This is a genomic window from Paraburkholderia rhizosphaerae (assembly GCF_004366595.1).
Classification (GTDB): Bacteria; Pseudomonadota; Gammaproteobacteria; order Burkholderiales; family Burkholderiaceae; genus Paraburkholderia; species Paraburkholderia rhizosphaerae.
Window position 1 is genome coordinate 1 of record NZ_SORE01000004.1, and the last position, 57,671, is coordinate 57,671.

Genomic DNA, 57,671 nt, shown 5'->3' on the forward strand with positions numbered 1-57,671 from the left:
CCCCAAAAACCATAAACAGAACCCAAGCAAAAACGGCTTCAAAACCGGACATTTCTATCTAGCCGGAACCCGGACATTTGAATCTGGCCATGACACAGACATATATTTGTAAGAAGATCGAAAGTCAAAGGCTCACTATGTGACCAAAAGAAAAGCCGCTCAAGCCGAGCGGCTTTTTTGTCGCCAACCAGTCTCCAGCAACCGGAGGTCTCATCGTGGGAACCCGAAAACCGAAAATCCTGACACGCCACAACGCAGCCCCGATTAATGAATTCCTGTACTACGCCCGGAGCATGCCTATGCGTCATCTTTGCCGCACGCTTGGACGCCATGAACGCATGGTCAAGGACTGGATGAACGGCAAAGCCGTAATACCCCCTTGGGCAGTCGCGTATTGCGCCTGCAGGCACTCGAACACGAATTGATGCGCGATCAGATGGGATACACCGCAATCGAACAAGAACTACAGCCACCAGTAACCATACCGCGACGCCTAATCGCTCCCGCCGCAAACGATCCATATAGCACCGGTCAGCTAACGCTCGATATATCGATCGCAGCGGTCACGTAAGCGCGCGCGTGACCACTCTAGCCTCAAACATCACCTTGATTGGCTTGTGGCGTCGTACTCATGGCAGCATAGACGCATCGTTCCGCATAGACCCGTGCGAGCTCGGCCTGATCGAGCATCGCAAGCGACTCAATATCGGGCGACTTATCCAAGAATTCGAGCAAGCGTTCCTTCGGCGTACGCTTGTAGCTTTCGAAGAAGAAGTCGTAGAGTTCCAACGGCGTCCTCGCCTTCGTACTTCGTTGCGTCAACTGTCCAAAGAAGGTATCCGGATGCCGCCGCCATGCTGACATTTCATCGTCGGACAGCGGCCAAACATAGATCGCGCTTTTGCCATCGGCAAACGAGAGTGCACAATACGCAGCTTTCTCGACTTCGTTGACTGTTGCCGTCGTTAATCGACCTGGTCGTTCAACGCCGTCCGCATCCGCGACGAGGTATTGGCCACCGATCTTCAATCGAGGAACATCACCGCCGAATGCGAATTCCGGGATCTCACCATCGAAGGTAACAGGTATGTCCCAATGGTCTCGCATCGATTCAATCAATTCTACTATCTCGCGGTGCCGCTCCCGGGCATCAATTGCCTCGCGCAACGGCAATTTAAGGTTCGCTTTAAAATCCGGAATCCGAAAACCGTCAATATCGGCACAGGATCGATAAGAAGTCGAGCGCAAATGATGATGCCACGGGGTATTTGTAACAATCAAATACGCAGGTGGCAATAATACTCCATCCACCTTCACATCTTCAAACCCCCTGAGTTTTCGAACCGCGGAATTCATCAAAGTTGATCCGCCTACCTCACTACCATCGTCGGGCATATTCACGTCGACAAAAATAATCCGTGGATGATTTGCCCGCTTTCGTAATGCACCAATTAATAGTCGCCCCATTCTCGGTCGCGCACCAGATCGATGCTTTGCTTCGACGGAAAACCGTTTGCCAGTCCTTGTAAATGTAGCCGTGAATTCACAGTGACTCGTAGTTCGATCGTCCTCATCCTCAAATTCAATCGTAAAACCAGCCCGAATCAAAGCTGCTGCCACGAAAATTTCATACCGCGCACCCTCAAAATTGCCTCGATTTCTCAGTCGCACCACCAACTTTTCCTGCAACTCTACATTATGATGAAGTTCGTATAAGTCGTACGCAAGATGATAATACGCAGCAACAGCCCCCGTCATTTGGGCGTCGAAGACTTCCCCCGGTATTTTAACGACAGCACGCTGCCGTTCGCATACCAATTGATACCAGTTCAAAATCGGATGGCGCTGCTCTGAAGTCTTTGCCAACTCCCCGTTCCCCCATTCTGGACCGAGAGCGATTTTAATGTAGTCACCAAGAAAGTCGTGAAACGTCTTCCACTTAGTGGAGTGCATTAGGCGATCGTTCACGGCCACGATGCGGCGACCGCCGCTCATTTCCGCCGAGATGATCGGTCGACCCAACCCCTGCTGGCGTTGACGCTGTACTTCAGCAGCCTGCATGTTTGCAAGCAAGCCTCGCATCTCAGCGCCGATACGATCCTGAGCGTTAAAAGCTCCATGGCAACGCTTATATTTTATCCCGCTGCCGCAATAGCACGGGTCCTTACGTCCATATTTTGCCATAGCGGATCAACCTTTCTAGCATGCACCATTTTAGCACAGCACTGTTAGCGCACCTTATAATCTAAAACAGCACGCACTTAGTTAAAACCTTGCCGTACCACGAAAGAATGCCCCAATTCTTTTTCGTACAGAACCAAGTCAGAGTATTCCAATTTCCACTCAAACTTTGCATTCACCGGCGGCTTAAGGTCAACTTTATCGTAAAATCTCTCTATATACTCCCGTTGATCCAGTCGAAGATCAATTTGATTAATCTCCCGCGCATACAGGCCGGCCGTCTGCACTACATGAATAGGATGTCCAGACGAAGTGATTGGCGATGACACAACAAGTGTTCCGGGAGGAAGTGTTCCAGTTCTAAAACTATCAAACAGTTTCCATAATTTCGATCTTTCATCGGTCATTTTATCGACGCTGAAATTGAATACGGAGTGATCGAAAATTCCGAGCGCCGTGAATTTATCGCGAGTGACCGCCGCAAATAACACTTCACTCGTTCTTTGCACATGCCCGCGGATTTCTCGCCCATCACCCAAATGAAAATGATGAAAACCCATCGCATTTAAAATTAAATCCTTATCGCTCCATCGATTTACATCCGGCCCTGTCTTCGAAGACTCCAGATTGTACCCTTTTGAATGTACTCGAAGTGACAGATACGGAGTCAAGTCCTCGCCCGACCTTACTTTCTCGAAAAAACCTTCGATGGCGGAGTTAAGGTGTTTCCAACGAACATCTTTCTTGACCGAAGGTTCTACGACGACTGCCCTAGGTTTATTTGCAACGTAACGGCTAATCCAATTCAAGTAATGAACCAACAGAGTTCCAAGAGGCATACTTTCCATCGCCTCTTTAGTTTCACGATTGTTCGGAAACTTGGGAATATCTCTAATCAGACTGCCACGGAGCGTCTTTATGCGTTTTGATTCAACCATATAGCTCTCAAAGTCTGGAACGGGTTCAAGTCACTTTGCGGCCTTAAGTATATTCGCGCGTCGCGATTTTGAGAGCCTCCGCCGGATCGTCCGACAGGATGTGCTGCCCAGTATCGCTTTTCGCCCCCGTTCCTTGAACGGATTGCGAACGTGGATATTGCCGTTGTCGACGCCGACAACGCTGTGCCAGATCGAGCGCAGCACGCGATAGATTTGACGCCCTTTGACCGCGACATGCAGGTGCCATGCACCGCGTTGCTGACGCTCGGCAACAGCAACGTACTGGAATCCGCCGAGCGCGCCAAGGCGACGACGCAGCGAATCGAAATCGCGCTTCAAACGCGTCTTATCCTGCATGTTTTCACGGTACGTCAGTGTGATCATCCGATCCGCGCCAATGGCCTTGCAACGTAACCGAACCTGCTGTTTCGCACGTTTGGCAGCATCCATCAAATCGCCGATTTCGGGCCGACGCTGGCCTGCGAGAAGCTCTGGGAATGCCACGGCATCCGGCTGGCGAAGGGAAACGGTACGGAAGCTGAATGATGGATGCGGGCCTGTGGGTGCCGCGCCGGCAGCGCGCGCTGAAGATCTACCAGCCGCGGGCGCGGCGTACGTGTTACGGCGAGCTGGTGCAGATCGACGGCAGCGAGCACGCATGGTTCGAGCAGCGCGCGCCGCAATGCACGCTGCTGGTGTATGTCAACGATTCGACGAGCCGGCGTTCTGCGCGAACTCGAGCTCCGCGAAGGGACGCGTCGAGCGCGCGCACCTGACACTGCAGGACCGGTTGGTGAAGGAACTCAGGCTGCGCGGCATCAGCACGGTGGCCGAAGCCAACGCGTATGCGCCCTCCTTCATCGCCCGCCTATAACGCGCGCTTCGCGAAGCCGCCCAGAAGCACGTTCGATGCGTACCGGTTGCTGCGCGATGACGAGGATCTTGATCTGCTGATGACCTGGCGCGAGACGCGGCGCGTGACGAAGTCGCTCACTTTGGCAATCGATTGCAGTGGCTAAGTTCTGATGTCCGCTTCTTGCCAAGTTCCACAACCGTAGCTTCGTTCGCAGGCGATATCGCAACGAACCGGAACAGTAACGCACCGGGCGACCAAGGTCGCCAGCAAGGAGCCGATCGTCGTCACAGCGTGTTCGAGTTCGTGCGTCATCTTTAACCGCGCGTGTCGACCCAATTGCGCGCCCAGCGTGCCGAGTGCCGCAACGCCTGCTCTTCACTCGTGAAGTAATCCAGCGAATAGAACTGGTAACGGCGTTCGGCGCGCGTGATATCAGTGCACTGGAGCAGCAGGTTGGATGAAAAACTACCGTCGGGCAAACGATGCGCCGAGGGTTGGACGGCATAGCCGTTGTATTGCTGAGTCTGTTTGTTCTGCATTTCAGTTTTAGTGATATTGGAGTGAACGTGCGACGCTCAAAATGCGCACCGGGAGAGCTGATTCGAAGCCGTCGCAAATCGAATCCGAAACAGCCGGAATCCGAAAAATGGCGTCAGAAGCGAGAAAGGAGAATGAGGTGCAACGAAGCGTGCGGTTGAGCTAGCTGCTGAACGTACAGCTGCAGCCAGGCGCGTCCTCGCCGCGGTTGGGAGACAAAGCTCCGCGAGGGTGTCGCTGCAAGCCGGCCTCCGTCGCAGGAGGCCAGGCTCTTCAAACTTTACAGCGGCTTGATGTTAGCCGCTTGCAGACCCTTCGGGCCTTGCTTCGTTTCGAAGCTCACCTTCTGGTTCTCAACCAGGGTTTTGAAGCCGTCGCTCCTGATCTCGGAGAAGTGAGCAAACAGGTCGTTGCCGCCCTTATCCGGGGTGATGAAGCCAAAGCCTTTGCTATCGTTGAACCACTTAACGGTACCGGTATCCATGAAGAATCCTTGGGAAATAGTGAAAAATTTGCTCCGCTGAAGAGCGCGTGAAGAATCAAGGAGGGAGAGGACAACGAATACCGCTGGAGAGCGAGCAATTGATGAACAGCAATCGAACTTCTTGAACTTCAGACAGCACCCTAACCGCCGGGTAGTACCAGCGTCAATACTTTTCTTGTAACGGTTTTACCCGGTGGTCCGTTTCGCGGCTGGCGATGTCGCGCTGCCCGGCCAGGCAGTGAGGATCGCCATTCGAGTCGAGCCGGGCGCTGCGCCCGGACGAACGGGTTAAGACCACTGGGCGCAACTGCACATGGCTAGTACATTTTTCCTGGCGGCAACGCTCGCGCGGCCCGTTTCCGTTGCCTCGCCACGGCAGCAGCCATTTTACGTTTTCGCCGTTCGTTGGGTTTTTCGAACTTCATTCGTGCACGAAGCTCTTTCAGGAGTCCAGTGTTTTCAATTGACCGCCTGAATCGGCGTAGCGCAACCTCCACTGGCTCGTTCGGTCGCAAGGTTACGGTAGTCATTGGGGTCCTTATCTTAAACGACGAAATCTGTTACGCGCGTTCCCGGCATCGGCGCCGGTATCGGCCGATGACGATACTGCGTACGCCTCTTCGACGCTTACGCATTGGTTAAGACATTACGTCGGCGCGAAGACTACAGCGCCACGATCCTCGAAATGCGTAACGCTACGTACGAAGCGGTATACCTGCCCGGCGATTTCTACCTCGTTGCGTCCCGACTGCGTGCGCTGAAGGATGTCCTCGGCATCCGCCACGGCAATCGATCCATGGAAGATGAGAAAGCTTTGCGCCTTGGCCGCGTTACCCACGTACATCGCGCACGCGTCGTCGCACGCCTGCATCATGATGACGCTCTCTCCGGTATTAAGCGAAATCTCGAGATATTCCGCCAGACACAGTAGTGACTTAGCCGCCGTCATGGTTGTCCTTTAGAGCGCACTCAACAGTTCAAGCTGACGTGGCGTTTCCGTCCCGACAACCAGTGAGAACATGCACCGCATCGATCGCTCTTCGGCCGAAAACATGTGCAAGCTTGAGAAAGCGTCCCAGATAGCGCCATCGAGCGGCCGTGCGACACCATGTCTGCGCGCAAATACCTTTAGCAGCGGACTGGCCTGCCGGCGCATCAGGCAGCGGTGAACGTCAAGAACGTAGCATTCGTGTCCGGCGCGAAGTACGAGGTAGTACGGGACTGGCTGTCGACTTTCGTCCATGGCGACTGACTGGATAAGGGATCCCGAGCGCGGCGCCTTGCCCGCGCTTGCATCAAGTGTTGGGGCAACAATGGGCGGTTCGCTCCACACTAGCCGTAGCGTCGTTCGAGCCATTCCATTGCCCATTCGGTAGCGAGTCTGGCCGCCGCGACCGCAATCACTGTTCGCCGTCCAGGATCGATTCCCCCTCCGGACAGGCGTCGATCAGACGTTTGGCGTACGCGGTCGATGCGCGCCTCGCGTCGCCACTACTCTCGAACGGTCGCTCGGCGGGCAGTGCAAAAACACGACTACGTGCGCCCTCCTGGGCCCCGGGCTCATTGATACGGACGGCCGCATCGAAACCTTCGTCGTAGCTGTGGCCGAATCCTGCTTTTGTACGCTGACGCGGAAACACGAGTGGCTGGACTTCCAGCCCTTTATATACGTAATGGGCGGCTTGCATGAGAGACCTTCACTGCCGCGGTTGCGCGGCATCTAGTGTGCGAAAACGGCAGACGATGACCGTATCGGTCAGGTACCGTAGAGATAACGGTGCCGTTGAATAACAGGCGGGACTGGCGCTCGCGTGCAGACCGGCAGGGATCGCCGAGGCGAGCGCGGGACATCGGTAGGCAAACCCATGGTACGCGCTTCTGGATGTTTGTACAGCGCTTTCGCGTTTGCTGCCGCTTACCGCTCCGGATATTAGCGTTGTGACAGCAGCCGCATTGATAACCGATGGACAACCATGGCGCGTTGCTCCCTCGATTTCCGTCGCATCCGGTGTCACCAGAACGGTCCTTCAACCCGGCGCCGCAATGGACATCCTGGCACCGCCACGTCAACGGCGGCGAAATGCAGTCCTTTGCGTTGCCCCGCCGCTTCGTTCGTCCTTGTGTCGGAAATTGATTCTTCCCTTCGTCAGATCGTACACCGAGAGTTCCAGCGTTACCCGATCGCCCGCAAGGATGCGGATGTGATTCTTGCGCATGCGACCGGACGCGTACGCGCCCACCACAACGCCATTGTCAAGCGTGACGCGGTAGCGGCTGTCCGGCAGCACTTCGTCAACGATACCGTCGAGTTCCAGTAATTCCTCTTTGGCCATTCAAAAGTCCTGATTAATTGCTCTCACGTCCTGGCCGGCGCCTCGCTGCAGGAAAAGCCGCGAGCTTAACCGGCACGTACTCGTGCGATGGTGGAAACGTGAGGTTTGATGGGCAGCCATCACGCACGGGTCGCTGCCCAGGCAGCGGATCAGGTACGCGACGGGATGGGTACGCCGTGAAAGGCCGCAATACACGGCCGATGAAGTGGGACGTACAGTTCGGCAGGGGCCATGGCCGACCCTCGCCGGGCGATCAGCGGGACATTCGCGACGAACAACGCGTTCTGTCACCGCTATGAGGTGTGCAAGTCGCTGATTGTAACCGAAGACCACCTTCTGCGCTGTTGTCGTCGGGGCATTCGGTCAAGACTTCGTATCCTCTGGCTTCGAGCCCGGTGCGACACCAAGACGAGTTTGTGCCGCGACGAGTTGATCATCCGTAGTCGCCACCAGCCACAGACGTGCGCGCTCCGACATCCGGCAGTTGTGGTCCTTCAATGGGCCCATCGTCATAGCGGCCCTCCAGGTTACCGGACCTACCCGGCTACTTCTGCCCGATGGCGCGCCTACCAGCAGGCAGTAAGGCCCCAGCGGAAGCGACACAAACGGAAGTGCTGGACTGGCGCGCGCGCGCCAGTCAATGAATGGTGTGTCGCTGATAAGCAATGGTGTGGGCATGCCGTAAAGCACACTGAAATCGTACAGCGCCAGCTGCTCGCGCATGCCGACGTAAATACGCCGGACGTCGTCAACAACCGCCGCGCGGATCTCGTCCTCGAACATAGGCTCCTTTGCATAGCGAGCAAGTGCCTCTCGGGCTTCGAGTTGATATGCGCTGAACAGGCCGAGATCCAGGCAGTCGTGCACTGCGCGCTGAACCTCAGCGACAGAACCTGCTTCCTCTGGCCTGCCTAGCTGCGCAGCCCGTAAAAACCGGGCAAGTCCCGCGTCCTGAATCGCTGGACCATCCGCAGATCCATCGTCTTCACCGTCCTTATCAAGCGGCACGTAAACATATTTCTCGGCCGCGAAACGGCATTTCTTGCCTTCGTCAAACCTGATCTCACCATCGACGCAGTCCAGATAGCGAGTTCCGATTCGACCATGCTCCCAAATCCAGTTTTTCAGGAGCGGACGCAGTGGATGCAGCCTGTCTTGATCGGTCATTGAAACCTCCAGGTGCCCCAGTATAGTGGAGGGCTTCGGTATCGAGGTTGGCCACGCTCGAAATGGCTGAACAAACCGAAGTGTAAGTGAACAACGCTTCCTCGATGACCTACTCGCCCCTGCCCTCGCCCGACGGCTCCAAAACTTCGGCCACTTCGCTTTGCATCATCAGCGAAATATCTCGCCCCGCAGACGAATGCCGCGGCCCGGTCGCGCGCGCGATCTGCCAACGCCGAGGTGGCAGACGTGTCGTTGCCGACGACGCACCGCTCAATTGCCTTCGCGGGACGCGACTCAAGCACCCCGCGCGATCATTAAAGTTGAAGCAGACCTATGCAATGCGCTGAAACGCGCGCCTATAATCGTGCCCACTTCATCTTTATGCACCGGTCATGCACGCGAAAATCAACGGCACCACTATCTACTTCGATGTTGAAGGCGCAGGCCTTCGGCAAGGACACGGCAAGCTCGATGAAAAACCGGTGATCGTCGCGTTGCATGGCGGGCTCGGGCTCGACCATGGCTATCTGCGGCATGGCGTTGGCGCACTGCGCGATGACGCCCAGGTCATCTACGTCGATATGCGCGGTCAAGGACGCTCCGCCCGGGCGGACCTCGCAACGTGCTCGCTCGAGCAAATGGCCGATGACGTCGCCGCATTGTGCGAACTGCTCTCCATCGACCGCGCATTTCTGCTCGGCCATTCCGCCGGCGGGTTTGTCGCGATGCACGCAGCGCTGCGTCATCCGGCGCTGGTGGCCGGATTGATGCTGTGCGGCTCGTCGCCCACAGTGCGCCCGTTGCTCGACGACCCGAACGACCCCGCGCCTACCCTCGCCGGACGCGCGGGCGCACAGGAACTTGCGGTCGCGACACGGCTATTCAGCGGTGAAGTTACCCTCGAGTCGGTCAATGCATTCTTCGCGGCCGTCGGCCCCTACTATCTCGCGCCGGCGAACATGCATCTTTTCGAACAGGTCTTTAAACCGACGACCATCACGATCGAAATGATGCAGCATTTCATGGGCAAGATCGCTCCCACTTACGACCTGCTGCGTGATCTCGAACGCATCAAGGCACCCACTATCGCGATGGTTGGCCGCCACGACTGGGTGTGCCCGCCGCGCGCGAGTCGTGCGATCGCACGCGGCATACCCGGTGCGCAGCTTGTCGAATTCAATGAGTCGGGACACTTCGTCTTTTCCGAAGAGCCCGCGAAGTTTCGCGATACCGTGACCGACTTTGTCACGCAGCATTGCGCGCGTCCCTAAACCTCGTGCTGCGCGCGCAGCCGCTGTACGTTACGAGTGAGCCATCGCCGTCACCGTTTGACCAATCGAAATACTTCTTATTTTCTTCGCTCGACGCACTCGCTATAGCCGCCGCCGACACCGATTAACTCTATTTGAGAAATCGCAAAAAAGTTTATACGATGCAAGCGTTGCTAACCTCACGACAATTAATTAACAGCGAGTACGCATAGATTTAACCGGTTGCAATGTAAACAGCATATACGCCCGATAGAATGCAATGGAGGCAATCCAATTGACATCAATTGCGCGCAGGCGGATACGACACGAAGATTATCGGCGTTGCGAGATCGATTTCCAGCTCGAACTCGCGAGAGGCGCATCGTTCATTGCCAGCAGCATGAGCAAAGAAACGCTTCAACGCACGGTGGACGAAACCATCTGCGGATTCGCGCAGATGCATGGCCCGAGTGCCGCGATTGTCTTTTGCAGTGTGCTGTCCGATCGTCTTCTCAGTCGGGGACGTGCCGATGCGGCCGCAATAGTGAAAAGATCCGTCAATGGATCATGACTGAAACTTCATTAGATAATACGACACGTAAAGTGACGTTTGTTCATTTGATAATACGGTTCTTTCATCATTAGATAAGACAACACCATCAAGAATTGAATGCGTGCGTACATTGTCTGCGTCGGACTGAAACAAATACTGCGCGCCCGAAACAAATAAGCCGATCGAAAAAAAGATAAAGACATCTGTAATCGACGGCAGCGCGCATGCGAGCTTCAAAAAACGCGCGCTGTAATGCACGCTGCTAATGTATTTGGCAACCCGGAGCATGGACGACGTCAGAAGCGATGACGCAATCCGACTCTGACAAGCGATTGATACCGGTTCGACGATGCGGAAATGCCATTCAGGTTCGCCACCGCCCCTCTGCCTGTCGAATCGTCGCCATGCGCGGTCTGATAGAGCGCGGCAACATAGATGTCCGTTCGTCCCGATAGCGCGTAATCGGCGCCCGCGGAGACCTGGTTGTAGGTTGCACCACCGACTGTCGCATTCACCTCGCTGCCGTGCAGATAGTTGTACGCAACACCCGCCCGCAGCTGCGGCGTGAACTGATACTGCACGCTGCCTTCGACATCGTTGAAGACCGCGGTGGCCTGCTCGAGTGCGCCGATCCCGCCAAAGCGGATGTTCGAGTAGGTCGAGCCGAATTGCCAGCGGCCCAGTTTGTACGCGCCGCCCGCGGCCACCACCTGATACGAGTTCGCGGTTGCATAACCGCTCAGAATCGGCGTTGCGGTCAATCCATTGGACGCCGCGGTATCGGTCGGATTGCTGCCGAATAGCGATGCAGCCGGATTCTTCGCATTCAGGTACGCGATGCCCAGATCGATCGGCCCACCGGTGTAGCCGGCCGCTAGCGAGAACTCGCTGTTCGTGCCTGATGAACCGGGCACGCCGCCGAACGAATACAGTCCCTCGAACGAAAAGCCGGAGAGGCTCGCGCTATGAAACTTGATCGCGTTGTTGGTGCGACGCGTGTCGTTGATGTTGTCGAGGTCCGCCGGGTGAGCCGCATGCAAGGTACCGACATTCGAGGTGCCGAACTCGAAACGCCCGATGAAATCGACCACGCTGTCGTATTGACGGCCGAGTGTGACGGTGCCGAACCGGTCGCTCGAGATGCCAACGTAGGCCTGCCGTCCGAATTCCGCGCCGCCTTGCTGCAGTTTGCCAGTGTTCAGTTCGAAGCCGCTTTCCAGCACAAACAGCGAATGCAGACCGCCGCCGAGATCCTCGGTGCCGCGCAAGCCCCATCTCGAACTGTTCAACCCGAACGTACTATCGAGCCGGAACAGACGTGCGCCCGATCTCGAGCCCGGTACCGCCGTATTGCTTGCCGCTTCGAAGCCCTCATCGATCAGACCGTACAGCGTCACACTGCTTTGCGCATGGCTACTCAATGACCAGATCGATAGCATCGCAAATAAAGCTTTCTTCTTCATTTCGTTACGTCACCCACCTTATATTTGTGCTCTATCACATGCAGTCGCGTCGCCAGCGAGTGCATGCCCTTCTCTTTGTGATGGTGTTGCCCGTCACACGACGTGGTGCGGTGACGGACCGTGACGATTGATCGATCGGGTCACGGCAACGAGGTTAACCGTGACGACCGACATTTATTCCATTGGCATAAGTGACTGCCGGTCGACCTATGCGCACGCGTGTCGATCAGCCCGCTTTCTTGATGGCCTGTTTGTGCAGTGAATGGCTCAAACCGGCACATTCATACCCGGCGCGCGGTTGTGTTCAGCCCTTCGCGTTACCGTCCGCGACGTCCGGACGCCACCGGTTATTCGGCGTCCGGTCGCCTGCCACCCAGCGCTTCAGGTCGCGTTGCGCGCGTTCCGCCATTTCCGCGGCAATGCCTGTGGCGTCCGGATGATCGACGGTAAATTCCACCAGCAAGCCATTCGGGTCTTTCACGTACAACGACGTGCAGATGCCGTGCTCCATAATAAAAGACTCCATCCCGGCGGCAGCGATGCGTTCTTTTATTTCTGCCTGCGTCGACGCTTCGACGAGCATCGAGATATGCACGAACAGCGACTGCTCGCGGGCCTTCCAGATACGCTGTTTGTTCTCGTCGGCGAAGTTGAAGAACGCGAGAGCGCTGCCGTCGTGCAGACCGTAGAACGCATGGCCGAGTTCGATCCATTCCCCCTGGATCAATTCTTTTTCGATGTACATGGCCGTTAGAGGAATGCCGAGCACGTCCTCATAAAAGCGCCGGTTGGCCTCGTGATCGTCAGTCGTGTATGCGTGGTGATGCATTCGCAGCGGAAGTTGTTGCAACGGCTTCGTCTTGGGGCTGGAGAGTGTCGTCGTTTCCATTCAATACTCCGTAAGTTCTCCGCAGGTCTTCCGCAGGCTGTATGCCCCGCGTTATCAGGTCCTGCTGATTCGCTTAACAGCCCGGCTGCGTTGTGTATTCCATAGTGCATCCGATCGCATCCGAATAAATCGTTCGTCTTCGCCACGCTTCACGGCAACGGACATCAAGGTGACGAAGCGAACGTTGCGGATAAGCACCGGCCGTATTGTTCAACCGCGTCCGCGCAACGCCATGGCATTGGTGTCATGTGTGTCAAAGTTCTTCGTTTCGTTGCATACCGATCAGATCGGTGCGCGTCAACGAAAAAATTCGATACCTATGTATCTAACCTTGCCGCATCTCCTCCACGCGGAAAACATTCCAATGATCGTCAAACGTGTCGTCAAGGGGGTCGTCGCCGGCGCCGCGCTCGTTTCGCTGCTCGTCCATGCGCAGTCTTCAGCGCAGGCGGAGACGGTCAACATCGCTTACCAGTACGGCGCCGATATTGTCGCGGCGCTTGCGTCCGGCGACATGCAGATCGGCGAAGTAGGATCGAGTCCGTTCGCAGCCGCCGTGAGCCGCGGCGTACCGATCGAGGCCGTGGTGCTCAATGCGTTGACGGGCGGCTCCGAAGCCCTGGTCGTGCGTAACGGTGCGCACATCGCCGATCCGGCGTTTCTGCTGATGGACGAACCGCTCGGCGCGCTCGATGCGCTGACGCGCGAGCTATCTAACCATCTTTGCACCGTTGACCATCGCGACCGCGGCCGGCGCGAGCCGTGTCGCGAAGAGCCGCCTGCTTGCGGCCGCCTCGCCTGGCGCGACGCGTTACCAGCTGCTGCGTCACGTGGTGCTGCCCAGCGCGTTGCCGGAGATTCTAACGGGCCTGCGCATCGCGCTCGGCTCCGGATGGTCGACGCGCGTCGCGGCTGAACTGATTGCCGCGACGCGCGGCCTGGGGTTTATGGCCTATTCGGCGTCACGCTTCCTTGTCACCGTTGTCGTGATTGCCGGCATTCTGGTGATCGGCGCCATCGCGGTGCTGCTCGAACTCGGGCTGCGATGGCTGCAACGCAAACTGGCGCCGTGGCACGCGGACCATTGACCTTCCGGTTAGAGCTTCAGCGCCGTTGCCTCCGCGGTGAGATAGCCGACCGAAGCCGCATAGCCATCCTTGTAGTTCGCGCGCACCAATGGATCGAGCGTCGCTTTCACCTTGTCGTGAATAGCAGCCCAGTCGCCCGCGTGCTGGAAATTGCTCATGATGTACGTCCAGCCGTTAATCTCGTCGACCGCATGCAATCCGGTCGATTCCGCGCCGGCCGGTGTCGACAGCACGCGCGACAGCGTCTTCGTATCGACGTTGTACGCCCACAGGAAGTTGTTCACGTGATTGCCGCTGTCTTCGCCGATGAACAGCGTGCGCAGCTTCGCCGAAAACTTCAGGTTGTCCGGGTTCGCGATCTTGTCGATATTCGCCTTGTTGCCGAGCGCGTCGGGCGTCGCCAGATCTTCGCCGACGAGCGCCGCCGGCGCGCTCATATCGACCGGCACCCATTCACTGTCGATCATCGAGCCGTCGCTCGCCTGCTGGCCGCCGCGCAGGTTCAGTGCGTAGACGGCGCCCGCGTTGATCGCCTTGTCGAGCGCGATGTCGGTTGAATGAGCGTTGCCGCGCACCATCGACGAAACGATCTGCGACATCGCCGAATACAGCACCTTGTCCTGCGCATTGACGGTCGTGCCTTCGAGCTTCGTGAAGCACATGCTCGCGCCGGCTAGCGCCGCGTAGCGGTGCGTCTCGAGGAAGGTCGCGGCCTTTTCCATGCCCGGTTTGATTTGCACCCAGTTGAACGCGCCACCGACGTTGATCTTCTCGTAACCCGGGTGCTGCGTCGTATCGCTATCTTTGACCGGAATCACGTCCATGATGTCGGCCGCTGTCAGCTGATTTGCGAGCGCTTCGATTTCGGCACTCGTCGCGTGGCCAAGTTTGATCCACGACAGCGTCGCGGCGCCCGCGCCTGCCGACGATGTCTGGTGCCACTTCGCAACGTACAGCGTGCCGGCCGACAGGTCCTTCGCGGTGTCGGCGATAAACATGAACAGACCGCCGTTGGTTGCGTCATCCCCCATCAGCACCGTGCGTTCGTCCGGCATCACCTGGATCAGCTCGTGCGAAATGCGGCCCAGGCAGTAATGCTTCTTGATGCTGCCCGTACCGTCCGGATGCACGGTGACCTCGGGCAAATGTCCGTAGTGGTACGGGTTGGCCTTCGCCGGATCGCCGTACAGGTTCTGGCTGAATCCGCGCAGTTGCGCGTCGGTCGCCGCGATCGTTGCGTCCGGCTCGTACTCTTCGCTCGACAGGTGCGTGTTCCATGGCGACAGGCTCGCGCCGCAGGTAATCCACAGTCCATGCGCCGCGGACGTGTCGACGTTCGAATAGCTGACGAACGACAGCTTGCCGGTGGCCGGGTCCTGGTCCAGCGTGAGCACCGCGATCGGCGACGGCAGCATGCCGTACATGTCCGCGCCGGTCAGATCGCCGGTCGCATATTCGAACTGCACGACCGCGAACACCGGGTTCCCCTTTACGCCGCGCACGGTCGGATGATCGAGCTTGAGCAGCGACGTGCCGTCCGGACAATCGGAGAAGAACTGCCGCTCGCTGCCAGGCTGCGAGCGGTCGATGATCGGCTGGTTGTTGATATCGAAATAGCCGCCGGCGACGATCGCGCCGCCTTGCGTATTCGCCACCGTATCGCCGGTCGAGAAGAACGACTGATATGCGAGCTTGTAGTTGACCGTACTGCCGTCGACAAAGCGCGCGGTCATCGTCGAGCCGACCGTCGTCTTCGCCATCGCAGCCGGGTCGGCCAGCGTCGGCGCCGGCATGCCGGTGAACGATGCCGACGCGAACGCGGCGCGCGCGACCGGCGTGGCCGCCGCGGAATTGCTGTCGCTGCCGCATGCGGCGAGCAGCGGCGTCGCCGCGAGCACGCCGCCAAGCGGCAGCATCGGCGCGCCGGCGATCAGTTTGAGAGCCTTGCGGCGCGACGAATCGAAGTGTTGTTCCATATTCTTGTAAGGTCCGTACGGGTGAGGTAGCGCGCACACCGACAGGACCACTCACGTCCATGCGCCGCGCTCGGGTGGAAACGTGTGCATGCTATGAAATGAATATGAAATTATGTTGACAGTCATTGGTAAAGGTTGACGGTCATGGTCAGGCGGGCTTGAGCAGGCTTGAGCGGGCTCAAGGAGGCTCAAGCGCATGGCCGCATGCCGCCGGTGGCGGCGTGCGGCGCCGGGATCAGATTTTCAGCGGCGTGACCTTGGTGCCCGACAGCGAAACGTCGGCCATCAGACCGGCATTGGTCATCACGATCACCTCGACCGGCGCAGTCGCGGTTGTCGTATCGATCGCCCCGTTTGCGCCGACCTTGATTAATGCAACGGACGCGTCGCCCGCCACCGTCCAGCCCTTCGAACTGCGAAACTGCTGCAGCGCGTCGGACGTCATGAACAGGAACACGATCGCCTTCGATTGCGCACCCACGGTCAAGCCGAACGAACCCGATGCCGTGCTGTAGTACCCGACCGTACTGCCGTTTATCAATAGCGCGCCCTCGCCGTACTCGCCGCCGACAATGAATCCGGCCTGAACCACGGACGGGAAAACCAGCACGCCTTGCGCTTTCGATACCAGTTCCCGTGACCCGCTGACTGTCGTGTACAGACGCGACATCGTGCCGTCGACACTTGCGTCGATCGATGCCCGCTTGGCCGCATCGGTTGCGCCGCTTTCGCCACTGCCGGTTGTGGTGGTACAACCGGTCCACGCGGACAACGCCGCTGCGGCCATGGCACCGATCATGAATTCTCGTCGACGCATCGCAGTTCTCCATTAATGGATGAGATCGATGCGAATTCAAGTCTGATCCGCTCGCCCTCATAAACCGACGATCCGTGACGGAGCACCGCTTCCAGAAGCTGGGGCTTCCATGCGCTGAGCGAGTCGCGCATCTGTTCGCGTGTGCTGCCATGCGCACCGAGCGAATCGCGCAGTACATCGCACGAAATTGAAAACGTGCGATAGCCCCATCCGAAGCCGTACGCCGAGAACCATAACGCGTCTTCATCGGACAGCGCGGGCGCTGTCATCCAGACCATAGGCTGATTCATCGCAATCACTCCGCGCTAACGCATCGAGGATGCCGGTTGACGAAGTTAACAATAGGGGTCCGTATCATGCATCGTTTGACGTATGTCAAACCGGGTCAATGGCAACTGGCAGGGCTGCATCGCTGTCCGGTCCACCGCGTTGACCTGAGTCGACGCGCCCTCACCGATACGCGCGAGTAGCGTCGCCTATCGCGCGACGAGCCCGTCCCCCGCATGGGGTGACCGAAAAGCATTGACCTGCGTCAAGCTGGCCGATCATCGCTTGCGTATCGTGAGTGAGTAGATCGGTCGTTCTCGCCATAGCGAGCCAGACCAGATGGGGAGGCGAGATGGACAGACCCGTTTCAGGCAAAGCCGTGCGCGGTACGCGCACCCATTCCGCGCCATACCGGACACCGGATGAGCGAGCCGCGCAAGGGCGCATCATCCGCGATTCGATTCCGCGCTCATTGCAGGCGGGATGGACCGTGCCTGCCCGGCGCCACGATCCGGTCGAACTCCTGGTTGCATCGAATCAGCATCGTCTGGCGACGCTCGTGCCAATCCGTTTTGGACGGATGTCGGCATCGCCGTTTGCGTTCTATCGCGGCGCCGCTGCGGTGATGGCCGCCGACCTCGCGAGCGCGCCGACCAGCGGACTGCGTGTACAGGCATGCGGAGACGCCCATCTGATGAACTTCGGCGGCTTCGCCACGCCGGAGCGCAACGTGATCTTCGACATCAACGACCTCGACGAGACGTTGCCCGCGCCGTTCGAGTGGGATCTGAAGCGGCTCGCGGCAAGCGTCGTCATTGCCGCGCAACATCTGGAACTGCAGCACAGTGACATGACGCGCATCACGACGGACCTCGTGCGCGAGTACCGCGAGCGCATGCACGACTATGCAGCGATGCGCGCGCTCGACGTGTGGTACGACAAAATCGACCTGCAAAAATACCAGGATCGCTCGGCCGATCCTGAGATCGTCGAAGCCGTGCGCAAACGAATCTCGCAGCGCATCGAGGCAGAGCGCCGCAAGACCGTACCGGACCATTTGTATCCGAAGCTTGTCACCGAGGAAGGCGGGCAACCCCGCATCAAGGACGAGCCACCGCTGATCTTCCATCCGACCGAAGAGATCGCGCCCGGCCTTCAGACCGGGTATGCGCAGGCGCTCGCTTCGTATCGCGAAAGCCTCGCCGAACACGTGCGCGTTCTGTTCGACCGGTTCCACTTTGTCGATCTGGCAATCAAGGTGGTCGGCGTAGGCAGCGTCGGTACCCTATGCGCGGTGGGACTGTTCATGGCGTCCGACAACGATCCGTTGTTCCTGCAGGTCAAGGAGGCGAACGCGTCCGTGCTCGAACCCTATGCGGGCAAGAGCCGGCATTCGAATCACGGGGAACGCGTGATTGCCGGTCAGCGCATCATGCAGTCCGCGAGCGATGTGTTTCTGGGCTGGAGCCGCGGGCAGAATGGCCGCGATTTTTACTTCCGCCAGCTGCGCGACATGAAAATGAGCGTGATCATCGAAGCGCTCGACACGGGCTTGCTGCGGCAATATGCGCGCATGTGTGCGCACGCGCTGGCGCGCGCGCACGCGCGTTCCGGCGATGCGGCGATGATGGCCGGCTACATGGGTTCGGGCCAGACCTTCGACGACGCGATTACCGAGTTCGCGACGGACTACAGCTCGCAAAACCGGCGCGACTACCGGGAATTTATCCAGGCGATCCGAGAAGGCCGGATTCAGGCGACGACAGAAGAATAGACGGGGGTTCCCCGCTTTACGTCACCGCGCGACAATAGTGCGAGGTGGTGGCAGGATCTGGAAGGAGCGGCGCCATGGCCGAACAGGATGTTCCCGTCGCTGGAGCCGGAACGGCCGCGCATGCCGGACGCATACGCGCAATATTCAGGGCCGCGCAATGGTTGCCGCACTACCGGTTGCAGTGGCTGTCATCCGACGTGGTCGCCGGTGTGACGCTCGCGGCCTACGGCATCCCTGTGTCGCTCGCTTATGCGACGCTCGCCGGCTTGCCGCCGCAATACGGCATCTATTGCTATCTGGCCGGCGGGCTTTTCTATGCGCTGTTCGGTTCGTCACGCCAACTCGCGATCGGCCCGACCTCGGCCATCTCGATGCTGGTCGGCGTCACGGTCGCGGCGATGGCCGGTGGCGATGCAACCCGCTTCGCATCCATTGCCGCATTAACCGCGATATTAATAGCGCTGATGTGCGCGCTCGCATGGGTGCTGCGGCTCAGCTCGCTGGTTAACTTCATCAGCGAAACCATCCTGCTCGGCTTCAAGGCCGGCGCGGCGCTGACCATCGCGCTGACGCAATTGCCTAAACTGTTCGGGGTCAAGGGCGGCGGCGATGCGTTCTTCGAGCGCATCACCGTGTTAGCGAGCCAGCTTCCCGATACGCAACTCGCCGTGCTGGCGTTCGGTGCCGGTGCGCTGGCCCTGCTGCTGGCCGGCGAAAAATTCTTGCCCGGGCGCCCGGTGGCGCTGTTCGTGGTGGTGTTGTCGATCGTGCTGCTATCGGTGACGCCGCTACGCAACATGGGCTTCAGCGTCGTCGGCGCACTGCCGCGCGGCTTGCCCGCCTTTCATTTTCCGGCGCTGCGCGTGCGCGACGTGGACGGCATCGTTCCACTCGCGTTTGCGTGCCTGTTGTTGTCGTATGTGGAGAGCGTGTCGGCGGCGCGCGCGATCGCGCAGAAGAACGGCTATGAGATCGATGCACGCCAGGAACTGCTCGGATTGGGCGCGGCCAACCTCGCCGCGGGCCTGTTTCAGGGCTACCCGGTGGCGGGCGGCCTGTCGCAATCGTCGGTCAACGATAAGGCCGGCGCGAAGACGCCGCTTGCGCTGGTGTTCGCTTCCGTCGCGATCGGCTTTTGCCTGATGTTTCTGACCGGCCTGCTCACCAATCTGCCGAACGTCGTGCTGGCCGCGATCGTCCTCGTCGCAGTCAAAGGGCTTGTCGACTTTCGCGAATTGAGCCATGTGTGGCGTACCAGCCGCGACGAATTTCTGGTGTCGATGGTTGCCTTTGCGGCAGTGTTGCTGCTGGGCATTCTCAAGGGCGTGATTTTCGCGGTGCTCGCATCGATGCTGTTGCTGATCAGACGCGCCGCGCATCCTCATGTCGCGATCCTCGGACGCATTCCCGGTACGCACCAGTATTCGGACATCGAGCGTCATCCCGACAACGAGCGACTGGCCGGTGTGTTGCTGTTCCGCGTCGAGGCGTCGCTGCTCTACTTCAATGTCGAACACGTTCGGGCAACCGTATGGAGTGCGATCCAGGCGAGCACGAGCCCGGTCAGACTCGTGATCTGCGATCTGTCCAACTCCCCGACAGTCGACCTCGCGGGCGCGCGCATGCTCGCGGCATTACATGCGCAGCTGCTCGAGGCCGGGATGCAACTGCGGATCGTCGCCGCTCACGCGAGCGCGCGCGATATCCTGCGCGCGGAGGGGCTCGAACGGCAGGTCGGCGATTTCGGCCGGTTTGTCAGCGCGGACGATCTGATCGCGACCTTCCTGCACGATGCCGATTCCGGGGCTTCAGCGTTGCCCGGCACAATGCACGGTACGCCGCCGGGTGCGGGCACATTGGCGTAAGCCTGTTGAGGAGAACGGCCATGGCTGATCAAGCGAAGAAGATGAACGTCGTCCAGCTAACCTTCATCGTCACCGTCAACATGATGGGATCGGGCATCATCATGCTGCCCGCGAACATGGCGAAAGTCGGTGCGATTTCACTGCTGTCGTGGCTCATCACGGCAATCGGTTCGCTCGCGATCGCCTATGGCTTCGCCGAAGCGGGGCTGCTCAATCAGCGCGCCGGCGGCATGGCCGCGTACGCGGAAGACGCGTACGGCAAGGATGGCTACTTCCAGGTCTTCATGCTTTATTTCCTGTCGATCGCGATTGCGAATGTCGCGGTTGCCAGTTCGGCACTCGGTTATCTCGCCGCGTTCTTCCCCGTGCTCACATCGTCGCCGGTCGCAACCTGCATCGGCGTAATCGGTCTGTTGTGGCTGACCACGATCGCCAATTTCGGCGGTCCCAAGATAACCGGGCGCATCGGCTCCATTACCGTGTGGGGCGTGATCCTGCCGGTCGGCTTCATTTCGGTGGCAGGCTGGTTCTGGTTTCAGGGCGGCACTTTCGCAGCCGCATGGAATCCGAACGGAATCCACGTGCTCGAAGGCATGGGGTCGAGTATCGCACTGACGTTGTGGGCGTTTCTCGGCATGGAGTCCGCAGTGCAAAACTCATCGGCGGTGGAAAATCCGAAGCGCGACGTTCCGCTGGCATGCATGTTCGGGACGTTGGGCGCGGCGATCATCTACATCCTGTCGACGGCGGTGATCCAGGGCATCGTGCCCAATGCCGAACTCGCCGCGTCGACAGGGCCGTTTGGCCTGGCTTTTGCCCATATGTTCAATCCGGCGATCGGTTCGATCGTGATGGCGCTTGCCGCGATGGCGTGTGTCGGCTCGCTGCTCGGCTGGCAGTTCACACTCGCTCAGACCGCGAAGGACGCCGCCGACTCCCGGATGTTTCCCGCCATCTTCGGCAAGGCAAACCGGATGGGCGCGCCGATCGCGGGCATGGTGATCATGGGAATCGCGCAGTCGCTGATGGCGCTATCGACGATTTCGCCGAATCTGACCGAACAGTTCGAGGCGCTCGTCAATCTTGCCGTCGTGACCAACGTACTCCCGTACATCATTTCGCTGTCCGCGCTCTTCGTGATGATGCGCAACGCCGGCACCGCTCGCGCCAGGTTCAGGCTTAACACAGTGGTCACCGTCATCGCGCTCGCGTACTCCATCTACGCGATCTATGCAGCCGGCAAGGATGCCGTGCTCGGTGGAATGCTGGTCATGGCGATCGGCTATGCGGTCTACGGCCTCGTCGCGCCACGCTTCGGCGCAACGAACCCGGCCGGCCGCACCGCGTCCGCGCCCGCGGCTACCGCGATGGCCATTGCCATCCTCGTGATCTCGGCGTTCGCGCCACAACCGGCGCACGCGCAGATGAATGCGCAATCGCACGCGACGAACGACACGCTGCAGCGAATCAGGCAGTCGGGCACGATCAACATCGGGTATTTGAGCGGCTCGCGTCCGTTTGCCTATAAAGACGCCGCCGGGCAGGTCACCGGCTACACGATCGCGCTATGCGAGCGGGTTGCCGATCAGATTAAATCCAGCCTGGGCGTCAGCACGCTGAACGTCCAATGGGTTGCGCTCACGGCGGGCGACGAAATTCGCGCAGTGCGCGACAAACGCGTCGATCTGCTGTGCGGCGCTGCCGACACGCTGGTGAACCGGCAAAGCATATCGTTCTCGATCCCCGTATACGCGGGCGGCATCGGAGCAGTCATTCGAAGCGATGCGCCCGCCGGCTTGCGCGAGCTGCTATCGGGCGTCGGCCCGTCACATCCGCTGTGGCGCGCTTCGCCGGCTCAACTGCTGTCCCGGCAAACCGTTTCGGTCGTCGGCGGCTCGCCGACCCAGCGCTGGGTGACCGGCAAACTCGGCGAGCTCGACATCTCCGCGACGGTTGTTCCCGTCTCGTCGGTCGACGTGGGCGTGCAGAAAGTCATCAATCGTCAGTCGAGCGTCTTTTTTGCCGAGCGCTCATTGCTGCTCGCGGTGGCGAGCGCTAGCCCGTCGGCGCGCGATCTGACTGTGCTGGATCGCCGGTTCACGACGTTGCCGGTGGCAATCGGCATCGCGCGCGGCGACGACGACCTGCGCCTGCTGGTCGATCAAACGCTCAGCCGTCTTTACAGGTCGCCCGAATTTGCCGGCATTTACCGCAGATGGTTCGGGGAGCTCGATACGCAGGCTCGCGACTTCTTCCGGATGACCGCACTGCCGGAATGAACAGCCGCACGGCTCGCGCGGCATTTCATTTACCGCGGCGGCGTTTCGGCGTTGCGGTGTTTCAACGCGTCGGCGCGCACCGGCCCATCTCGCCGGCATGCCAGTGCGCACTGTTGCAGTGACCCCCGGCTACATCGTTCATTCAATCGTCTCCATGGAAAAACGTGCCGCCGGCGCAGGATGACGGGCGCGGCGGCACAGGTGGTCATTCGTGATGCGAACGACGACTGGCCGGTCACATCGCGGGAAGCACGACCGCATAGTCAAGGTGGCTGCTCACCTCTTTCACGCCAGGCACGTTTTGCGCCGACACGCAGAGCGCCGTGCGCTGTTCCTCGCTGGTAATCGTGCCCCACAGATGCACGACACCGTCGGCCACGATCACATGCTCGCGCGGCAGCGCCCAGCGCTGGCCGGCCATCGCGTTGACCACCGCGTCGCGCAGTTCCGCGTCACCCGGCGCCGTGACCGGCGCGGTGCGCAGATCCGCACTCGCCAATGCGCGTACGAGGTTCGCGCGGCTTACGATGCCCGTCACCTTGCCGTTCTTCACGACCGGCACCCGCTTGATGCGGCGCCGCTCGAGCAGATCGGCCACTTCCACGAGCGGCGTCTCTTCGTCGACCGTAATGACATCGGTGATCATCACGTCGTTGACGGTCTGCGCATGCTCCTTCACGTACTCGCCCGCCAATTCGCGCGTCGAAGCAAGGAATTGCAGCCACCACGAGCGCTGGCGCACGCCGGTGCCGATTTCGCTACGGCGCAACAGATCCCCCTCGCTGACGATGCCGACCAGGTTGCCGTCGGCATCGGTCACCGGCATTGCGCTGATCGAGTGTTTGACCAGCAGGCCGGCGGCCTCGCGTACGCTCATCTCCGGGCTCGCAAAAATAACGGAAGTCGTCATCACGTCCACTGCACGCATCGGATGTCTCCTTGGACAGGGTTTAGCCGGTCCGATCCGGATGGGCGGCACTTATGCTCATCGAATCTTCACCGGTCAGATCGAACCGCGTTCGTGCGAATTGGCTTGCCGCAATGGCTTGCCGGACTTGACAGTTTCACGCGAACGCATGCTCCGGGCGATGGCTTGACTGCACCGCGGCCGCTTGCTCGCCAACACGACCAGTCATTGAGAGTACGCCTTTTCGCGGGCCGCGGGTTGCGCGTCGGACCCACGGCATTGGCTTGTCGGCTCGCAGCGAATGCGTGCGCATCGTCCGGCATGAGCGGCCTTATTGAGCGGCCTTATTGGGCCAGCTTTTTGAGCTCACGTTAATGAGCCACTCCGTCGGCTTGAACCAGGCAAGCAACACCGGCACGCGGTGTGCCGTCACCGGTTCATGATGGGTCGCAACGACGGAATGCCAGTTGACGCAAATCAAGCGCGCGCGTGGAGCGCGGCAACAACTGTATCGGCCATGCGCAACGATACGTACGGACACGACCGCTCATTCAATCCAGAAAACTGAGCAGATCCCTGTAGCGGTCCCGCGCGGGCGTTTCGGTGTTACGGCGCATCATGTTCTGCCACGCTAAAGACTTGGCTGTCTTATCGCGCGTCGCTTTGGCGGAAAGATCGAAGGTGACCGAATACTTGAGTTCGTTCAGCAAATGCCATACCTCGTGCGGCACATCGCAACCATCAAGCATCTCGAGTATTTTCCCTTGTATCTCGTTGATCTTTGTCTGGATCGGCGTTGCACCGGACAGATGCGGATCGAAATTCAGATATTTGCGCGCCGCGTTCCGGTAGACGCCGATCCTGCCGGCCGCTTGCGGCGATGGATTCGGCTTGCCGTCAGCCCCATAAGCAGGAATGTCGGCATCAGTCAGAACGTCGTGCAGTGCATTCTCATATTTTCTAAGGTTCGCGCGCACTTTCTCGATTGCCTGATTGATATCGGCCCGGTCGGGAACGAGATTGTCCGGCGATCCATTAATTTTCCTGGCGACGAAGCGCATGTAATCGTCGACCGTTTTGGCGGTCGTCACGTAGCGACGTGCGGCTAACGGCGCTTTCAGTTCGCTCAGAAGCTCGCCGGGCCGTGTGAATTCCTTTTCCATCGCGGTGAACACGCTGTTCAGTATCGGCCTGAGGTCTTCGTCCCAGTGCAGCAGATGGCGTCTGTCCTCGACCGGCACCAACACCCCGTTCACAGTCAGGTTTTCGTCCTGATTGACCTCGAGCTCTTTTGCTTGCGTCGTCCACTCCGGCCGGCCCACGACGTTGATGTCCCCGTTGGGCGTCCGGAGAATGCCGAATCTGATCTTTTTCTTCGGGACGGCCGCGATAACGCGTGAGCTCCGGGGTCGGCTTTTGACTTTCCGGCGAGAACCCGATTTATGCGGAGAAACAGCCATCGTAGTACGCTCCAGTGAGTATTTCGCGCTGACCTGAACGAAAGCAATGCCCGGCGTCATCGCGGGCGTCATGACATGTAGCTGATACACCGCACGTTCGCCAGACCCTTGAGATATTTGACGGCCTGTTCGATTCGAACATCATCCGCCTTCGCCAGCATTGCGCTTTCCTCTGTGTCGTGGAAAACGTCAGCTTCAAGACAACAGCGCGGCTGGCCCAACTATTCCTGACTGGTTTTCAATCAAGCTGCGCTGCGGCGGGAATAACTGCCGCGTGCCCGCTGTTGTAATCGACGGGAGACACGCGGCCGCATGCACGGCTTCGCACGCAATGCCTCCTGACCATTCCACCCTCACCATAGCGCCAGCCGGACCGACATGACGCCTATCGATCTGAGCCCCCTGCTCGCCCCCATCGACGACACCGCACCGACCGGACCGAACCTCGAATACGATCCGGAATTCGCCGAACTCGAGCGAATCGCGACGCCGAAGTCCGAGCGTTCGATCGGCGACACCGTGAAAGCCGCGGAAGAGCCCGACTGGGATAAAGTTGCCAGCGTCGCCGTTGCGCTTTTCGCGCGCACCCGCGACCTGCGCGTCGCGATCCATCTAACCACCGCGTGGACACGGCGCGACGGCCTGCCCGGCTGGCGCGCCGGTCTCGCGCTGGTGCGCGGTCTGCTCGAGCGCTATTGGGAACCGGTGCATCCGCAACTCGATGCGGACGACGACAGCGACCCCACGGCCCGCTCGAATGCGCTGATGCCGCTAGGCGACACGCAAAGCGTACTCGGCTATTTCCGCAGCGCGCCGTTCGTGCAGTCCACGCGTCTGGGCCGCTTTTCGCTGCGCGATCTGCGCATTGCGAACGGCGCGTTGCAGGTCGCGCAACCGGACCACGGCGCGCCGCTGCCGACCCTCGTCGAACTCGAAGCCTGCTGCAGCGATTGCCCGGACGATCAGCTTCCCGAAACGGCCGCGTTGCTCGCCGCGGCGCTCGACGATGCGCGAGCGATCGACGCACTGCTGGTCGAGCGTCTGAGCACGGCCAGCCCGGACCTCACGCACCTGATCGCCGATCTTTACGAACTGCGAAAGTTCGTCGACGCGCAAGTCGCACGACGATTTCCCGAACTGGCCGCGCGGCAAGCCGCGGACAACGCGGCGCCCGATAGCGCCGCACCCCAACCTGACACTGCGCACACCCCGCGCGACGACGGCAAGATTCGCGGTTCGAACGACGTGCTGTTGCGCATCGATGAAATCTGCGAGTACTACGATCGCAACGAGCCGTCGAGCCCTGTCCCCGTTCTGTTAAAGCGCGCGCGGCGTCTGGTCGGCAAGAGCTTCGCCGATGTGCTGAAAAACGTCGCGCCGGGCGGGCTGGCCGAATTGCAGACGCTCGCCGGGCCGCAAGACGAATGACCCGCTAGCGTGCGCAAAAAAACGCGCGCATTCACACGGTGCGCAGCATCAGCCAGTAAAACAGCGCGAGACCCACGCAGATCGCGCCGAATACGCCCAGCGACAACACCCGTCGACGCCGGCGCGACGCGCGCCGCGCGGATCCTGCCGGGTCACCCGGTTGGCCCGCGGACGCCGGGCGCCGCACCGTGTCGCGGGCGGTCGCGCACGTTTCGTCGTCCGGCGCTGCAAGCAGACAGCGGCGCCGCCGCCGGTATTCATCCCGTGCAATGCGACCCAGCCGATGCGCGTCGTCGAGTGCGCTCAACTGCAGATTGACGCGCCGTTCGCGTTCGGTCATGCCGGGTCCCTCGTCCACTGCGCCGGCGCGCGCACCGCGCCGGCGCGCGCGCCGTTCTGCGGGCTGCGCACGCGCGCCTTGATCTGCGCAAGCCAGCCGCGCAGTCCGCCACGCGGCAGTTGCCGGCTCGCGCCGATATCGCTGTCCAGTTGCTTCATGCCGTCGGGGTCGAGTGCCTCGTCCGCGTCATAGCGCGCCTGCAACCCCTGATACTCGACGTCGGTCAAATGCTGCTTGCGTGCAGTCTCCAACGCCGCGGCCAGCTCGTAACGTTCCGCGGCGTTGCTCAGCTCGGGCAGCGCGCCGAGCGCCTTCGCGCCCTGCGACGCAAGGTTCGCCGCGTCGGTCAGCCCGCCTTGCCGGCACAGCGCGCGTGCGTCGCCCAGATACGCATTGCTGACGAGTTGCGGCGCGACGCCCGTCAGGAACGGATTGCCCGGTTGCAACGCCTTGAGCCGGTCGAACGATTCCTGCGCGGTATCCGCGTCGTTCGCAGCGGCCGCGCGGCGCAGCGAATCGATCGCCGATGCGACTTCGTCATCGGCCACCTGCTGGTCGATCTTCTGTTGCTGCAACAAACCCTGCAGACGATCGCGCTGCTCATTGAGCTCGGTCGACTGCGGGTCATATTTCAATCCGATGTCGACCAGACTCAGGCTTGGCTGAACTTTCGCGGGGTCGCTGACGCGGCCCACCGCGACGACGATGCCGTCGGCCAGCGCATCGATCGCCTGTCCTGTTTCGGGTGCCGTATCGTTTTGCAGCACCGCCATCGCATTAGCCACCGCGCTGCGCCACGGGTCGCCGGGCGCGGGCCGGCTCGCGAGGTCCGTCAGCGCGCGGCGCGCATCGGCTACGGTCATCGAGTGCGACCCGGGAACCGGCAATCCCGCCGCGACCGCCGCCACCGCCGCCGCGAGCTCGCTGCGCCGATGCTTGAACTGAGCGGAGTCCGGGAACATTTGCAAGCCGAGCTCGATCCACGCGCGCGCCTCGTCGAACTTGTCGTTCGCGATCGAATGGCGAATCGATGCATCGAATTTCATCTGCAGCGCGGCGCTGGTCAGCAGTGCGCCATGCGGGTCCAGCGCGCGGATGCGGCCAATCACGTCAGCCGCTTTGGCGGGCCGTCCTTCGACGAACCGGGCGTTGTCGAACGTATCGTCGAGCTGGTTGCTCAAGTCGCCGAGCACCGTGTTGCGCTGATCATCGATCTGTTTGCGGCGCGCGTCGAGCGCGGTCGAAAACAGTTCGAGGCGCTCGCGCAGCTGGAACACATGCTGGGCCGCCGCGTAGTCGAGGCGCCCAGCCGCCGGGTTCCAGTATTCGTCCAGACGCGCGAGCAGATAGTTCTGGATCACGTCGCCCTGCTCGAGCACGATGCGCCTGCGCTGTTCGTTGCCCAGTCCGTTGAGCGCCTGCGCGGCCTGGTCTTCATTCGAAAAATGCCGAGGGTCACTGATCGAGAACCGCGCCATCAGATCGTCGGCGTGCCGCTGCCGCGCGAACCCGTGCAGCAGCCAGCCGCCCACAGCCAGCAGCACGAGCACGGCGGCGCCTGCCACGTACGGCGCGAGCCGCTCGTGCAACCGGCGCCGGCGCAAGCCTTCGAGCAGCGCCAGCGCGCTTTGCAGGCGGGCTTCGCCGCTAAACGCAAGGCTGTCCGCAAGCGCCTTGTTCTGGCGCTTCGTCAGCCCCGGTACGAACGGCGCCTTGCGGCCTTCGGCGAGCGCGGCTTGCGCGCTGAGCTTGTCGAATGGATGCTGGCCGGTGAGCAACTCGACGATCACGCAGCCGAACGCGTACACGTCGTCGCCGGACGTCGGCTGCTTGCCCTCGATCATCTCGAGGCTCGCGTAGGCTGGCGTCATCGCACCGAGCGTGCCGGCGTCGAATACGGTGTGGTCGTTTGCCGGTCCGTGGGGCGCCGCCTGGTCTGCTTTTCGACCCGCTTCATAGCCTGTTTGCTGCCCCGCTTCCCGACGCGCATCATGGCCTGCTTCATGGCTCGCTTCATGGCCGTGCGCGCCGCCATATTTGCCCGCGCGCGCGATACCAAAGTCGAACACCTTGGCGACGCCTTCGCGCGTCACCATCACATTGGCCGGCTTGAAGTCGGAATGCACGATGCCGTTTGCGTGGGCGCGCTCGAGCGCATGCGCCATGCCTTCGATCAGCGGCCACACGACATCGAGGCGCATGCCCGCATACGCCCGCTCGCGGATCAGCGTGCGCAGGTCGGTGCCATCGATGTACTCCATCGTCATGAAGACGATCGTGCCGTCCTTGTCGAAGTCGTAGACCCGCACGATGTTGTCGTGCGCGAGCTGCTGTGCGCGGCGTGCTTCGCGTTGCAGCGCGATCAGCGAATCGGGATGGCGGCGGAATTCGTCGTTCAGCACCTTCACCGCGACATACGGATCGCGGTCGCGCGCTTCGACCTTGCGCTCGTCGCGCGCCAGATAGACGACACCCATGCCGCCGCGGCCGAGTTCGCGCTCGAGCAGAAAGCGCCCTTTCAGCAGCATGCCGACGCTCGCGTGCACGCCAGCCTCCGCCTCGGCGATCCTGCGCCAGCTCGCCTGATTGCGGCTGCTGTCGCTGCCGGTGCCGGTGCCGGTGCCGGTGCCAGTCTGATGGCGGCTCGCGGGTTTCACGACGGTCGCATCGTCGTACGGGGACGCGCGCGCCGCCGTGGGTTGCACGACGGTCGCCGCGTCGGCCACGCGCGGCGACGGGCGCAAGGCAGGATTTAACGCGGGTTCTAACCCGGCCTCCAAAGCAGGCCTCAACCCGGGCTTCATCCTGGTCGCATCGGCAAGTTCCGATGCCTGCGACGCTTCCTGCGATTGCGACGCTTGCGCCGCGGTCATGTGCTGCGACGCCTGCAAGCGTCGCGACAGCGCGGTGGCCACCGCGGGCGCCAGCGCGCCATCGTCGCGCAGCCGCTCGAGCGCGGCCAGTTCGGCCAGATGATCTTCCGTCGGCCGCGCGCCGCGCGCTTCGACCGCATCAAGCAGCGCGACGAGCCCGAGCGTGTTTTCACGAAAAGCGGTGATGAGGTCTTCGAAGTCTTTCATGGTGGATTTTCACGGCTCATCGAGCCGCACGATCACAGCGGAAAGGTTGTCGCGGGCAGCGCGCTCAAGTGCCTGTGTAAAGAGCCGCGTCAGCTGCTCATGCGGTCCGGCGCCGCTATCGCGATACGCGAGCTCCAGTTCGTCGTCGCTGAGCTCCTTGTTGATGCCGTCGGAACAGAGCAGGAATTGCATACCGGCGCGGCTACCGGCAACCGCCCAGTCCAGATAAAGCTGATCCTCCGCGCCGATCGCACGGGTCAGCACGCCCGCGCCGGCCGGACCATGCGCCGCCGCGCCGAATTGCGTGACGTCCGGCTTCAGGCCGTGCACATGATCGCGCGTGAGCTGGCGCAGCTGACCGTTCTCATAGACATACGCGCGGCTGTCGCCGACCCAGCCGCACAGCACGAACTGCCTGTCGTGCACGAGGATCACCACCGTCGAAGCGATCACATCGACCTGACGCACGAGCGCGAAGTCGCGCAGTTCCGCGTTGATCTGCTGCAGCGTGTCCTCGATCGCTTCGATGAAGTCATACACATCGCCGTCGCGCCGCAACGCGCCGAGCCGCTCGACAATCAGCGCGCTCGCATAGTCGCCGGCCGCATGGCCGCCCACGCCGTCGGCGACCACCCACAGGCCGAGGTCGTCGCGCGCGAGAATTGCGTCTTCGTTGCGACGGCGCACCTTGCCGGTTTCGGTGCGGCCCGCGGACACGCAACGCGTAATCGGGTCTTGCTTGTGTTGGGTGGTGCGCTTCGTGCCGTTCATGCGTCGCTCCCGATCACCGCGAGCGGCCATTGCGCCGGCTGCGCACCGAGCCCCGCGCACGCGGCGAGGTACGCGCGTGCGTCGTCGCCGCCCGGCAGACGTAGCGCTTCGCTAACGAGCCCCTGCGGCAACTGCGCGAGCGCGCGTGTCGCGAGCAGCACCAGACGGTCGCCGGCTTCGAACTCGCCGATCGCTTCATCGCGATGCGGCGGCTCGCTCGTGCCCAGTCCGGGCATCGTGAGCCACGCGTCGCCAAATAGCAGGTCATCGAATTCGCCGCCCGCGCCCGCCGAACGCTCGACGAACAATGGCCTGAGCACACCGCGCCGCCAATGCCAAGCCGACGCGGCGCCGATGCGCAGCAGATGCACGCGGCCTTCGATAAAACGCACCGCGAGCGCGACGCCCTCTTCGTTCACCGGCTCGAGCGGATCGTCGCTGATCGCGCACAGCGGCGCATGCAGCGGGAGCAGGCTCGCTTGCAGGTGATGCAGGTCCGGCGCGCCGCTCGTGAGCGCCGCCGCGCGGATGCTGAGCGCGGCCCGGCGACGCGGATCGGGCGGCCCATCGTCGGCGCTGATCAGCAAAGTACGGCCGTGGTCCAGATACATCAGCGCCGCATCGGCCAGTTCCGGCAACGGCTCGGGCAGCGCGGCGCGACTCGCGCGGGCTTCGGCATCGCGATAACTCGAGCGGCTTGCAGGCGCGCTCAGCGCGCTCGTGTCGATGTTTTGCGTCACTGACAAAGATGCGCCGGGCGGCGACGCAGCCGAAGTCTGCGCGGTGCGTCGCCAGATCGTGTCCGACGAAGCGGCGCTCGCGGTGTCATGCTTCGTTCCGGATTCAATATGCTCGCGCCACTCGTCGAGATAAACGCGCGAGTCAGACGCTGCGTCCGGGCGAGCGGGCCATGACGGCGCAAGCTCGAAACCGCCGGTCCGATCGTCGTGCGCGAAAGCGTGCACCGTCGATGGCGCCGTCCATTCCGGCGCGGGTGCCGGTTCGAGCAGCGCGGCATAACTGCGCGGCAAACCACGCGTCGCGAGCAGCCGCCGTGCGCGTTGCGTCCACCACAGGCACCATGCGCCGGGCTGCGCGCTGAGTTGCCGCCACGCTTGTGTCAGCAGCACGGCCGCCGCGGTGCGTTCGTCCGATGTCAGCTGCCATTGCCCGCCGCTCCAGTCGAGCCCATGCCAGACCTGCGCGGCATCGTGCGCACGCCGAAGCGGATGCGGCAACGCGGCGACCCGCGCATCGAAGGTCTCCACGCTGACCGCTTCGTATTGCGCGCCGCGATACACGCGCTCCAGCGCATCGAACCATGCTTCGTCGCCGAGCATCGCGGCCGGATCGCCCGCGCACGGCGCGGCCAGCGTCATCGGAAATGCGCGTCCCACGCGGTCTTCCGCAGGTCCGATCAAGCCGCACCACGCACCGTCGCCGCAGACTTGCGCAGGCAATACGAAGCGCCAGGCGAGACCGTCGCGCCACGCCTGCGCCCACTGCCCGTCCAGTTCGCGGCGCCCGGTTTCGAGCGCACGCTGAAAGTGGCGATCCCAACTGTCGACGAATGCAGCCGGCAGCCGGCGCTGCACGAAATCGCCCGCGCCAGGCAGCTTGCCGTAGAAACCGATCTGAGCGCTCATCGCGGGCACCTGAAGCGCCGAACCTCGGCATTGAGGAACGGGTTCTTCAGGCTCGCCGGCTGAATCGGCAGCTGCGCGACATGGCCGGCGAAATCGAAGCTCGCGAGATAACGCAAATCGCCCTGCTTCTGCAGATGCGCGGCATCGAGCGCATGAAAGAACGCCCAGTCGCCCTGATACTGCAGCGGCGCGCCGACCGGCTGGCCCGCGGTGTCGAATGCGCTCACCGTCACGCGGCCCGGCTGCGGTCCGGGCCACGTCATCGCCGCGCTGGGCGGTCCGCCGGCCGCGTATTCATATTTCTGTCCATCGATCTCCACGGTCAGCTTCGCGATCGCCGGGTCGAGCTGCGGCGCAAGCAGCGTAAAGCCGACCTGCGGCGCGGCGCCGCCGCGGAAGTAAATCTGGCGGAGATCGTCGGCGCTCTGCGCGGTCTCGAGCACCGACGGCGGACCGGCTGGCGCGCCGGCTTTCCAGCGCCAGCTGCGGCCGCTCGTGTCGACGAGTTTCGCGAGCGTGCCTTTAAAAAAGCTGTCGAAGCGTCCGCCGTTGCCGAACAGGTCGGCGAAGTTCTGCACTGGAATATCGGACGTGCTACCCGGCGCGAACGGATAGCGGCCATCGACAAAACTCGCGCAATCGTTGCCGGCCGCCGCGCGGAACTGATCGGCAAGCGCGCCGCTGGTGCCGCTTGCGACCAGCTGCGCACTCGAACCCGTGAGGCTCGCGACCAGCGTGCCGACCTGCGGCGGCAACTGGCCGGTTTCCTGACGGGCGCTGAGCAGCGCGGGGCTATTGAGTGCGCCCGGGTCGCTGAAGTCGTTCATCGTCAGCAGCGTCTTGCTCAGTTGATCGAGCACACCGAGCGTATGGTCGAGCGGCGTCGAGCCCGGTGTGCCGGCGCTCAATTCATTGATCTGCGCGAAATGCGCTTCGATGGCCGCGCCCGGCTGCTCCGTTTGCGGGTCGTTCACGCCTGCCGCTGCGTTCGGCCGTACCGACGTCGGCAACCCGGCGCCCGAATTGTTCAGTTCACGCGCAATATGCGTGTTCAGCGCGCGGCGCAACGCGAGGTTCTCGCCGACGGTTTTGCTGCGCGCTTTCGCTTGCGCGGCTGCCGCATCGACGTTGGACGCGCCGCTCGCGCCATTCGCGCCGCTTGCCGTGCCGCGTAGCAGATCACTGGTGTTGTCGCGCACCAGATTCAACAACGCCTTGAGCGGCGAGCTCGGGCCCGACAGTTTCGCGGACAGCGCGCTCGCATCCTGAATGTTCGCGACCGGCTGCAACTGCAGATCGGCCAGCAGACCATCCCACGTCTTGATGTAGTCCTGCTCGTACAGCGTCAGCACCTGCTGCTCGAAACGCGAACGCGCGAGCGGGTCGATGCGGGTCGCGCCGAACACCCAGTCATCCTTGACAAAGCGGTCGACCGATTCGTCGAGGCCCTTGTCGACCTCGGACGCGAAATACGGCCGCGTAAAAAGCGCGGGCAACGGCTGCGACAACGGCGCGCCGCTCTTGCGCGTGAACACGTTCGCGAGCAAACCGAGGCTCTGGTCGAGGCGGATACCGGGTGCGCCCGAGCGATCGGCATCGAGTTTCAGACCGCCGTAAATCAGCGTCGACAGGTCAGCGGTCTTCAGCGTCGCGCGTGCCTGATCGACGAGCGCGTTGTCGAGCGTGAGTGCGCGAGGTTTTTGCGGATCGTTGAGCAGCGCGGTGAAATGCTTGTCCAGCGCCCTCTGGATAGCCGGGTCTTGCGGAAACAGCCGCTGCCACTCGATGCGCGCCAGCGCCGCCAGTTCGGCGGGATCGAGGTGCTGCGGCTCGCCCAGCATCAGGTAGCCCTTCAGATACCCATACAGCGCCTGCGGATCGCTCGCGCTCGCACTCAGACCTTCACGAAACCGCACGCCGGCACCCGGCAGCAGACTGCCGTTCAGTTCGCGAAGATACGCACCGTGCACCTGGCGCAGCAATGCATGGCCCTGGAACAGACCGAAGCGCATCAGCCACGGCACATGCCCGTGGTACTGGTCCGCGACGTCCTGCGCACCGGCAATCACTTCGACACGCTCGAGCGCGCGCGCGAAGTAGGTTTTCAGATCGGGCGAGTCAGCGAGACTGTCGCGTGCCGGGAAGTCCTTCAACGCATCCTGCACCTGCGCGACGTAGCCGCGGTTGCGCGCGTAGCTGGTCGCCAGAGCGGCGACCAGCAGCGCGGTAACGAGCGCAATGCCCGCATACGACGCCGTTTGCAGAATGATCTTCTGACGTTCGAGCTGCGGGTTCGTACCGGCGAAACCGGACTCGCGAAACAGCACTTCCTTGAGCAGACGCTCGACGAAATACGTGCGCTGCTGCACGCCGGTATTGCGCACGCGAGCCGCGTCGACGCCGAACGTGCGCGCGACCGCGCCGAGCATCCGGTCGATCGGCGTGCCTTCCTGCGTGCCCGACGTCAGATACGCGCCGCGCAACAGCGGCGGCTGGCCGTATTCATGACGCGCAAATACGCCTTCGACGAATTGCCGCGCGATCTCGCGCACAGCGCCGAGTTGCTGCGGAAAGCTCAGTACCGCGGCGCGCCGGGTGCGGTCGCGCTCCGCATGCAGGCGCTCGATCAACCGCGTGTTCAGCCGCTCGAGCAGCAAGTCGAACTCCGCGGCAAACATCGCGTACGCGCTGCCGTCGATGGTCTTGCCAGCCGGAAACGTCATGCCCCACACCTGGCTGCGCTGCTCCGGCCCGAGATCGTCGAAGAACTCGCCGAAGCCGGCGACCAGATCGCACTTCGTGAACACCAGATACACCGGCACGCGCACCTTCAGATGCTGCGCGAGCTCATCCAGCCGCCGGCGCACGATGCGGATGTGCTGCTGACGCGCGCCGTCGTCGAAGGTCAGCAGGTCCGACATGCTGAGCGTGACGATCACGCCGTTCAGCGGCCGCCGCCTGCGGTAGCGCCTGAGCAGCTTCAGGAATTCGCTCCATGCGGATGCGTCGGCCACCGCATCGGAGTCCTGCGTCGTGTAGCGGCCCGCGGTGTCGAGAAACACCGCTTCGTCGGTAAACCACCAGTCGCAATCGCGCGTGCCGCCGATGCCGCGCAGCGCTTCCTTGCCGAAGCGCTCCGACAGCGGGAAATCAAGCCCGGAGTTTTGCAGCAACGTGCTCTTGCCCGAGCCCGGTGGGCCGATCACCACATACCACGGCAGTGCATACAGATTGCCGCCGTTCTTGCGCGTCTTGCGCAGCGTGTCGATCGCTTCCTGAAAGCGCTGCTGCAACTGCGCGCGCTCCGTGGCGCCGCGCTCGCCGGCCGCGAGTTGCGCGTCCTGGCTCGCCAGCTCGTCGGACATCCGCGCGGTCTTGCGGCGCTGCCGCCACTGCACGATCTGCACGCAGATCAGCCAGATCAGCACGATTGCGAGGATCAGCGCGAGACGCGCGGTCGCGCTGGCGAGCGGCTGGCTGTCGCCGATGCCGAGATACGGCCCGCCGAGCCAGATCAGCACCGCGATCAGCAGCAAGCCGACCGCGGTCATGAACCAGCGGGACTTGACCCATGTTTTCAGCTGGCTCATCAATCAATTCTCCGGAATGTAGAGGATCTCGACGCGCCGGTTGCGCGCCCGGTTTTCCGGCGTATCGACCGGCGTCGCGACCGGCTGCGATGAACCGGCGCCGCTCGCTTCGAGCCGGCGCGGATCGTTCAGGCCTTGTGCGACGATCTGCAACGTGTTTTGCGCCCGCGCGGTGGAGAGCTCGAAGTTGTCCTTGAACTTCAGCGAGCGCACCGGCTGGTCGTCCGTATGGCCGACGATGATCACGCGCCCGTCGACCTGGTTGAGCGCCCAGGTAATCCGATGCAGCAGCGGGATCTCGTCGGCGGCGATATCCGCGCCGCCTGATGGGAACAGCGCGTTCGCCGCGAGCCTCACGGCGTCTTCGCCATCGGGCTTTTCATCGACGGTGAGCTTGCCGGCCTGCTCTTCAGGCGCGAGCAGTTGCTTGAGCGTCTTGCGCGCGACTTTCGGCCGTACCACGGTTTGTGGCGGCGGCGCGTCTTCGAGGCCGATCTTCGCGAGCTGCGCGCTGACCGGGTCGGACAGCGTATTCAGGCGCGTGTAGAAGAACAGGAACGCGGCGAGCAGAATGCACAGCGCGGCGACTGCGATCACCCACAGCGGCACGTAGCGCAGTAGCGGATTGCGGCGATCTTCGATGCCGCGCCAATGCGGCGCGAGCTCCGCGGCGGGCGCTTCGCGCAGCCCACGGATACGCCGGTACAGGTCGTCCTGGATATCGGCGAGGCGTCCGAGGCCGCCCGGCTCAACCAGATAACGGCCACCGAAGCCCAGCGCGAGGCAGATATACATCAGCTCGATCAGATCGAGATGGCGCGAGAAATCGACGGACAGGCGGTCGAGAATCTGGAAAAACTTCGCGCCACCATAGGTCTCGCCATGAAAGGTCACGAGCAGCGTTTTCTGCGCCCAGCCGCTCAAGTCACCCCACGGCGCATTATTGACAGACTCGTCGATCATCGTGCACAGCACGTAGCGCGCCGCCACCACCGTCTGACTGCTGACGCCGAGCGTCTGCGCGTTGCTTTCGAAGCTTTGCACCTGCGCGACCGCCTGCTCGCGCAGGCGTGCGATATCGGCCGGCGGCGCGACGCTGTGGCGCAACTGCACGGCCAGCAGCAGCAATGGGTTTGCCGCGCGCACCAGCGGGTTCACGACACCGCTCAGGAAATCGCCCAGTTCCGCGCGCAGTGCCGGCTGCGCACGCGTTGGCGAGCGCATGGTTTGCGCGGCGGGCTGCGACGGCCGCACCGGCGGCGGCCCGATGCGGGTGGCGTCTGCGGCGTCGGCGGCATCGGCGCCCGCTGCGCGCGCCTGCTGCGGACGCACGAGCGTTTCGTCGCTGCGCATCGCCCGCGTTTCCCTGTCGTTCTCTTTGCTCATGTGCGCACCGCCCAAAGCTGCAGGTCGAGACCTGCAAAGCCGCTGCCGAAATGCATCGCGATCCCGCCGGACGTCTTGAGCATCCGCCACATCGGCGAATTCCGGTCGCACTCGAAATAGATAAAGCCGGACGTATACGGCAACTGGCGCGGCGCCACCGCCATCGGCGACACGCCGATGCCCGGCAATTGCAGGTTCACCAGATCGCGGATCTTTTCGACCGGGCCGACCTTCGACTGCGTCGGCAACTGACGCCGCATATCCTCGGACTTCAGATCCGCTTTCGCGGCAAGCACGAAGGTCGCGGTGTCGAGCAGCGTCGGGTCGGGCACCACGCCGACCCATACGCCATACTTACGCTGCTGCAGCGGGATCGCGACCGCGGTCTGCTCGAGCACCGCGGAAAGGGCGATCCGCAACGCCATGATCACGGGCTCGAAACTTTCGCGCAGCGCTTCGTGGCGATACGGCGGGAACGCCTGCGCACGCTTGCCGGGCGCGGTGAAAGTCGCGAGCTCGCCGGCCATCCCGACGAGCAGCTGGTAGAACGCTTCCGGATGCAGCAATGGCGCTTGCGCGAGATGCGCGACCAGCGGCTGATAACGATTGATCACCTGCAGCATCAGAAAGTCGGCAATCTCGGCCGCGCCGCCGCGATCGGTTTCGGCGACGCGGCCCGCCAGCGCTTCGCCGCGCTGATGCAGCAGCCCCAGCAGTTCGGACAGAAACGTCACGAGCCGGTTGGCCGGCTGCGCGGCCAGCGCGCTGGGCATGAACGAATCGTCGAGAATCACGCGCCGGTCCGCGCGGCATTCGACCACATGCGCGAGCGGGATGCGCACCAGTCCTTCGGTCGGCTGCGCGTCGGGCACGAGACGCGTGCTCATCCCGCCGACTTCGAGCGCGCTCACCCCTTCGATGCTGCCCGACGCGTCGTGCACCTCGGCTTCGCGCACGCGATAGCGCACCAGCTGGTCGGGCCGTGTGCCGGGCCAACTGCTGTCGGCCTGGGTCGGCGAGCGCAGCGGCATCGTCAGATGCACGATCTGATCGCGCCAGTTCGGATCGATATCGAGCGGCGGCGGCAACGGGTCGTCGCCGGGCATGTCGAATGGCGTGCCATCGGGGAACACGCCACGCGCGCGCTTGATGCCGAGCTTGCCGATCGCGAGCAGGTCCTGTTCGAGTTCCAGTTCCTGGAAGCCCCACGCATACGGCCGCAGGCCGCCCGCGCGCAACTCGACGTAGCGCTCCAGATAGCGTTCCTGCTGTTGCATATGCTGCGGCCTCAGAAACAGGCCTTCGCTCCATATCACTTTGTTGTTGCGGCTCATGTCGGTGGACCGTCTCACTGTTTTATCGTCATGCGGGCTCGCGCCGGCGTCGCGACGCGGTGCGTCGCAACGCCTAGCCGCGACCGCTCTTCAGGCGCGCGAGCTGCTCTTCATAGGCCCGCGCGAACTCGTCGCCGAACAGGCGGCGAAAACTCTCGTCGGGGTTGCGCGTCATCGCGTCGAACTGCTCCTTGTAGCGTTCCCAGTTGCGCTGGCCCTGGCCGAATGGCAAACGCCGCGCGGAACCGCCGGTCTCGTGCTCGATGCGCGCCGGGTCGAACTGCGCAAGCAGCGACTGGAACGCCGAACGCACGCCGGCCAGCATCGCCATCTGGTGATTGCGGATGTCCGACACCGCGTCGTTGAGCGCGGCACTGCCTGACAGAAACGCGCTGTTCGGCGGTGCGAGCAGTTTTTTGACGGCCTCGTCGGCGTTCGGCGCGAATTTCAGCGGGTTGTTCTCGGCGCGCTGGATCAGCGTCGCGGGCAGCCGGAAGCTGTTTTTCAGCTCGGCACGCGCGCGCAACACGTCCATCAGACCGTCGATCACGATGTGGAACATCTGTTCGAGTTGCGCTTCATGCGGCTCGCTTTTCGTCGGTGTCGATGTCGGCTCGTGTGTCGACTCGCGTGCCGGTGTCGGTGCCGGCTCGTGCGGCGAAGCCGGTGCGTCCGCGCGGTCGGACGGTTCAGCGTGAGCGGCGCGCGCCACCGGTCCGGATGAGGGCGGCGTACCGGTCGGGCGTGGCATCGCAGGCTCGATGTTCATATCAGCCGCGCCAGCGAACGACTCGCCGAGCGTCGGCTCCCGCGCGTCGTCGTCTTTCGCTGCTATCGGTTCGGTCCGCGCCGGCTCGTACGTCCGCGGAATCGGTTGCGCTTCCAACGGTTCCGCCGGTGACGCTACCTGTGGCCGTTCGGGTGCCACAGGCGGCGGTTCAGTCACCGAAGCCGGCTCCGCATCGAGCGTCGGCGCAGGCTTTATGTCCGCGTGCACCGCGCGCTTTGCCGGCGGCGCGAACTGGCTGTCGGACAGATCCCAGTCCTCCGGCAGAAGCGGTGCACTGTGGCGCACCACCTCGACCCGAGGCGGACGGAAGCGGTCCGCGTCGCTCGATGTGTGATTCCAGCTCGGCGCCTCTGGCGCGGGCGCGGCAGGTTCGTCGAGATACGACGGCGGCGCATCGAGAAGCGCGAGCGGATCGACGCTTGCCCCCGGCAGCGGTGCATCGGCGCTGCCGGGTATCAGCCCCTCGGTGCCGATCGCGCCGGCCGGCGTTGATCCATAGGACGGGCCGTGCAGCAGCGACGACACGCCCGCCGCGCCCTTCCCGTCGAGCGCGTCGCGTTGCGGCGCCGGCTCGGGCCATGGCGAAGACGCGACCGGACCGTCGCGGCGTGCTTCTTGCGGCGGCCCGCCCGGTTGCGCGTGATGCTCGGGACCAGACGCGGGCGTCTGCCACATCGTGCGATCCGCGCTGTCCTCGTGTACGCGAACTTGCACGCTGACTTCGAACGCATCGATCTGCAGACGGTCGCCGTCCGTCAACCCGGCGGGGTCGCCTTTGCGCAACGGCGTTCCATTGAGCAGCACACCGTTCGTGCTGCGGTCCTCGATGAAATAGATGCCGTTCAGATAGCGCACCAGCGCATGCAGGCGCGACACCCCTTCCGCGCTCAGCACCCAGTCGCACTCTTCCGAGCGGCCGATGCTGCCGTCCTCGCCATCGAAGGTTTTCTGCCGGCGGCTGCCAAAGCGCTCGCCCTGTTCGCCTCGCACGGCGAGAATCAGGCGTGGCTCACTGCTCATTTCGTTTCTCCGTCGATACCGTAGGGGTGTCGAGCAAGCCGAGCGCATCGCGCACGAAACCGGCGCGGCGCGCGGCGAACTGGTCGGCCACCCGTGCGGCCATATAAGTGACGGCAGCCATCGCGGCGAGCGCGGTCAGGTGTTCCGGCGCGGGCGTCGGCTGCTCGTGCTGCGGATTCAGGTTGCCGCCGGTCCAGCCGGCGGCCGCGGCGCTCCACGCGCCGATCGTCTTGTAACGGTGCGTCTTCGCGAAGGCGGCCGCGTCCGCGCGATTGCGCTCGCTGGGCTCGCGCACCCATGCCTGCGCGAGCGCGAGGCCGGCGACATCGTGTTCGTCGAGCGCCTCGCGACGCGCGCACTGGCACACCCACGCAACCGCATAGCGGCGCGGCAACAGGCGCGCGAGCAGACTCAGCGCGTCGGCCGCGAGACCGGCGTCGAGCAGGGTCTGCACCGCCGCGCGTGGCGCCATCGCAGCGTCCAGCTGGTGCTGTGCATGCGCGGACAACTGCATCTGCCGGGCCGCTTCGAGGACGGGCAGCATCGCGGCGCCGCTCACAGGATCATCGGCGCGGCGCCGCCGAGTATCGCGGTCGCGGTGCCGATCAGTTGCAGGTTGGTCGACTGGACCAGCGCGTCGGCCTCCGACATGATTTCCATCGCCGCGATCGATGTCATGTTCAGATTGGCCTTCGAGTTGATTTCCATCGCCAAACCCGAGGCCATCGTCACATTCATCTCGCCATTGATCGTGACGTTGGTGCCCTGGATCGAAATCTCGCCCGAACTGTTCATCGTAATGCTCGCGAGCCCGGTGACGAGCTTGATCTGATTGCCCGCGGTCAGCGTGTAGTTGTGCGCGACCTGAACGTCGTGATCGTGCTCGGACTCTTCGCGCAAGTCCTTCTGCGCGTGGATCAGCACCTGCTCGCTGCCCATCCGGTCTTCGAAGCGGATCTCGTTGTAGTCCTCGCTGCCGCCGCCCTGGTGGCTACGGCTTTTCACGCCGCTTTGCGTCTTGTTGTCCGGCAGGCTGTACGGCGGCATGTTGTCCGCGTTATAGACGCTGCCGACAATCAATGGCCGGTCCGGGTTGCCGTCGAGAAAGCTGACCACCACTTCCTGGCCGACGCGTGGAATGAATTGCCCGCCCCAGCGCTTGCCGGCCCAGAACTGCGCGACCCGCACCGGGCACGAGTTCTGTGCATTCGGCCTGGATGGCTGGCTCCAGAAAAACGTGACCTGCACGCGGCCGTATTTGTCGACCGCGATATCTTCCGCGGTGTCGCCATACACCACCGCGGTCTGCAGGCCCGCGATGGTCGGCCGTGGCGTGGTCGGCATCGTGCGGAACGGCTGACGGCTCGAAATCACTTCGAAGTCGCACGCGAACGGACCTTCATCGTCATCACCGCCACCGCCGGTCACATAGTCGGGCTCGACGAGGCGAATGACCGTGTCGATCACCAGATACTCCTGGTTCGCCTGCTGCATCGGAAAGTCTTTCAGCGTAAACAGCGCCCCGGTGGCAAGACCTGCCGCATCGGTGTTGCCGGTGCTGATCGCCTGCCGCACGTTGAGTGCGTCCGCGCGCACCTGTGCATATCGCTGGCCGTCGGAGAGTTGCTGGTTATAGCCGAAGTACTCGTACGAGTAGTCGTAGATGTCGAGGCCGCTGACACTGTGTGCGTCGGCCATATCGGTCAGTTCCTCGGTCGCGAGCAGCGACGCCTTCGGCTTCAGATAGTCGTAATCGTCCAGTTGCACTTTGGTCGGATTGACCGAGCGTGCACTGCGCCAGTCGCTGATCGACGCCTTCATCCGTTTGCCCCGTTCGGTCGGCGGCGCATACGGAATCTGTTCGAAGGTCGGCACCGTCGTGTGCGCGCCGAGCGCGTCGGCGAGCACCATCGTGTGTGTGCCCTGCGTATGCGTGAAGAAGTAATAGATGCCCTCCTGCTCCATCAGCCGGCTGATGAAGTCGAAGTCGCTCTCGCGGTACTGCACGCAGTAGTCGCGCGCCGGATAGTTGCCGGTGAGGCTCAGCCTCACATCGCCGTAGCCGATCTCGCCGAGCACCGTGCGGATGATCTGCGGCACGCTCATGCTCCGGTAAATACGGCAATCGCGCTTGCGCGTGAGCAGCCAGGGTTTGGGCACCAGCATGAAGCGGTAAACCGCGTAGCGCACGCCGTCGATATTGACGAAGCCGCTCTGCTCGCCCTCGCTGACAATGCCGTTGAAATAGCGCGTATAGCCTTGCGGGGTGTCGAGCTTCACCGTCATCGGCGTGCCGAGCAGCGCGCGCAAATCCACTTCCGCATTCTTGCTGATGGTCTCGAGCTCATAGGAGAACAACCGGCCGAGCGCCTCTTTCGCGGTCAGATTCGAAAAAAGCAGGCTCGTGCCGAGCGTCGAGGTCAGGGTAATTGCGTGAGCCATGAAATCTCCGATCACGCGAAGCCATGTCGATCACACGGACCTCGCGTCCGCATCGGCTTCGCATTCAAAAAACAGTCGGCTCCCCGGTTCTATTCCTTCGCGTTCGCACAGCAGAATTTCGGCGCCGCAAATGCCACCTGCACCGCTGCAGCGACAGCGAGATCGATCGTCGCAACCGTGCAGTGCTTCAATGCAGCGCGCCTATCAGTGCGGGCGTTGGGCGAGCACGACCCAGCCGTCGACCCATTTCCCCGCTTCCTTGCGCAAGCTCTGTTCGGTAATTTGCGCGTCCACGAAGCCCGCGGCGGCCATGCATTGCTGCGCGTATTCACGGCTGTGCTGATAGCGGCCGGCCGGCGTCAGCGCAAAGCGCGGTGCTTGCGAATCGCGCAACGCTTCAAGGCTGAACGCAAAGCGGCCACCGGGTCGCAGCGCGCGATGCGTCGCGTCGAGCACGGTGTCGAGTTCGCCGAAATAGATCAACGTGTCCGCGCAGACGACGAGATCGTAGGTCTGCGCATGCGCGCGCAGATGCGCGGTCAGTTCAGCGGCGCTCAGTTCGTCGTAGCAGCCGCGCCGCCTCGCCTGCTCCAGCATGCGTTCGGAGAGGTCGACACCGACCAGCGTACGAGCGCGTTCCCGTAGCAAGGGTCCGCACAGGCCGGTTCCGCATCCGGCGTCGAGCACGTCCAGCGCTTCGCCCCCATCGCCTAGCGCTTCAATCAGCGCTTGTGGCGCACGGTAGCCGAGGCGTCCTAGCAATTGTTCGTCGAAACTCGATGCGAACCGGTCGAACAGTTCGCGCACGTAGTCGTCGCCGGCTCGTGCGGGCGCCTCGGCGGCGCCGCACGCGGCGAGCATATGACGTGGAATAGGATCTGCTGGATCGAGTGCCGCCCAGTCGCGATAGACCTGAGCGGCGGCGTCGATGCCGCCAATGCTGTACAACGCAATGCCAAGCGACTCCAGCGCGCGCAAATTCGTGTTGTCGAGCCGATGCGCGGTGCGAAAGCATTCGACCGCATCTTCGATATCGCTGCGCTCGCGCGCGTGACTACACAGAAACCGCCCGAAGTGATAATGCGCACGCGATTCGCCGGGATGGCGATCGAGCCAATGCCGATACGCGTCGCGCGCTTCGTCGATGCGCTGCTGCGCCTCGAGCGCGATAGCCAGATTGCCCAGTGCCTGCGGATGCGTGGCCACGAGACGCAGCGCCTGCCGATAGCACGCTTCAGCCTGTTCGATCCGCCCGCATTCCTTATGGATGTTGCCAAGGTTGCTGTGCGCATCGGCGTGCTGCGGCGTGACGCGCAACGCGTCGCCGACGAGTTTTACCGCCGCGTCGCTGTGCCCGCGTTGGTGAAGCAGCACGCCCAGATAGTGCATTGCGTCCGGCTGGCCGACGCGCATCGTCAGCACGCGCCGGTAGAGCCCTTCGGCGTGCTCAAGTTCACCCGCCTGATGAGCACGCATCGCCTGCTGCAGCGTCTGCGTATAACGGGGCGCGGCAAAACCGCGACCCGAATGGCGCGACATCACAAAACTGCCTTTCTCATCGTCTGGCTCTCCACTGCGGTGTCGTGAGCCAGATATCGCGATTCTTGTCCTTGCGGCCCTCGCGAGTCTGCTCCCACATGTCCGGGTTCCATTCGATCGGACCCTTACCTCGCAGACTGGGTCTCTGGTTCTTCAGCTCGGCAGCCAATCGCTTTGCGGTCTCGGCATCGATCGCAGTGTCTTCCGGTCTCACCGTCCTCGGAATCTTCTCGATCAGCGGGCAGATCGCGTTCTTCACGCGGTTCAGAATGGTTCGCTGACCGTTCGACCCGCCCGGTGGCACGTACCACGATTCGACGCCGTTGCCGGGATCGTCTTCGCGATACGCGCCGCCGGGGCCTTCGACAATGTTCCAGCCTGGCCACTGAATCGCCGTATGCAACTCATCGCGGCGCGCCTGAAACTTGCCGGCCTTCAGTTCGTTGATCGTGGTCTGCACAGACGAGAAGCCGATGATTTGCAGATATTCGTCCACCGCATTCCAATGGCCGCCGTTGATCAGACCGTTCCATAATCGGGTGAGATCGTCTAGCGGGATCGTGTGATGCCAGGTGAACTGGATAGCCGGTTTTACCTCGGCGTGCTTCCAGCCCTCGGGCTCCGACGCGCGACCTGCGCCGGATATGATTCCGTTCGCTTGCAAAGCCATTTGCTGCTCCTCGATCGCTGAAAACTTCAGGTTTTGATACGCGCGACAGTTGCATCGGTGCGGCGCGCACATGGATGAACTCGCTCACGCACGCAATCGCTCAATATCTGTCAGCATTGCCCGCGCGCCATCGCCGAACCGGTACGAAAACTCGCCGCCCTCAACACTCACGCTCACCGGCGCGACCGCGTCGCCGCGCATCATTCGCGCGAGAAACTCGCGACTGATTTCCGGCAGCATCGTGTTAGTCAGAATCGCATCGATCATCCGGCCGCCCGACTCGCTCTCGGTGCAGCGGCTCACCACCAGGTTCACGACCGCGTCATCGAAATCGAACGGCACGCGGTAGCGCGTCTCGATGCGCTGTTTGATGCGATCGAGCTGCAGCTTGACGATCTCGCCAAGCATGTCGTTGCTGAGCGGGTAATACGGAATCGCGACCAGGCGGCCGAGCAGCGCGGGCGGAAACACCTTCAGCAAAGGCTCGCGCAATGCCTTCGCCATGCCTTCGGGGTCCGGCATCAAGTCCGGGTCCTTGCACAGGCCCGCGATCAGATCCGTGCCGGCATTCGTCGTCAGCAGAATCAGCGTGTTCTTGAAGTCGATTACACGGCCTTCGCCGTCTTCCATGACACCCTTGTCGAACACCTGGAAGAAGATTTCGTGCACATCCGGGTGAGCCTTTTCCACTTCGTCGAGCAGCACCACCGAATACGGCTTGCGGCGTACCGCTTCGGTCAGCACGCCGCCTTCGCCGTAACCGATATAACCCGGCGGCGCGCCTTTGAGCGTGGACACCGTATGCGCTTCCTGAAACTCGCTCATATTGATCGTGATCAGGTTGTGCTCGCCGCCATACAGCGCTTCCGCGAGTGCGAGCGCGGTCTCGGTCTTGCCGACGCCGGATGTGCCGGCCAGCAGAAACACGCCGATCGGCTTGTGCGGATTGTCGAGGCCCGCGCGCGACGTCTGGATGCGCCTCGTGATCATCTCCATCGCATGGTCCTGGCCGATCACGCGCTGGCCCATCACATTGGCGAGATTCATCACTGTTTCGAGTTCGCTGCGCACCATGCGGCCGACCGGAATCCCGGTCCAGTCGGCAACCACCGACGCGACCGCCTGGTAGTCGACGCCCGGCAGAATCAGCGGCGTTTCCCCTTGCAATTCGGCCAGCTTCGATTGCAGCGCCTTCAGCTCGGTGAGCGCGGCCGCTCGTGCGGCTTCGTCCAGTTCGACATGCGTATGCGTGTCGCCGCGCTCGTTCTCCGCGGCGTCGCTCCGCGCGGCTTCTTCGAGCTTGCTGCCGGTGCCCTCCACTGGCGCGACGTCACCGCGCAATCGCGCACGCAATGCGAGAATCGGTTCAACGAGTGCTTTCTCGTCGGCCCACGCGGCTTCGAGAGCTTCGAGACGCGCCTGCTGCGCGGCGAGCTTCTGGCGTGCGGTCGTCTCACGCTGCGCCACGTCGATTCCGACATGCTTCTCGCGCGCGATGATCGCCAGTTCGGTTTGCAGCGCATCGATGCGCTTGCGCGTATCGTCGAGCGCGGCCGGCACCGCATGCTGGCTCACCGCGACCCGCGCGCATGCGGTGTCGAGCAGGCTCACCGCCTTATCAGGCAACTGGCGCGCCGGAATGTACCGATGCGACAGCCTGACCGCCGCCTCGAGCGCTTCGTCGAGAATCTGCACGCGATGATGCTGCTCCATCACGCTTGCGACACCGCGCATCATCAGGATGCCTTTCTCTTCGCCCGGTTCGCCGATCTGCACGGTCTGAAAGCGGCGCGTGAGCGCCGGGTCTTTCTCGATGTGCTTCCTGTATTCGGCCCACGTGGTCGCGCCGATCGTGCGCAGATTGCCGCGCGCGAGCGCCGGCTTCAGCAGGTTCGCCGCATCGCCGGTGCCGGCCGCGCCGCCGGCGCCGACCAGCGTGTGCGCTTCGTCGATAAAGAGGATGACCGGTTGCGGGGATGCCTGCACTTCATCGATCACTTGCCGTAGCCGGTTCTCGAACTCGCCCTTCATGCTCGCGCCCGCTTGCAGCAGGCCGACGTCGAGTGTGCGCACCTGCACATCCGCGAGCGGCGGCGGCACGTCGCCGGCCGCGATGCGCAGCGCGAAGCCTTCGACCACCGCGGTCTTGCCGACGCCCGCCTCGCCGACCAGCATCGGATTGTTCTGGCGGCGGCGCATCAGGATGTCGACGACCTGGCGGATCTCTTCGTCGCGCCCGACGATCGGATCGATCTTGCCGTTGCGGGCCTCATCGGTCAGGTCGACGGTGAATTGCCGCAGCGCCTGCTGTTTGCCCATCTGCGCGGGCGCCAGCGCACCGCTTGCTTCGCCGGGCGCCGCACCGCCGCCGATCTGGAAGCCGTCGGTCGGCCGCTGACGCGCTTCGGGCGAGCCGTCGACGATCGATGCGAAATCGTCGGCCAGCGTTTCCGGCTTGAGCTTCGCGAACTCCGCGGAAACCGCCTGCAGCGCATTGCGCAGATGACGCGTGCGCAACACGCCGACCAGCAGATAACCGGTGCGCACTTGCGCTTCGCCGAACATGAGCGTTGCGAACACCCAGCCGCGCTCGACGGCTTCCTCGACGTCGCCGGACAGATCGGAAATCGACGTCGAGCCGCGCGGCAACCGTTCCAGTGCATCGGTGATGTCGCGCGCGAGGTTCGACGGGTTCAGCTCGAAATGCCTGACGATGCGGTGCAGATCCGAATCCTGCAGTTGCAGGATCTGGTGAATCCAATGCGCGAGCTCGACATACGGATTGCCGCGCAGCTTGCAGAACACGGTGGCGCTTTCGATGCCCCGGTACGCAAGCGCATTGAGCTTGCCGAACAACGCAGTGCGGCTGATCTCGGCCATGGGTCTACCCCTGTGATGGTTGATTGCACAACGGTGCGGCTTGCATCGGTTTCAGCCCACCGGGTTCAATACGGCTTCGTCGGCATCGGCGTTTTTCGCGTAACGGCCAAGCCACGTGTTGAGTCCCATGCGGCCTGTCCGGCCGAGATGGGTCAGTGGAACCTCTTCCTTCTTCAGCACCAGTTGCAGGTCCCAGTCCTTCTCGTCGCCGACATAGGTGCGCACCGCGGCGGTGAACTGCTTCAGCGCGTCGCTGCCCGGCAGGAAGCGGTTGAACTCATGCAGACTGAGCGGCCCCACGCGCAGCCGGAAGCGCTGCTGCGCGCCGCGCACGTGCGCGCCGAGCACCGCCGTGCGCCCGATGCCGGCCATCGCGACGCCAAGACGCAGATGCGCATCGGCAGGCAAGCGCATCCACTCCGCGACAAACTCGAGCACCCGTACCGGCACATTGAAGAAATGCTCGAGCAGCCGCTGCAACCCTTCCGCATTGCGCGCTTGCGGCACCAGCCGGCCGGCGAAGAAACGCTTGTACTGATCGGGCAGTGCATCGCGTGCTTCGAGGTGCGGCGTTGCCATACCGATCAACGCGCCGATGTAGGTGCGAAAACGGTCCTGCTCGGGGCGATCGAACTGCACGGTCGGCTGCGCGTCCGCCCATGCGCGATAAAAAAGGCTCAGCATCCGGTGGTGAAAGATATCGGCAAACGCAACCAGAGTCGGATCTTTCGCGTGACGCTCGCGCTCCAGCGCGTATTCGGTCAGATGCAACGGCAACGCGCCGTTTGGCCCGAACAGGCCTAGAAACAGCCCATAGAGTTTCGGCGGCCGCTCCGCGGTGCCCGGCTCGTAGCGATCGATGCCGCGCGACGGAAAGTCGAGCGCGGCCGTGTGCGCGAGGCGCACCGGGTCTTCTGCGGGGCGTGTCGAATGCGCGAGCCGTGGCCGCGCCGGATACGCGCATTCGAGCCGGCGCATCGCCTCGAAGAACTCGAAGTCGTGCGGGCGCGTACGCAACGCGTGTTCGAGCGCTACAGGATCGGGCGCTTGCCGGGCGTCGCGGGCCATCGGGCCACCTCATTGCGTTCGAGTGTGAGCAATACGGTCTCGGTGAACGAGTTCAGCGAAACGTAGCGCGCAAAGAATTGCCGCAGCACCGAGCCGAGCAGGAATGCGCCGGTCCCTTCGAATGCGGCATCGTCGCAGGTCAGCGTGATCTCGAGACCGCGGCCGTAGGTAATCGGTCCGGGCACCGGCACGCGGCGCGTGATCGGCGTCGCGGCGACACGCTTGATGCCCTCGAGTTGCCGTCGCGCCGCGGCGTCGAATTCGTCGCAGTACAGCGTCAGCATCTCGCGCAGCGCGGCCGCGCCGGCGTCGCCCGCTTCGCTGCCTGCTGCATGACCCGCTGCACGAGCTGCACCACCGCGATTGCCTGGCTCACCTGCCGTCGCGCCGCCTATGTCGAGCAGCGACAGGTAGTTCAACTGCAGATGACTGATCAGCCGCCACGCGGTCTCGCCGGTCGCGGTCGGTGCGCGCGGCCGGGTTGGACCGGCCACGCAGCGGATCGACGACACCGGTGCATCGGTGTCGAGCGTGAAATCCGTGTACGACTTGCCGACGGGCATATGCAGCGGCAAATCGCGGTTCGTGCACATCAGGCGCATGCCGAGCTGGCGCAGCGACGTCGGGTACGGCGCATCGTTCGCATCGACCAGCGCGATAAAGGTCTCGCTGCCGACGTAGCTCGAACGCGCGCCGCGTTCCTTCTGCCGGGTCGACAGCAGACGCGGTTCGCGGCGCAGCGTATAAAACGCGCGGTGCGCGCTATGCCATGTGCGCTCCGTGCTGCCGTAGAACGGTAGAAACGTCTGCTCAGGTTCCTGACGGTCGCCGAACCCCTGCACGTCGCTGATGCCATGCACCTCGAAATCCATCGGCCGCGTGCGATCGCCAAGCACGTGGTATTCGGTGCGGCCCTGCTGCAGATGGATGCGATCTGAACGGCGCTCGAACAGGTTGATCGCCGGCGTGCAGAACAGCCGGAAATGGCCCGCGTCCACCGCGTTGTGCAGCCGCGCGATGCTTCGATCGAGCCACACGACGATCTCGAATTCGTTGCGCTGCGCGCGCGCGAGCACGCTGCGCAGGCCGGTGAACTGCGCGAACAGGAAACGCTCGGGGCACGCAAAGTACTCCTGCAGCAGACGGTACCCGCTAAAAGAACGATCGCCATACGGTAGCAACGCGTCGTCATCGTCGAAGCCCGGCGCGGTAAGATCCGACGCGGCACGGTGCGCGTTGATGGGCTCGCCGTCCGGTCCGGCTACACGCACCGTATAGCCGGTCGCGTTCGCATGCAGTTGTTCGTAAAGCAGCTTCGGCAGTTCATCGGCGCCCGTGAGAAACACCGGCAGACTGTCGAGTGCGAGCATCTTCGCCTGCACGCCGCACAGCGTGCGGAATTTCAGGCGCAGCCCGGCGCGCACCGCGCGCGTGCCCGGCGGTGGCACCAGCCCCGCGGCGGCCAGCGCCGCGGGCGTTTCGAAGTACCGCGCTTCGGTCAGCTCAAGCGGCCACAATGTCACATCGTGCGCGGTGCGATATTCGCACGGTGTGCGTTCGCCAAAGCCAATCAGGCTGCGCAGCACCGTATGCCGCGCGACCCGATGGCCTGCGGGCGGCAAATCCTCCGCGGTGTCCGGAGACAACTGCACGACCGCCATCGACGGAATCGGCGCGAGGTAGTGCGGGTAAATCATTTCCAGCAGATGCTGCGTAAACACCGGGTACTGCGCGTCGAGCTTCAGTTGCACGCGCGCGGCGAGGAACGCAAAGCCTTCGAGCAGGCGCTCGACATACGGGTCCGCGCATTCGAAACCTTCCATGCCGAGCCGGCCGGCAATCTTCGGATACTCGCGTGCAAACTCGGCGCCCATTTCACGCACGTGTTGCAGTTCGCGGTTGTAATAACGTAATAGGCGCGGGTCCATCGCGATCAGCCGGAAAAGTGCTGCGAAACATTGAATGCGCCGGTTTCCAGATCCACTTCGGTGCGCAGGTACAGTGACAGCGGCATCGGCTGCGCCCACATCTGCGCGTCGATCCGGAAGTTCAGCGAGCGGCTGTCCATACGGGTGTCGTCGACGCCCACCGTGACCTGCACCGTGCTACCGATCAAGCGCGGCTCGAAATTCAGCAGCGCCGCGCGAATGCGGTTTTGCAGCACGCCGGCGTCGATGCCCGAGAGCGCGGCGCCCGCCAGATCGGGAATGCCGAAATTGAGCACCGAGTTGTCCACTTCCGGAAACTCGACCAGCTCCGCACTGCTCCATTGACGCGTGCAGTTGAGCAGCCACGCGATGTCGCGCGTCACGCATTCGCGCAAACGCGCGGCGGTAATCACACGCTGCTCGCGACTTTCGTCGGGCTGCTCCGGGTGCGGGTCGGTGAGCCGGTCGAGCAGCGACGGCTGCAAGCGCTCCTGCGGGGTGAGTTCGGCCATCGTGCGCTCCGTGTCAAAGCACGTCGAAGGTCAGCGTACGCACGTCGAGCAGCGGATATTCGCCGGCATCGGTCGCGAGCATGCGCTGGCCGCTGCCGATGAAGCAGTCGTCGCCGCTTCCGGTGCCGTTTTGCGGGCTGCTGCCGCTAGCGTTCGCGGCCCGGCAATCAGTCCAATCGGTACGCCGCGCGAGCATCAGCTGCGCATCGTCCGACTGCTCGCTGCCGTAGTAACGGCATGGCACGAAACCGACCGTCTCGCCGCCGTTGCGCCACGTGATCTGCGCGGGCGCCCAGATCGTGTCGCGCAGGTCGGTCGGGGCGTCGAAGCGCAATGCACTGAAGCGCGAGAACGGCACCCACGCGTAAGCGCCGTTGACGATCATTTCGAGGCAAGGGCCGAAACGCGAGTCCGCATCCGCGATCCATTCGAACGGTTCGCCGTCGATCGAACCGCGCACCGTCTCGGCCGCTTCGAACGCCTGCCCGCGCAGTTCGAGGGCCTGCGCGATATGCCCTTCGCGCAGCCACCGGAATGCTTGCAGCAACTGCGCGTGCCACTCCGACGGCTCGCCGATCAGCGTCGGATTGCCGCTGCCCGCGAACACCGCTGCGCGCTCACGCTCGCCGCGCAACGCGAGCTGATAGGCGCTCACCATCATTGCGTTGCGCGCATCGAGCTCACCGGCTACTTTCAGCTGGTTCTCCGCGCGCTCCCATTGGCCCATCAGTGCGAGCAGCTGGAACAGGAACACCCGCTTCGCAGGATCAGCGGGATGCTGCTTCACCTGCGCGCTCAGCGCTTGCATCGCGTCGCTCACGCGCGCTTGCCTGAGCAGCGTGTCGGCGCTGGCGGCTACAGTGGAAGATGTCACGTAAAGGGTCACGACAGGAAGTCCGAAGGGGTTCGCTGCAACGAAAAGAATGGGGCGCCGCCGGCCGGCATGCGATGCAAGGACGCATGACGGCCGCGGCGAAACCCGCTAACCCGGCTGACTCGTACGCCAGGCGAGTCGCGCGGTTTACTGCTTGGCGACCTGCTGGATGTCAAACGTGAAGTCCTTGGTGCCGCCGCTTGCCTTGCCCTCGTCGTCCTGCGGCTGGAACGAGTATTTGAACTTGCCGAAGTGCAGCGTCAGGCTCTCGGTAATGCGTTCGTCGCTACTGGCCGCGCCGGTGGACACCGACGTGATCAGCACGCCTTCGCTCAGTTCGATCGTCAGAAAGTCGGTTTGCTGGCCAGTCGCATTGGTCACGTACAGGTACGCGTTATCGACGCGCGCGCCGGTGCACACCGCGTTCAGAATCGCGTTCGAGCAGCTGTCGACGTACTTCGTGATCGTGATGTCCTGAATGTTCGCCTTGCCGCCCGACGCATAGCCTGCTCCGGTGTGCAGATTGCCGGTGTTGCTGCAGCCCCATGCCCATGACACGATCGGTACTTCGTTCTTGTGCTTCGAATGGTTGGAAGCGCCTTGAATGGTCACCGCGCCGGTGCCGAATTTCACGTGCATATCGAATGCCATTTCACATCTCTCCTCGTTTGCGGGTAGGTTCGCGAATTACGCGGCTTTCGCCGACGGCAAGCGGGACACGAGCCGCAACGATGCGGTCAGTCCCTCCAGCTGGTAATGCGGTTTCAGGAAAAACTTCGACGTGTAGTAGCCAGGGTTGCCCTCGACCTCCTCGACCACCACCTGCGCGGCCGCGAGCGGCTTGCGCGCCTTGGTTTCCTCGCTCGAGTTCACCGGGTCGCCGTCGACGTAGTTCATCACCCAGTTCGACAGCCAGTTCTCCATCTGCTCGCGGGTGCTGAACGAGCCAATCTTGTCGCGCACGATGCACTTCAGGTAATGCGCGAAACGGCAGCACGCGAACATGTACGGCAAGCGCGCGGACAGGTTCGAATTGGCGGTCGCGGCCGGGTCGTCGTATTCCTCGGGTTTCGCGACCGACTGCGCGCCGATAAACGCGGCCACGTCGGAATTCTTGCGATGCACGAGCGGCATCAGGCCCATCTTGTCGAGCTCCGCCGAGCGCCGGTCGGTAATCGCAATCTCGGTCGGGCACTTCATGTCGACACCGCCGTCGTCGCTCGGGAACGTATGCACCGGCAGGTTCTCCACCGCGCCGCCCGACTCGACGCCGCGAATCCGCGTGCACCAGCCGTAGAACTTGAACGAGCGGTTGATGTTCACCGCCATCGAATACGCTGCGTTCTGCCACGTGTACTTCGATGAATCCGCGCCCTCGGTGTCTTCCTCGAAGTCGAATTCGTCGACCGGATCGGTTCTCGAGCCATACGGCAGCCGCGCGAGCGTGCGCGGCATGGTCAGCGCGAGGTACTTCGCGTCGTCCATTTCACGCAGCGAACGCCAGCCCGCGTAATCGGGGGTCGTGAAGATCATCGACAGGTCGCGCGGGTTGGACAGCTCGTTCCAGTTCTCCATGCCGAGCAGATTTGAATCGGCCGCTGATATGAATGGCGCGTGCGCCGACGCGGCGATCTGCGAAATGCCGCGCAGCAGCTCGACGTCCTGCGGGCTATGGTCGAAGTAGTAGTCGCCGATCAGGCAACCGTAAGGCTCGCCGCCCAACTGGCCGTACTCCTCTTCATAGACCTTCTTGAACACCGGGCTCTGGTCCCATGCAATGCCTTTGAAGCGCTTGAGGTTCTTCGCGAGATCCTTCTTCGAAATATTGAACACGCGGATCTTCAGCATCGGATCGGTTTCAGTGTTCGTCACCAGATGATGCAGCCCGCGCCATGCGCCCTCGAGCTTCTGGAAGTCCGCGTGATGCATGATCTGGTTCAGCTGTTCGCTAAGCTTGCGGTCGAGTTCGGCCACGTACGCATTGATGGTTTGCGTGACATCGTCCGACACGATGTGCGAGTGGCTTAGCACCTGCTCGGCTAGCGTGCGCACGGCCGCTTCGACTTCTTCCCGCGCGCGCTCGGTTTTCGGTTTGAAGGCTTTCGTCAGCAGTGCGGCGAAATCGCCACTGCCGGCTTCGGTCGCTTGCGCGAGGGGGGCGTTGTCGGCTTGCTTGTCGGTGTCCATGGTCTGTCTCATTCGTGGTCGGGTTCGGCGTCGCCGTCAGCAGGCTTCGGCGCGCAGGCGAGCGACTGAAGCAGCGCGGGGTCCTTGATCGCCTCCGCAATCAGCTTTTCCGCGCCCGCCTTGCCGTCCAGATAGGTGCCGAGGTTCGCGAGCTGCGTGCGCGCTTCGAGCAGCTTCGCGAGCGAGTCGACCTTGCGCGCGACGGCGGCCGGAGAAAAGTCGTCCATGCTGTCGAACGTGATATCCACTTCGAGCCGGCCTTCGCCGGTGAGCGTGTTCGCCACCGTGAAGTTCACACGCGGCTTCATCGCCTGCATGCGCTGGTCGAAGTTGTCGACGTCGACCTCGAGCGCCTTGCGTTCTTCAATCGGCGGCAAATCGCCGCCATTCGCGCCCGACAGATCCGACATCACGCCCATCACGAATGGAATCTGGATCATCTTCTGGGCGCCGTACAACTCGACGTCGTACTCGATCTGCACGCGCGGCGCCCGGTTGCGCGCGATGAATTTCTGACTGCTCTGCCTCGTGGCCATGTGCTGTCTCCTTTGAAAGAAAGGGTCCTGGAGAGACATAAGGTGACGTAAATGAAAGGGGATCGAACTTGTGCGACGACCTGTTCAGTTGCCGTTCGCTACACAGAACATTTGGACGCCCCGTGATATTCCCTCATTGAATAAGGTGCTCATACATCGCTACCGAACACAGGTCGCAACCGATGTCGCATGCGAGAAATAAATTTCCGTGCGGCGATGCGAAGTGCGGAATAAGAGCGCGAGCATGACTGTTGTGTCGTTACGCTGCACACCCCCGTGCGCGCAAATCTTGATGACGTGCCGAATGTTTTCCGTCAGACCACTCGTTCGAATGATGTTCAAAGTATCGAACCGTTATGCATCGCGACTCGCGGGGCTCGGGTTAATCGCCATTGCGTCGCAGGCGCACGCGAGCTGGACGCTCACGCAGGCAGATGCGCATGCAACGACCATTCACGACACCTCTGTATACGAGGCCGATGTCGGACAGCGCTTCGCCAGCAACGATATCGTCGAAACGGCGAGCGCCGCGGGCCTGCAGATTCAGAACGATTCAGGCGACGTGGCCGCGCTCGGACCCGGCACGCGCGTGCTGCTCGCGCGCGATGCGCATATCGCGCTACTGCAAGGCTGGATGAAGTTGCTGCACGGATGCGGTGGCGCCGATTGCACGGCGCCCGTCATCGAGACGCAACGCGGGCGATATACGCCGGGCGTCAATGCGGCGATCGTTATCGCGGCGTCGCCGCCAGGATACGACGATGCGGATGCGCTCTTTTGCGAAAGCGGCTCGGTGTCCGTACTGCCGCCGGCGAATGTGCGCGGCAAGCCCGCGGCCATTCAACTATCGGCGAACCAGTTCATCGCGCGCCGCGCGTCGGGTCCATCGACGGGTGTCGCGCCGCGTCCGGATGCGGCGTTTCTTGCCGCGATGCCCGTGGCGTTTCGCGATGCACTGCATCTATTACCGGCTCCGAAGGTCGTGCACGACAAACCTTCCGAAACCACGCGGCCTGTCAGTTACGACGACGTGTCGGACTGGCTGCAGAGTTCGCTTGGCGTGCGCACACAACCAGGCACGCGTTTTACGGACCGGTTTCGCCCGCGGCTGTCGGACGCCGCGTTTCGACATGACATCGATCAGCATCTGGGCACGTTGCCGGAGTGGCGCGCGCTGCTCTATCCGCCGCCGCCCCGGACCGTGAAAGCGCCGGGGCAAAACGCGACGCCGCGCAGCGCCGCTTCCAGCGTGCCTTCCGTTTACCGTTCAATGTTCCTGCGCCCATGAAGCTGTCACTCGCGATCAAATTCAATCTGGTGTTCATCACGATGTTCGCGATCGGACTCGTCGCCGCGGGCATTGTCGCGGACCGTGTGCTGCAGCAGCAGGCGCTCGACGCAACACGTCACGACGCGGATGTGCTGGCGAGCGCGGCAAGCGCGATGCAGAACTACACCGCGAAGCACATCACGCCGCTGCTGGCCACGCAAATCAAGTACTCGTTCGTGCCGGAGTCGGTGCCGGCGTTTTCAGCGATCGAAATGCTGAACACGTTGCAAAGCGCGTTCCCGAACTTTTCGTATAAGTCGGCGATGCTGAACCCCACCAATCCGCGTGATCGCCCCACCGATTGGGAAACAGAAGTGATCGGGCATCTGCACGATCATCCGCAGTTAAAGGAAATCACCGGACAGCGTCGCACCCCGGGCGGCGAGCATTTGCTGTTTCTCGCGCGCCCGAGCCGCATTACCGATGCCGCCTGCCTGCAATGCCACAGCACGCCGTCCGCCGCGCCGCGCACGATGCTCGACAAGTACGGCCCTGCGAACGGCTTCGGCTGGACGATGAACGACGTGATCGGCGCCGAGTTCGTGTCGGTGCCGATGTCGCAATCGATTGCGCGCGGCCGCGCGGTATGGCGCAGCTTTATGGCGTCGTTGACCGTGGTGTTCGTCGTCGTGCTCGTCGTGTTGAACGTGATGGTGCATTTTCTTGTCACGCGGCGTTTGCAGGCACTGTCTCGCGCAGCCGATGAAGTGAGCCTCGGCAAGCTCGACGGCGTGGAACTGCCGACCGGCGGCGGCGATGAAATCGCGTCGCTGGCCGTGTCGTTCGGACGGATGCGCACGAGCCTCGTCGCCGCGTTCGAAATTCTCGACGAACCGAAACCCTGAGCGAGGCGCGACGCGTCCCCGTCATGATCTGGCAACCGGAATCGCTGCCGCGGCAGATTGGCCGCTACCGCGTCGAGCGTGTGCTTGGGCGCGGTGCGATGGGGGTGGTCTATCTGGCCACCGATCCGCACATCCAGCGGCACGTCGCGCTGAAGACGATCCGCACCGAGCTGCTGCGTGACGGGTTAGCGGGCCCAGCCAGCGTCGCCGATGCGCAATTGCCGGAGCGTTTCGTCAATGAAGCTCGCGCGGCCGGACGGCTCGCGCATCCGCATATCGTCGCCGTGTTCGATTACGGTGAGGCGGACGGCGCTGCCTTTATCGCACTCGAGTATGTGCGCGGCGAGAGTCTTGCTGAGCGGCTCGCGCACCATGCGCAAAGCGCAACCAC

General features: G+C 62.7%; 44 protein-coding genes and 5 pseudogenes (1 of these 49 running past the window's edge). 12 read left to right on the top strand and 37 right to left on the bottom strand.

Annotation, left to right across the window (positions count from 1 at the left end):
- Positions 1-594 precede the first annotated feature (594 nt).
- The 3 genes and pseudogenes from BX592_RS05995 to BX592_RS06005 form a co-directional block, all read right to left on the bottom strand.
- Positions 595-2,184, bottom strand: coding sequence for a YecA family protein (locus tag BX592_RS05995; protein WP_134190764.1), 1,590 nt, complete (start codon positions 2,182-2,184; stop codon positions 595-597).
- A 77-nt stretch (positions 2,185-2,261) separates the two neighbouring features.
- The gene (locus tag BX592_RS06000) at positions 2,262-3,119 is read right to left on the bottom strand and encodes a hypothetical protein (RefSeq protein WP_134190765.1); all 858 of its coding nucleotides are present in this window, start codon (positions 3,117-3,119) and stop codon (positions 2,262-2,264) included.
- A 78-nt stretch (positions 3,120-3,197) separates the two neighbouring features.
- A pseudogene (locus tag BX592_RS06005) lies at positions 3,198-3,575 on the bottom strand (rolling circle replication-associated protein); the annotation flags it as partial.
- Between BX592_RS06005 and BX592_RS34310 the strand changes: the two are divergent.
- Positions 3,576-4,126 (top strand): annotated as a pseudogene (locus BX592_RS34310) (transposase family protein); the annotation flags it as partial. It lies immediately after the preceding pseudogene.
- Between the two features lie 163 nt (positions 4,127-4,289).
- On the opposite strand, the gene BX592_RS06015 reads toward BX592_RS34310, so the two are convergent.
- The 7 genes from BX592_RS06015 to BX592_RS06050 form a co-directional block, all read right to left on the bottom strand.
- On the bottom strand, positions 4,290-4,514 hold the full coding sequence (locus BX592_RS06015; RefSeq protein WP_134190766.1) for a hypothetical protein: 225 nt from the start codon (positions 4,512-4,514) through the stop codon (positions 4,290-4,292).
- Between the two features lie 278 nt (positions 4,515-4,792).
- Positions 4,793-4,996, bottom strand: coding sequence for a cold-shock protein (locus BX592_RS06020; protein ID WP_134190767.1), 204 nt, complete (start codon positions 4,994-4,996; stop codon positions 4,793-4,795).
- Positions 4,997-5,313: 317 nt separating this feature from the next.
- Positions 5,314-5,526 carry a 30S ribosomal protein S21 gene (gene rpsU, locus BX592_RS06025; RefSeq protein ID WP_134190768.1) on the bottom strand — a complete coding sequence of 71 codons (213 nt, stop codon included), beginning with the start codon at positions 5,524-5,526 and terminating at the stop codon, positions 5,314-5,316.
- Between the two features lie 116 nt (positions 5,527-5,642).
- On the bottom strand, positions 5,643-5,945 hold the full coding sequence (locus BX592_RS06030; RefSeq protein WP_134190769.1) for a hypothetical protein: 303 nt from the start codon (positions 5,943-5,945) through the stop codon (positions 5,643-5,645).
- A 451-nt stretch (positions 5,946-6,396) separates the two neighbouring features.
- Positions 6,397-6,684 (bottom strand): hypothetical protein, encoded by a 288-nt coding sequence (locus BX592_RS06040; RefSeq protein ID WP_134190770.1) that lies wholly within the window; start codon positions 6,682-6,684, stop codon positions 6,397-6,399.
- A gap of 378 nt (positions 6,685-7,062) precedes the next feature.
- The gene (infA, locus tag BX592_RS06045; protein WP_134190771.1) at positions 7,063-7,329 is read right to left on the bottom strand and encodes a translation initiation factor IF-1; all 267 of its coding nucleotides are present in this window, start codon (positions 7,327-7,329) and stop codon (positions 7,063-7,065) included.
- 363 nt (positions 7,330-7,692) lie between these two features.
- On the bottom strand, positions 7,693-8,496 hold the full coding sequence (locus tag BX592_RS06050) for a hypothetical protein (protein ID WP_134190772.1): 804 nt from the start codon (positions 8,494-8,496) through the stop codon (positions 7,693-7,695).
- A 392-nt stretch (positions 8,497-8,888) separates the two neighbouring features.
- Here BX592_RS06050 and BX592_RS06055 point away from each other — a divergent pair, with 392 nt between their 5' ends.
- Together BX592_RS06055 and BX592_RS06060 are read left to right on the top strand one after the other, a co-directional pair.
- Positions 8,889-9,767 (top strand): alpha/beta fold hydrolase, encoded by an 879-nt coding sequence (locus tag BX592_RS06055; protein WP_134190773.1) that lies wholly within the window; start codon positions 8,889-8,891, stop codon positions 9,765-9,767.
- 259 nt (positions 9,768-10,026) lie between these two features.
- Positions 10,027-10,317 (top strand): hypothetical protein, encoded by a 291-nt coding sequence (locus BX592_RS06060; RefSeq protein WP_134190774.1) that lies wholly within the window; start codon positions 10,027-10,029, stop codon positions 10,315-10,317.
- Between the two features lie 278 nt (positions 10,318-10,595).
- Here the strand turns inward: BX592_RS06060 and BX592_RS06065 are convergent, their stop codons facing one another.
- Both BX592_RS06065 and BX592_RS06070 read right to left on the bottom strand, forming a co-directional pair.
- Positions 10,596-11,762 (bottom strand): porin, encoded by a 1,167-nt coding sequence (locus BX592_RS06065; protein ID WP_134190775.1) that lies wholly within the window; start codon positions 11,760-11,762, stop codon positions 10,596-10,598.
- 304 nt (positions 11,763-12,066) lie between these two features.
- Positions 12,067-12,651: a VOC family protein gene (locus BX592_RS06070; protein WP_134190776.1), complete on the bottom strand. Its 585-nt coding sequence runs from the start codon at positions 12,649-12,651 to the stop codon at positions 12,067-12,069.
- 364 nt (positions 12,652-13,015) lie between these two features.
- Here BX592_RS06070 and tauA point away from each other — a divergent pair.
- Positions 13,016-13,318 (top strand): annotated as a pseudogene (gene tauA / locus BX592_RS06075) (taurine ABC transporter substrate-binding protein); the annotation flags it as partial.
- 43 nt (positions 13,319-13,361) lie between these two features.
- Positions 13,362-13,739 (top strand): annotated as a pseudogene (locus BX592_RS06080) (ABC transporter permease subunit); the annotation flags it as partial.
- A gap of 8 nt (positions 13,740-13,747) precedes the next feature.
- On the opposite strand, the gene BX592_RS06085 reads toward BX592_RS06080, so the two are convergent.
- From BX592_RS06085 to BX592_RS06095, 3 genes are all read right to left on the bottom strand, one after another.
- Complete coding sequence (locus BX592_RS06085) at positions 13,748-15,715, bottom strand: PhoX family protein (RefSeq protein WP_134190777.1); 1,968 nt, start codon at positions 15,713-15,715, stop codon at positions 13,748-13,750.
- Between the two features lie 235 nt (positions 15,716-15,950).
- Positions 15,951-16,532 (bottom strand): BPSL1445 family SYLF domain-containing lipoprotein, encoded by a 582-nt coding sequence (locus tag BX592_RS06090; protein WP_134190778.1) that lies wholly within the window; start codon positions 16,530-16,532, stop codon positions 15,951-15,953.
- A complete protein-coding gene (locus BX592_RS06095; protein WP_134190779.1) occupies positions 16,511-16,822 on the bottom strand; it encodes a hypothetical protein in 312 nt (103 codons plus the stop codon). The genes BX592_RS06090 and BX592_RS06095 overlap by 22 nt, the downstream gene beginning before the upstream one ends.
- Positions 16,823-17,151: 329 nt before the next feature.
- Here BX592_RS06095 and BX592_RS06100 point away from each other — a divergent pair, with 329 nt between their 5' ends.
- From BX592_RS06100 to potE, 3 genes are all read left to right on the top strand, one after another.
- Complete coding sequence (locus BX592_RS06100; RefSeq protein ID WP_134190780.1) at positions 17,152-18,573, top strand: DUF2252 domain-containing protein; 1,422 nt, start codon at positions 17,152-17,154, stop codon at positions 18,571-18,573.
- 74 nt (positions 18,574-18,647) lie between these two features.
- Positions 18,648-20,438, top strand: coding sequence for a SulP family inorganic anion transporter (locus BX592_RS06105; protein WP_134190781.1), 1,791 nt, complete (start codon positions 18,648-18,650; stop codon positions 20,436-20,438).
- 20 nt (positions 20,439-20,458) lie between these two features.
- The gene (potE, locus tag BX592_RS06110; protein ID WP_134190782.1) at positions 20,459-22,717 is read left to right on the top strand and encodes a putrescine-ornithine antiporter; all 2,259 of its coding nucleotides are present in this window, start codon (positions 20,459-20,461) and stop codon (positions 22,715-22,717) included.
- 235 nt (positions 22,718-22,952) lie between these two features.
- Here potE and BX592_RS06115 read toward each other — a convergent pair whose 3' ends face one another.
- Positions 22,953-23,645 (bottom strand): CBS domain-containing protein, encoded by a 693-nt coding sequence (locus BX592_RS06115; RefSeq protein WP_134190783.1) that lies wholly within the window; start codon positions 23,643-23,645, stop codon positions 22,953-22,955.
- A gap of 530 nt (positions 23,646-24,175) precedes the next feature.
- The gene (locus BX592_RS06120; RefSeq protein ID WP_166676309.1) at positions 24,176-25,174 is read right to left on the bottom strand and encodes a hypothetical protein; all 999 of its coding nucleotides are present in this window, start codon (positions 25,172-25,174) and stop codon (positions 24,176-24,178) included.
- Positions 25,175-25,462: 288 nt separating this feature from the next.
- On the opposite strand from BX592_RS06120, the gene tssA reads away from it, so the two are divergent.
- Entirely contained in the window at positions 25,463-26,512 is a 1,050-nt protein-coding gene (gene tssA / locus BX592_RS06125) for a type VI secretion system protein TssA (protein ID WP_134190785.1), read from the top strand.
- A gap of 31 nt (positions 26,513-26,543) precedes the next feature.
- Here tssA and BX592_RS06130 read toward each other — a convergent pair whose 3' ends face one another.
- The 20 genes and pseudogenes from BX592_RS06130 to tssB all read right to left on the bottom strand — a co-directional run bounded on the left by BX592_RS06130 (position 26,544) and on the right by tssB (position 55,105).
- Complete coding sequence (locus BX592_RS06130; protein ID WP_134190786.1) at positions 26,544-26,852, bottom strand: hypothetical protein; 309 nt, start codon at positions 26,850-26,852, stop codon at positions 26,544-26,546.
- A 2,042-nt stretch (positions 26,853-28,894) separates the two neighbouring features.
- Positions 28,895-29,725: pseudogene (locus BX592_RS35125) on the bottom strand (serine/threonine-protein kinase); the annotation flags it as partial.
- Between the two features lie 216 nt (positions 29,726-29,941).
- Positions 29,942-30,703: a PP2C family protein-serine/threonine phosphatase gene (locus tag BX592_RS06140; RefSeq protein WP_134190787.1), complete on the bottom strand. Its 762-nt coding sequence runs from the start codon at positions 30,701-30,703 to the stop codon at positions 29,942-29,944.
- Complete coding sequence (gene tagF / locus BX592_RS06145; protein WP_134190788.1) at positions 30,700-32,349, bottom strand: type VI secretion system-associated protein TagF; 1,650 nt, start codon at positions 32,347-32,349, stop codon at positions 30,700-30,702. Before tagF ends, BX592_RS06140 begins: the two co-directional genes overlap by 4 nt.
- Positions 32,346-35,939, bottom strand: a complete 3,594-nt coding sequence (gene tssM, locus BX592_RS06150; protein ID WP_134190789.1) for a type VI secretion system membrane subunit TssM — start codon at positions 35,937-35,939, stop codon at positions 32,346-32,348. Before tssM ends, tagF begins: the two co-directional genes overlap by 4 nt.
- 3 nt (positions 35,940-35,942) lie before the next feature.
- Positions 35,943-37,325: a type IVB secretion system protein IcmH/DotU gene (gene icmH / locus BX592_RS06155; protein WP_134190790.1), complete on the bottom strand. Its 1,383-nt coding sequence runs from the start codon at positions 37,323-37,325 to the stop codon at positions 35,943-35,945.
- Positions 37,322-38,659 carry a type VI secretion system baseplate subunit TssK gene (gene tssK / locus BX592_RS06160; RefSeq protein ID WP_134190791.1) on the bottom strand — a complete coding sequence of 446 codons (1,338 nt, stop codon included), beginning with the start codon at positions 38,657-38,659 and terminating at the stop codon, positions 37,322-37,324. Before tssK ends, icmH begins: the two co-directional genes overlap by 4 nt.
- A 73-nt stretch (positions 38,660-38,732) precedes the next feature.
- On the bottom strand, positions 38,733-40,469 hold the full coding sequence (gene tagH, locus BX592_RS06165; RefSeq protein WP_134190792.1) for a type VI secretion system-associated FHA domain protein TagH: 1,737 nt from the start codon (positions 40,467-40,469) through the stop codon (positions 38,733-38,735).
- On the bottom strand, positions 40,459-41,013 hold the full coding sequence (locus BX592_RS06170; RefSeq protein WP_134190793.1) for a DUF6931 family protein: 555 nt from the start codon (positions 41,011-41,013) through the stop codon (positions 40,459-40,461). Before BX592_RS06170 ends, tagH begins: the two co-directional genes overlap by 11 nt.
- Before the next feature lie 11 nt (positions 41,014-41,024).
- Positions 41,025-42,911 carry a type VI secretion system Vgr family protein gene (locus BX592_RS06175; RefSeq protein WP_243849351.1) on the bottom strand — a complete coding sequence of 629 codons (1,887 nt, stop codon included), beginning with the start codon at positions 42,909-42,911 and terminating at the stop codon, positions 41,025-41,027.
- Positions 42,912-43,115: 204 nt separating this feature from the next.
- Positions 43,116-44,450 (bottom strand): tetratricopeptide repeat protein, encoded by a 1,335-nt coding sequence (locus tag BX592_RS06180; RefSeq protein WP_208327859.1) that lies wholly within the window; start codon positions 44,448-44,450, stop codon positions 43,116-43,118.
- A gap of 16 nt (positions 44,451-44,466) precedes the next feature.
- Positions 44,467-45,120 (bottom strand): hypothetical protein, encoded by a 654-nt coding sequence (locus BX592_RS06185; RefSeq protein WP_134190794.1) that lies wholly within the window; start codon positions 45,118-45,120, stop codon positions 44,467-44,469.
- 84 nt (positions 45,121-45,204) lie between these two features.
- The gene (gene tssH, locus BX592_RS06190) at positions 45,205-48,000 is read right to left on the bottom strand and encodes a type VI secretion system ATPase TssH (RefSeq protein WP_134190795.1); all 2,796 of its coding nucleotides are present in this window, start codon (positions 47,998-48,000) and stop codon (positions 45,205-45,207) included.
- 51 nt (positions 48,001-48,051) lie between these two features.
- Positions 48,052-49,068: a type VI secretion system baseplate subunit TssG gene (gene tssG / locus BX592_RS06195; protein ID WP_134190796.1), complete on the bottom strand. Its 1,017-nt coding sequence runs from the start codon at positions 49,066-49,068 to the stop codon at positions 48,052-48,054.
- On the bottom strand, positions 49,032-50,996 hold the full coding sequence (gene tssF, locus BX592_RS06200) for a type VI secretion system baseplate subunit TssF (protein WP_134190797.1): 1,965 nt from the start codon (positions 50,994-50,996) through the stop codon (positions 49,032-49,034). Before tssF ends, tssG begins: the two co-directional genes overlap by 37 nt.
- A 5-nt stretch (positions 50,997-51,001) precedes the next feature.
- Positions 51,002-51,508, bottom strand: coding sequence for a type VI secretion system baseplate subunit TssE (tssE, locus tag BX592_RS06205; protein WP_134190798.1), 507 nt, complete (start codon positions 51,506-51,508; stop codon positions 51,002-51,004).
- Positions 51,509-51,521: 13 nt separating this feature from the next.
- Positions 51,522-52,382, bottom strand: a complete 861-nt coding sequence (locus BX592_RS06210) for a type VI secretion system accessory protein TagJ (RefSeq protein WP_243849353.1) — start codon at positions 52,380-52,382, stop codon at positions 51,522-51,524.
- Between the two features lie 147 nt (positions 52,383-52,529).
- On the bottom strand, positions 52,530-53,033 hold the full coding sequence (locus BX592_RS06215; protein ID WP_134190799.1) for an Hcp family type VI secretion system effector: 504 nt from the start codon (positions 53,031-53,033) through the stop codon (positions 52,530-52,532).
- Positions 53,034-53,069: 36 nt separating this feature from the next.
- Complete coding sequence (gene tssC, locus BX592_RS06220; protein WP_134190800.1) at positions 53,070-54,569, bottom strand: type VI secretion system contractile sheath large subunit; 1,500 nt, start codon at positions 54,567-54,569, stop codon at positions 53,070-53,072.
- 8 nt (positions 54,570-54,577) lie between these two features.
- Positions 54,578-55,105: a type VI secretion system contractile sheath small subunit gene (tssB, locus tag BX592_RS06225; protein ID WP_134190801.1), complete on the bottom strand. Its 528-nt coding sequence runs from the start codon at positions 55,103-55,105 to the stop codon at positions 54,578-54,580.
- A 331-nt stretch (positions 55,106-55,436) separates the two neighbouring features.
- On the opposite strand from tssB, the gene BX592_RS06230 reads away from it, so the two are divergent.
- The 3 genes in view from BX592_RS06230 to BX592_RS06240 are tightly spaced (at most 23 nt apart) and all read left to right on the top strand, a layout consistent with a single transcriptional unit that may run on beyond the window.
- The gene (locus BX592_RS06230; RefSeq protein WP_134190802.1) at positions 55,437-56,393 is read left to right on the top strand and encodes a FecR family protein; all 957 of its coding nucleotides are present in this window, start codon (positions 55,437-55,439) and stop codon (positions 56,391-56,393) included.
- On the top strand, positions 56,390-57,280 hold the full coding sequence (locus BX592_RS06235) for a c-type heme family protein (RefSeq protein WP_134190803.1): 891 nt from the start codon (positions 56,390-56,392) through the stop codon (positions 57,278-57,280). The genes BX592_RS06230 and BX592_RS06235 overlap by 4 nt, the downstream gene beginning before the upstream one ends.
- Before the next feature lie 23 nt (positions 57,281-57,303).
- Positions 57,304-57,671, top strand: partial view of a serine/threonine-protein kinase gene (locus BX592_RS06240; protein WP_134190804.1) — the 5' end (the start) only. The gene runs 1,171 nt beyond the window's last position; 368 of the gene's 1,539 nt are visible here — the first part of the coding sequence; the start codon lies at positions 57,304-57,306; its stop codon lies beyond the right edge, outside the window.

Excerpts from the sequence above, each read along its gene's own strand:
- BX592_RS06130 (WP_134190786.1), bottom strand. The coding sequence starts at position 26,852 with ATGACCGAACGCGAACGGCGCGTCAATCTGCAGTTGAGCGCACTCGAC.
- BX592_RS06065 (WP_134190775.1), bottom strand. The coding sequence starts at position 11,762 with ATGAAGAAGAAAGCTTTATTTGCGATGCTATCGATCTGGTCATTGAGT.
- BX592_RS06050 (WP_134190772.1), bottom strand. The coding sequence starts at position 8,496 with ATGACCGATCAAGACAGGCTGCATCCACTGCGTCCGCTCCTGAAAAAC.
- tagH (WP_134190792.1), bottom strand. The coding sequence starts at position 40,469 with ATGAGCAGTGAGCCACGCCTGATTCTCGCCGTGCGAGGCGAACAGGGC.
- BX592_RS06235 (WP_134190803.1), top strand. The coding sequence starts at position 56,390 with ATGAAGCTGTCACTCGCGATCAAATTCAATCTGGTGTTCATCACGATG.
- BX592_RS06140 (WP_134190787.1), bottom strand. The coding sequence starts at position 30,703 with ATGAACGGCACGAAGCGCACCACCCAACACAAGCAAGACCCGATTACG.
- infA (WP_134190771.1), bottom strand. The coding sequence starts at position 7,329 with ATGGCCAAAGAGGAATTACTGGAACTCGACGGTATCGTTGACGAAGTG.
- tagF (WP_134190788.1), bottom strand. The coding sequence starts at position 32,349 with ATGAGCGCTCAGATCGGTTTCTACGGCAAGCTGCCTGGCGCGGGCGAT.
- tssC (WP_134190800.1), bottom strand. The coding sequence starts at position 54,569 with ATGGACACCGACAAGCAAGCCGACAACGCCCCCCTCGCGCAAGCGACC.
- BX592_RS06000 (WP_134190765.1), bottom strand. The coding sequence starts at position 3,119 with ATGGTTGAATCAAAACGCATAAAGACGCTCCGTGGCAGTCTGATTAGA.
- tssE (WP_134190798.1), bottom strand. The coding sequence starts at position 51,508 with ATGGCCGAACTCACCCCGCAGGAGCGCTTGCAGCCGTCGCTGCTCGAC.
- tssA (WP_134190785.1), top strand. The coding sequence starts at position 25,463 with ATGACGCCTATCGATCTGAGCCCCCTGCTCGCCCCCATCGACGACACC.
- BX592_RS06055 (WP_134190773.1), top strand. The coding sequence starts at position 8,889 with ATGCACGCGAAAATCAACGGCACCACTATCTACTTCGATGTTGAAGGC.
- BX592_RS06100 (WP_134190780.1), top strand. The coding sequence starts at position 17,152 with ATGGACAGACCCGTTTCAGGCAAAGCCGTGCGCGGTACGCGCACCCAT.
- BX592_RS06020 (WP_134190767.1), bottom strand. The coding sequence starts at position 4,996 with ATGGATACCGGTACCGTTAAGTGGTTCAACGATAGCAAAGGCTTTGGC.
- BX592_RS06040 (WP_134190770.1), bottom strand. The coding sequence starts at position 6,684 with ATGCAAGCCGCCCATTACGTATATAAAGGGCTGGAAGTCCAGCCACTC.
- tssK (WP_134190791.1), bottom strand. The coding sequence starts at position 38,659 with ATGAGCCGCAACAACAAAGTGATATGGAGCGAAGGCCTGTTTCTGAGG.
- icmH (WP_134190790.1), bottom strand. The coding sequence starts at position 37,325 with ATGAGCAAAGAGAACGACAGGGAAACGCGGGCGATGCGCAGCGACGAA.
- BX592_RS06105 (WP_134190781.1), top strand. The coding sequence starts at position 18,648 with ATGGCCGAACAGGATGTTCCCGTCGCTGGAGCCGGAACGGCCGCGCAT.
- BX592_RS06185 (WP_134190794.1), bottom strand. The coding sequence starts at position 45,120 with ATGGCTTTGCAAGCGAACGGAATCATATCCGGCGCAGGTCGCGCGTCG.
- tssG (WP_134190796.1), bottom strand. The coding sequence starts at position 49,068 with ATGGCCCGCGACGCCCGGCAAGCGCCCGATCCTGTAGCGCTCGAACAC.
- BX592_RS06115 (WP_134190783.1), bottom strand. The coding sequence starts at position 23,645 with ATGCGTGCAGTGGACGTGATGACGACTTCCGTTATTTTTGCGAGCCCG.
- tssB (WP_134190801.1), bottom strand. The coding sequence starts at position 55,105 with ATGGCCACGAGGCAGAGCAGTCAGAAATTCATCGCGCGCAACCGGGCG.
- BX592_RS06175 (WP_243849351.1), bottom strand. The coding sequence starts at position 42,911 with ATGGCTCACGCAATTACCCTGACCTCGACGCTCGGCACGAGCCTGCTT.
- BX592_RS06070 (WP_134190776.1), bottom strand. The coding sequence starts at position 12,651 with ATGGAAACGACGACACTCTCCAGCCCCAAGACGAAGCCGTTGCAACAA.
- potE (WP_134190782.1), top strand. The coding sequence starts at position 20,459 with ATGGCTGATCAAGCGAAGAAGATGAACGTCGTCCAGCTAACCTTCATC.
- BX592_RS06230 (WP_134190802.1), top strand. The coding sequence starts at position 55,437 with ATGATGTTCAAAGTATCGAACCGTTATGCATCGCGACTCGCGGGGCTC.
- BX592_RS06060 (WP_134190774.1), top strand. The coding sequence starts at position 10,027 with ATGGAGGCAATCCAATTGACATCAATTGCGCGCAGGCGGATACGACAC.
- BX592_RS06095 (WP_134190779.1), bottom strand. The coding sequence starts at position 16,822 with ATGAATCAGCCTATGGTCTGGATGACAGCGCCCGCGCTGTCCGATGAA.
- BX592_RS06015 (WP_134190766.1), bottom strand. The coding sequence starts at position 4,514 with ATGCAGAACAAACAGACTCAGCAATACAACGGCTATGCCGTCCAACCC.
- BX592_RS06030 (WP_134190769.1), bottom strand. The coding sequence starts at position 5,945 with ATGACGGCGGCTAAGTCACTACTGTGTCTGGCGGAATATCTCGAGATT.
- tssF (WP_134190797.1), bottom strand. The coding sequence starts at position 50,996 with ATGGACCCGCGCCTATTACGTTATTACAACCGCGAACTGCAACACGTG.
- BX592_RS06085 (WP_134190777.1), bottom strand. The coding sequence starts at position 15,715 with ATGGAACAACACTTCGATTCGTCGCGCCGCAAGGCTCTCAAACTGATC.
- BX592_RS05995 (WP_134190764.1), bottom strand. The coding sequence starts at position 2,184 with ATGGCAAAATATGGACGTAAGGACCCGTGCTATTGCGGCAGCGGGATA.
- tssM (WP_134190789.1), bottom strand. The coding sequence starts at position 35,939 with ATGAGCCAGCTGAAAACATGGGTCAAGTCCCGCTGGTTCATGACCGCG.
- BX592_RS06090 (WP_134190778.1), bottom strand. The coding sequence starts at position 16,532 with ATGCGTCGACGAGAATTCATGATCGGTGCCATGGCCGCAGCGGCGTTG.
- BX592_RS06180 (WP_208327859.1), bottom strand. The coding sequence starts at position 44,450 with ATGTCGCGCCATTCGGGTCGCGGTTTTGCCGCGCCCCGTTATACGCAG.
- tssH (WP_134190795.1), bottom strand. The coding sequence starts at position 48,000 with ATGGCCGAGATCAGCCGCACTGCGTTGTTCGGCAAGCTCAATGCGCTT.
- BX592_RS06170 (WP_134190793.1), bottom strand. The coding sequence starts at position 41,013 with ATGCTGCCCGTCCTCGAAGCGGCCCGGCAGATGCAGTTGTCCGCGCAT.
- rpsU (WP_134190768.1), bottom strand. The coding sequence starts at position 5,526 with ATGACTACCGTAACCTTGCGACCGAACGAGCCAGTGGAGGTTGCGCTA.
- BX592_RS06215 (WP_134190799.1), bottom strand. The coding sequence starts at position 53,033 with ATGGCATTCGATATGCACGTGAAATTCGGCACCGGCGCGGTGACCATT.